The following is a 56,474-nucleotide window of genomic DNA, read 5'->3' on the forward strand; positions in this document are numbered from 1 at the left end:
CACACCCGCGTCCTGCCGGTCGCGGTGCTGCTCGGCGCCACCCTGGTCAGCCTCGCCGACACGCTCGGCCGCAGCGTCATCGCTCCCGCCCAGGTCCCCGCCGGTCTGGTCACCGCCATGATCGGCACCCCGTACTTCGTCTGGTTGCTGTGGCGTTCCCGCGCCGCGGCAGCCGCCCGTTAGCCCGTTCACCGACGCAGCCCCCACCGGCCGTGAGAGGAATGACGCATGACCAGCACCCTGGCCGTCGCGCCCTGGCGAGTCTTCACCGTCGAGGTCCGCGCGCTACGCCGGCTCGGCCCGTCCTTCCTGCGGGTGACGCTCACCGGCCCGGACCTGGACCGGTTCGCCGACAACGGGTACGACCAGCGGATCAAGCTGGCCCTGCCGCCGGTCGACGGCGCGCCGGGGGAGCTGCCCGACGGGCCGGACTGGTTCCCGCGGTGGCGTGAGCTGCCGGACGCGCTGCGCAGCCCGATCCGCACGTACACGGTCCGCGCCGTCCGGCCGGAGGCGTACGAGGTGGACGTGGACATGGCGCTGCACGGCGACGGCGGCCCGGCCACCCGGTGGGCCCGGCGGGCGCGTCTCGGCGACCGGATCGCCGTCGTCGGCCCGGACGCCGGGTGGGACGGCCCGCACGGCGGGGTCGAGTTCCAGCCGCCGGCCGGCGCGACGCTGCTGCTGGCCGGCGACGAGACCGCCGCGCCGGCGATCTGCGCGATCCTGGAGCGGTTGCCCGCCGAGGCGCGCGGGCACGCGCTGGTGGAGGTGCCGGAGACCGGCGACGAGCTGCCCTGCCGGGCGCCGGCCGGCGTCACCGTGACCTGGCTGCCCCGCGACGGCGCCCCGCACGGCAGCCGGCTCACCCCGGCCGTGACAGGTCTGGCCGGGCGGCTGGTGCCGGTACCGGTCGCGGTGGCCGCCGCGCCGCTGACCGAGGTGGACGTGGACCGGGACATCCTCTGGGAGGTGCCGGAGCGGCCCGACGGCGCGGCGCTCTACGCCTGGCTGGCCGGGGAGGCGGCGGTGATCCGCGGCCTGCGCCGGCACCTGGTCACCGAGCGGGGCATGGACCGGCGCGCGGTGGCGTTCATGGGCTACTGGCGGGCCGGTCGCGCGGAGAACTGATCGTCCCCACCACCGACGGAAGCGGGCCGGCGCGATGCGCCGGCCCGCTTCCGTCATGCCATCAGTCGCGCGGTGCGTACGGGGCGAGCGGGTTGACCAGCGTGCCGGCGAACTGCAACGCGGCGGACGGGTCGGACAGGTCCACCATCTGCTGGTTGTTGCGCAGCTGGAGCCGGTTGAGGCAGGACAGCGTGAACTCCGGCGCGAACAGGTCGTGCCGGCGCATCCGGTCGGCCAGGTGCGGCACCGTGGCGGCGTAGTCGGCGGCGCATGCGGCGACGGTGCGCCAGAACTCGTCCTGGTCGAGGACGCCCCGGGTGTGCAGGGCGGCGCTCAGGTGCCGCAGGAAGCAGTCGAACACGTCGGTGAAGATGGACAGGATCTTCTCGTCCTCGGGGATCGCGGCCCGGATCCGCCGCACCCGCTCCGGCAGGTCCGCCTCCGGGTTCATCACCACGATCTCCTCGGCGATGTCCTTGAAGACGACCCGCTCGACCACGCCGTCGTGCAGCACCAGGATGACGTTCTCGCCGTGCGGCATGAACGCCAGGTCGTGGGCGTACAGGCTGTGCAGCAGCGGCACCAGGTAGGCGTCCAGGTAGCGGCGCAGCCAGTCGGCCGGCGCCAGCCCCGACTCGTCGATCAGCGCGGCCGCGAGCGACCGCCCGTCCCGGTCCAGGTGCAGCAGAGAGGCCATGGTGGCCAGCCGCCGCCCGGGTTCCAGCCCTGGTACCGGGCTCTCCCGCCAGAGCGCCGCCAGCATCTTCCGGTACGGGGAGTACCTGTCGGTCGCCGCCTCGTACTGCCGGTGCCGGTAACCGATGGCGGCCCGCTCCCGGATGATCGACAGTCCGGTGCGCTTGAGCACCGGGTCGCCCTCGATCAGCCCGGCCAGCCAGTCGTTGATCGCGGGCGTCGCCTCCATGTACGCGGCGGACAACCCGCGCATGAAGCCCATGTTCAGCACCGACAGCGCGGTCTTCACGTAGTGCTTGGCGGGGTCGGTGACGTTGAAGAAGGTACGGATGGACTGCTGCGCCAGGTACTCGTCCGGCCCCTCGCCGAGGCAGACCAGCCGGCGCGCGGCCACCTCACCGGCGAACGTGACGGCGAGCTTGTTCCACCACTGCCACGGGTGCACCGGGACGAACAGGTAGTCGGCCGGGTCCAGGCCCAGCCCGGTGAGCGTGGCGGTGAACCCGGCAATCGTCTGCTCGCCCAGCTCGGCCCGGACCAGCGTGTCGTAGTCCAGGTCGTCGGCGCAGGTGAACGTGGTGTGGTCGCGGTGCGCGGCGAGCCAGAGCAGCCGTACCGGCGCGGCGGCCTCCGGGGCGTACGCGTGGTATTCGTGCACTCCGAAGCCGATGCGGCCGTTGTTGGCCACGAAGCAGGGATGCCCCTCGGTCATGCCGGTCTCGATCGCCTGGAACCCGGCGGCGGCCAGCTCGGCGGCGCTCAGTGTGGGCTTCGCGAGCTTGTACGCGGTCCCGGCCAGCGTGGAGGTGATCTCCTCCAGGTAGACCGGCAGGATCGCGTCGGTGAGGCCGAGCGCGCTGCGCAGCTCCACGCACAGGTCCACGGCGTCGGGCGGCAGCTCCGCGCCGTCGCGGCGGCGCACGATGCTGCCCGCGTCGACCTCCCAGTGGTCCAGCGCCAGCCGCTGCGCGGCGAACCGGTACTCGACGCTGCCGTCGTCGCTGCGGACCAGCCACCGTCCCGGGCCGTCGGGCTCGGGGGTGATCAGGCGCTCGTGGGCGAACTCGGCGAGCGCCTTGCGCACCAGCAGCCGGTTGGCCGTCGCCCACGCCTCGGGGGTCAGGTGGTCCACGGATGCGCTGGCGTTCACGCCGGTGCCCCTTCCTCGCCTGTGGGCACGCCGGTGGCGACCCGGAACTGGTCCCGGGTGCAGACGCTGAGCAGCGCCTCCTTCTCGGGCTTGCGGATCGGGCCGACGACTGTGAAGCCGACTGCCGCGTTGAGCGCGTGCACGGCGGTGTTGCGCACGTCCGGCTCCACCACCACCCGGCGCGTCGCCGGGTCGGCGAACAGCCAGGCCATCACCGTGGTGATGACGGCACGGGTGAAGCCGTGCACCGGCGTGTCGGCGGGTGCGCAGAGGAAGTGCATGCCCACGTCGCCGGGCTCCGGGTCGTACAGGCCGACCAGCTCCACCCGGGCCGGGTCGTACCGCTCGGCCAGGAACGCCGGAGCGCCGCGCCACGAACCCAGGTACGCGTCGTGGTGCGGATGGTCGGCGATGCGCCGGTACTCGGCGGCGACCGCGTCCACGTCGGCGTCCTGCATGAGCCAGAACGCGGACTTGGGATGGGTGACCCAGCGGTGCAGCAGCGCGGCGTCGGCGTCCGGGTCCAGCGGGCGCAGCGTGAACTCGCCCAGCGCGTCGTCGACGCGGGTGAACGCGGTCATGCGGGCGCTCATGCCGGCACTCCGGCCGGCGCGCCGAACTCCTGGAAGGCGATGGTCTTCTCCACCGGGTAGTGCTCCCGGCCGGTCATCTCCCGGATCAGCCACGAGTTGCGGTACGGACCCATGCCCAGGTCGGGCGAGGTGATGCTGTGCGTGTGGGTGCCGCCGTTCTGGAGGAACACGCCCCGGCCGGTGTGGTCGATGCTGTAGTTGCGGGCCACGTCGAAGCGGCCGTGCGCGTCGAAGCGGAGCCGGTCGCGTACCGGCGCGAGGAACTCCGGCACCCGGTAGTGGTAGCCGGTGGCCAGCACCAGTCCTTCCGTGTCGAGGGTGAACGCGCGGTCCTGCTCGGTGTGGCGCAGCCCGAGCCGGTAGCGGCCGTCGGTGTACGCCGCCTCGACCAGCTCGGTGTTGGTCAGCAGGCGCGTCGGCGCCGGTCCGTGCAGGCTCTTGGCGTACAGCAGGTCGTAGATGTCGTTGATCAGGTCGGCGTTGATGCCCTTGAACAGCGGCTTCTGCGCGGCCTCCAGCGCGTAGCGGGTCGGCTCGGGCAGCGCGTGGAAGTAGTCCACGTAGTCCGGCGAGGTCATCTCCAACGTGAGCTTGGTGTACTCCAGCGGGAAGAACCGGGGCGAGCGGGTCACCCAGGTGAGCTGGTAGCCGTACGTGTCGATGTCGCAGAGCAGGTCGTGGTAGATCTCCGCGGCGCTCTGGCCGCTGCCGACGACCGTGATGCTGTCCTTGGCCCGCAGCGCCTCCCGGTGCTCCAGGTAGCGCGAGTTGTGGATCATGTCGCCGCCCAGGCCGGCGCAGGCGGGCGGCAGGTACGGCGGCGTGCCGGTGCCGAGCACGAGGTGCCGGGCCCGGTGGGTGACCGGCCCGTCCGGCGTGTCCGCGTGCACCACGTACCGGTCGTCGCTCTCGTCGTACTCGACAGCGGTGACGCTGTGCCGGAAGCGCAGGTTCGGCAGCTTCCCGGCGGCCCAGCGGCAGTAGTCGTTGTACTCGGCGCGCAGTGGGAAGAAGCTCTCCCGGATGTAGAACGGGTAGAGCCGTCCGGTCTCCTTGAGGTAGCTCAGGAACGAGTACGGCGAGGTCGGGTCCGCGAGCGTGACCAGGTCGGCGATGAACGGCGTCTGGAGCCGGGTGGATTCGAGCAGCATGCCGGGATGCCAGTCGAAGCTGTCGCGGGCCTCCAGGAACAGGCCGTCGAGGTCGTCGATCGGCGCGGTGAGGCAGGCCAGGCCGAGGTTGTAGGGGCCCAGCCCGACGGCGATGAAGTCGTGGGTCGACATGGGGATTCTCGTTCTCCTCGACGGGGGGTCAGACCGGGCAGGACAGCTCGGCGGCGGCCGCGGTCCGGGCGTACCAGGCGGCGTGGTCGGCGATGAGGTCCAGCACGTGGGCGACGTCGTCCACTGTGGTCTCGGGGTTGAGCAGGGTGAGCTTCAAGTGGTGGGCGCCGTCGACCTTGGTGCCGGCGACCAGGGCCGCGCCGGAGGCGGCGAGCGCGTCGCGGGCGTGCAGGTTTGCCTCGTCGACCAGATCGGGGGCGAGACCGGACGGCCGGTACCGGAAGACCACTGTGCTCAGCTGCGACGGCGCGGCCACCTCGAAGCGCGGGTCGGCGTCCAGCCGCCGCCACGCCTGCGCCGCGAGGTCGACGACCTGGTCGAACAGCGTGCCGATCGCGTCCGGTCCCATGATCCGCAGGGTCAGCCAGAGCTTGCACGCGTCGAACCGGCGGGTGGTCTGGATGCTCTTGTCGACCTGGTTCGGGAGCCCCTGCTCGACCGCGCGGACCGGGTTGAGGTAGTCGGCGTGCCAGGTGGCGTGACGCAGCACCCGGCCGTCGCGGACCAGCAGCGCGCTGGAGCTGACCGGCTGGAAGAACGACTTGTGGTAGTCCACTGTCACCGACGCGGCCCGTTCGATGCCGTCGAGCAGGTGCCGGCGGGTGGGTGAGACCAGCAGGCCGCAGCCGTACGCGGCGTCGACATGCAGCCAGACCCCCGCGGCGGCGCAGATGTCGGCGATCTCCGGCAGCGGGTCGACGGTGCCGAAGTCGGTGGTGCCGGCGGTGGCGACGACGGCCATCACCACCTGACCGTCGCGGTGGCAGCTGTCGATCGTGCGGGCCAGCTCGTCGGTGCGCATCCGGCGGGTGGCGTCGGTGGGCACGGTGAGCACCGCGTCGGCGGCCAGGCCGAGCAGCTTGGCGGCCTTTTGCACGCTGAAGTGCCCGGCCGCGGAGGTGAGGATGCGTAGCCTGGACAGCACCTCCGGCCGGTCCGGCCGGCCGGTCGCGCCGCCGCCCACCACAGTGCGGTACGCCTCCTCGCGCGCCAGCAGCATCGCCTGGAGGTTCGACTGGGTGCCGCCGCTGGTGAAGACCCCGTCGGCGGTGGCGCCGAGCCCGATGCGCCCGGCGGTCCACTCGATCAGGCGCCGCTCCATCAGCGTCGCACCGGCGCTCTGGTCCCAGGTGTCCAGTGAGGAGTTGACGGCGCTGAGCACCGCCTCGCCGAGCAGCGCCGGGATGACCACCGGGCAGTTCAGGTGGGCCAGGTAGCGCGGGTGGTGGAAGTAGACCGCGTCACGCAGCCACACGTCGTGCAGCTCGTCCAGGGCGGCGTCGGTGTCGCCGAGCGGCCGGTCCAGGTCGATGGCACCGATGAGCGGCGCCAGCTCGTCGGGCGTGACGCCGGTGAACGGCCGGTCCGCCTCGCCCACCCGGCGGGCGACCCGGTCGACGCCGCGCGCCAGCACGTCCCGGTACCGACCGAGCGAGCCGGCGTTGAACAGGTGGCCGCGTGCCGTGGCGGCGGCGCTGCCGGTGTCGGCGGGCGCGGCGCCGGTCGGGCTCCCGATCGAACTCATGCGACTTCCCAGCGGTCGTACGGACAGGACGCGCGGCGATCAGCCGCGGCGATCAGGTTAGGTTAGGCTGGCCTAACTGGCAAGCACGACTCGGGGTGCTTTGTCCCGCATGTACCGCCGGTTGGCGCCCCGCCCGCGTCGCGGTAAGGTCGCCCTCGGTTAGGGGAGGTTATCCTAAGTTGACTGTCGAACGGAACCGTCGCCCGGCGCGCCGAGGCGGCGCGAGACGATGACACACGTCGATCGCGATCAGTGGGGCGTGCCCCAGTTGTGGGCCGGCGACGTCGACGCGCTGGCGCGTCTGCAGGGGCGTGTCGCCGCTGTCGATCGGGCCTGGCAGATCAGTGCCGAACGTTGGCGCGCCGAGGGTCGCCTGGCCGCCCACGTCGGCCCGGCCGAGCTGGCGTGGGACCGGTTCGCCCGCCGCGTACGGCTGGACGACACCGCCCGGCGCTGCTACGAGCGGCTGGACCCTGACACCCGGCGGTGGGTCGAGGCGTACGTCGACGGGGTCAACTCCGGACTCGCCGAGGGCGCCGCCGCCGCGCCGGAGTTCGCCGCCACCGGCACCGCGCCCGAACCGTGGCACCCCTGGTCGCCGCTCGGCGTGTTCCTCGTCCAGCACGTGCTGTTCTCCACGTTCCCGAACAAGCTCTGGCACGCGCACGTGGCCCGGACGCTCGGCCCCGAGGCGGCCGGACTGTTCGCGGTCGAGGGACCGGCCTCGTCCGGCAGCAACGCCTGGGCGGTGCCCGCCGACCCGGCCACCGGGCGCGGCCCGCTGATCGCCGGTGACCCGCACCGGCTGCTCGAACTCCCCGGCGTCTACCAGCAGGTCCGGCTGGCCTGCCCGGAGTTCGACGTGGTCGGTCTGGCCTTCCCCGGCGTGCCGGGCGTGCCGCACTTCGGCCACACCGGCCACGTGGCCTGGGCCGTCACCAACGCGATGGCCGACTACCAGGACCTCTACCGCGAACGGCTGCGCCGCGACGGTGACCGCGTGCTGGTGCGCGACGCCGACGGCTGGACGCCCGCCGCGCGCCACGTCGAGGAGATCGAGGTTCGCGGCGGCGCTCCGGAGACGGTCGAGGTGATCGAGACGCCCCGCGGGCCGGTGATCGACCACGACCGGGTCACCGGCGAGGCGATCGCCCTGCGCACCCCGAGCCGGGTCGAGGCCCGGCTCGGCTTCGAGGCGTTGCTGCCGCTGCTGCGTGCCCGGCGTACGGGCGACGTCGCCGAAGCGCTGCGCCACTGGGTCGAGCCGGTCAACAGCGTGCTCGCCGCCGACACCGGGGGAGGCGTCCGCCGCCTGGTCGCGGGCCTGGTCCCGGTACGCGACGAACGCTGCCGCCGGGAACCCGTGCCGGCCTGGGAGCCGGCCTACCGGTGGCGGGGCGACTACCTGCCGCTGGTCGACGAGCCGGTGGACGGCGTGGCGGTGTGCGCCAACGACCGGCGCGACGACGTCGCAGCGCACGGTGCCGACTTCGCCCCGCCGCACCGGGCCCGCCGGATCCGGGCGCTGCTCGCCGACGGCGCCGAGCCGTCCACAGTGCACACCGACGACCGGCTCCCGGCCGGACCGCTGTACCGGCTGCTCGACCGGCTCGACCCGGACCGGCTCGACGAACCCGCCCGCGCGCTGCTGCTGCGGCTGCGCGGATGGGACCGGGCGATGGCGGCCGGCTCGGCCGGGGCCGGCGCGTACGCGGCCTGGCGGGCGGCGCTGGCCCGGCGGTTGCGCGTACACCCGAGGTTGCGTGGCCTCGACGAGCCGTGCGGGTTCGACGAGCTGTTCGCCCCCTGGACCGACCCGGCCGCCCGGATCGGCCTCGCGCTGGACCACCTGGCCGCCGCGTTCGACCTCGCGGAACCGGCCGCCGAGGCGCTGGCCGAGGTGGCCGCCGGCCCGGCGCCCGGTGAGTGGGGCAGCCGGCACCTGCTGCACCCGGTGCACCTCGGCGTCGCCCCGGCGATCACCGACGCGGTGACAGCGATGCGGCGGCGGGTGGCACTCGGCGGCGACACCGACTGCGTGCTGGCCACCTCCAGCGTGCCGGGGATCTCCGACGCCTGCTGGCGCGGCCCGGTGGCCCGCTACGTGTGGGACCTGACCGACCGGGCGGCCAGCCGCTGGATCGTCCCCTTCGGTGCGTCCGGGCGCCCGGACGATCCGCACTTCGCCGACCAACTGACCCACTGGGCCGCCGGGACGCTGATCCCGGTGCCCGACGGCCCACTGACGGGAGACGAGACGACGTGATCCACCTGGAACGGATCCCCGGCCTCGGCGAGCTGGCGCTGGAGCCGGTACGCCCCGACCGGCACGCGGACCTGCTGCACGGCTGGGTGATCCGGCCCCGCAACCGGTTCTGGGGCATGGGCTCGCACACCGTCGACGAGGTACGCGAGATCTACGCGTTCGTCGACGGGCTCGACACCCACCACGCGTACCTGATCCGGCTCGACGGCGAGCCGATCGGGCTGTTCCAGACCTACCAGCCGGAGGCGGACCCGGTCGGCGAGCGCTACCCCGTGCAGCCCGGCGACGTGGGGACGCACCTGCTGCTCGACGCGCCCCGGCCGTACCCGGGTTCGCTGACCGGCGCGGTCTTCCCGGCCCTGATCCGGTTCCTGCTGCGCGACCCGGCCGCGCGCCGCGTGGTGGTCGAGCCGGACGTGCGCAACGACGCGATGCTGCGCCGCCTGCGCATCGAGGGCTTCACGCTCGGCGACGAGATCGACATGCCGGACAAGCGGGCGAGGCTGGCGTTCCTCACCCGGGACCGGTTCGAGGCGGACCACCCTCCGGCGTGACACCCGTCCGCGTCACGGTCCGGTGGCGCGCAGCCGCCCGGCCAGGTCCCGCACCGTCTCGGCGTACGCCGGGTCGTCCTCGGACGGGAGGTGACCCTGGATCGGCGGCGGGACGCTGTCCCAGGCCGGCGCCACCAGGCTCTCCGGATCCCGGAGACGGCGATCCACCGCCGCCTCCGGGCCGCTGACGCGGGCCGGCTCGTCCGCGCGGTGCGGGGAGAAGATCCATCCGCCCAGCGCGTCGGTGTCCCGCCACAGGTTGCGCCACCGCCACCCCACCCGGCCGCCGATCCCGCGCAGCATCTCGTCGCCCACGTAGGCGGGGAACAACCGGGCGTAGAGCCGGCGCAGCGGCGAGCTGTAGGTGAGCAGGGCGACCCGTGCGCTGATCTCCGCCGGCAGTTGCAGGACTGTCGCGGCGACGAGCACCGATCCGTGGCTGTAGCCGGAGAGCAGCACCCCGCTGCCGCTGTGCACCAGGTACGTGATCCGCCGGGCCAGCTCCGGCACGGCCCGCTCGGCGTAGCAGGGCGGGGCGAACGGGTGCGCTGCCCGGGGCCAGAACGTGGCCAGGTCGAAGAGCACGCCGACGTGGTGCCGGAACCCGGGGCTGCGGTAGGCGAAGACCCCGGCGACGACCAGGGCCAGCACCGCCGCCGAGATCGCCACCCCGCCCACCTCGATGCCGAACATGACCAGCTCGGCCGGGACGTGCGTGCGGCGTTCCAGCGTCTCGCCCGGCTCGGGACGGACCAGCGCCATCGCGGTGGTCGCCGCGCCCGCCCCGGCCATGACGGCGAACAGCACCGCCAACGGCACCATCAGGTCGGTGAACCGAGCCCGGACGATCATCGTCCGGACCTGCCGCAGCCGGGGCGCCGCCTCGGTCGGCGGCGCCGGGAAGTCCCGCTCGACGATCGCCTGGGCGGCCCGCGTCCGGCCGCGCCGGGACACCAGCGCCACCACTGCGGCGGCCGCCAGCGTGACCAGCAACGCCCGGAAGAAGCCGTAGATCGCCCAGGTGTACGCGCGGGCCGGACCCGGTATGTCGTCCGCCGGGGACACGCCCCGGTCCAGCAGGTCGGCGGTGCGCTGGACCAGCTCGGCGGAGTACGCGACCGCGAGCCCGCCCGCCGCCGCCGCGACCACGAGCGCGCCGAGCCCGTTCGGCGGCCGGTGGCCGCGTACCCGCAGGCGGTGCCAGAGCAGCACGGCCCCCAGGGCGCCCAGCAGGACCGCGTGCGTCATCAGCAGCCAGGTCAGGATCGAGCCGTAGCCGGGCAGGCCCCCGCCGGTACGCCAGCGGGCCGGGGCGAACAGCAGGTACCCGGCCACCACGACGGTGAGCCCGACCGCTGTGGCGCGCAGCGCACGGGCGACCCGGTCACGTCGCGGGTCGGTGGGCGCCCGGTCGACGAGCGGCGGAACGCAGACCAGTACCACGCAGGCGAGCAGCACCGCGCCGGTGACCGCCAGCAACGCCGCCACAGTGGGCGGGACACCCTGCGCGGCCCGGGCGGCCAGCAGACAGCCGTCGAGGGTGGCGAAGGCCGCCGCGATGTGGATCGAACGCAGCCGGCCCATCAGCGGCTCGGTGTCCCACTGGCCGATCGTGCTCAGCGGCGGCCCGGCGGACGCCCGCTCCGGCGCCCGGAACGCGGTGAACGAGCGACCCGGCCGCCGGGCGCCCCACCAGACCAGGCTCACCGCGGCGGCCGGGACCAGCGCCAGCACCACGAGCCGCAGCCCCACCGGCCGCCCGCCCATCCAGGACAGCCACTCCCGGTCGGCGATGCAGGCCGGGACGGACAGGCACTGCCAGGCCACCAGGTCCAGCGCCACCCCGGCGCCGGCGAGCACGTACAGCGCGGTCAGGCTCAACCCCAGCACCCGGCACAGCGCCCGCACGACCGCGCCGCCGACGGCGTCCCCCGGCCGCATCCACACGGCCACGTTGAGCAGCATGAAGGGCATCAGGAACAGCAGCGAGAGGGTACGCAGCGCGGTGCCGGACGGCAGGTCGTTCCACTGGTACGCCTCCAGCGTCACCCCGCCCGCCCCGTGCTCGTCGGCGTGTCCGTGACGGGGACGGTAGAAGCCGGCGCTGCGGTCACCCGCGACCTGCCGGACCAGCGGCCGGTCCAGCACCTCGGCGGCCCCGCCCGCGGAGACCCCGTGCACCCGCAGCTCCACCACCTCGCCCGACGGCGCCTGTGCCCGCCCTGGTCCAGCCGTCATCGACCCTCCGCGACGTCCCGGCCGCCCACGCCGCCTGCACGGCCCGCCCTCGGGTGGCGCAGCGTCCTACCCGGCCGGGCCGGGGGCAAACGCCCGCGGGCCGGGCGGGCGGCCCGTTCGAAGCCGCGCCCTCCGGGTAACCGCCGCCGGACGTACTCGGAAGGGAGCCCGCATGACCGGCACACCATCACCGCGCGGCGCGGCCGGATGACGGGGGCCGCGGTGGCGACCCGGCTGCCGCCGATCGATGTCCACCGGTGGGTGAACTCCGCGCCGCTGACGCCGCAGGAGCTGCGCGGACGCGTGGTCCTGGTGGACGTCTGGGAGTACACCTGCGTGAACTGGATCCGCACCGCCCCGTACGTGCGGGCCTGGCACCGCGACTACCGCGACCTGGGGCTCACGGTGATCGGCGCGCACGCGCCGGAGTTCGCGTTCGGCCGGCTTCCGGAGAACATCGACCGGGCGATCCGCGACCACGGGCTCACCTACCCGATCGCGATCGACGACGACTACACGTTCTGGCGGGCCCTGCGCAACGACGCCTGGCCGGCCAGGTACCTCTTCGACGCCGACGGGCGGCTGGCCGACCGCTGGATCGGCGAGGGCGGCTACGACCGGACCGAGGCGCTGATCCGGCGGCTGGTCGAGGCCGCCACGCCCACGCCCGCGCTGCCGCCGGTCACCGCGGAGGTGACCGCGTTCGTGACCAGCCCGCAGCCCACGTACGCCGGGATCACCCCGGAGACCTACCTCGGCGCCGACCGGGGTGTGCCCGGCACGTACGCGCTGACCGGCGACTGGCGGGCCGAGGGCGAGTACGTCGAGACGGGCGGCGCCGGGGCGGAACTGGTCCTGCCGTTCACCGCCGGTGAGGTGAACCTGGTGGCCGACCCGGGACCGGAGGGACCGGCAGCGGTTCGGGTGCTGCTGGACGGGAAACCGGCCGGTGACGCGCGTGGCGCCGACGTGGACCCGGACGGCACGGCCGTCGTCGACCGGGCCGCGATGATCCGGCTGGTGGACGGCGCGACGCCGGGGGAGCACCGGCTCACCCTGCGCGCCGAGCGGCCCGGTCTCCGCGCGTACGTCTTCACGTTCGGTCCCTGACCCGACCCGAGGAGGACAACCCGTGGCCGTCAAGACCATGACGCCGACGCGTACCGCCGCCGGCATCCGCGAGATCCTGCTCGCGCCGCGCAGCTGGGCCGAGCGGGCGTATCCGAACCTGATCCACTACAACACGCTCGACCGGGGCGGGCACTTCGCCGCCTGGGAGCAGCCGGAGCTGTTCGCCCAGGAGATGCGGGCCGCCTTCCGGTCGCTGCGCTGACCGACGGCGGACGCGGCCGGGTGGGGCGCCCACCCGGCCGCGTCGGTACGCCCGGGTCAGACCTCGGTCAGCCGGACCGCGTCGGCGATGACCAGGCCGGCGGCGGAGCTCCATCGGCTGACCGCGACGCGGTTGGCGTCCCCGGCCGGCAGCGTGAACGTGCCGAGTGAGCGCCACTGCCCGCCGGTCGCCCGCTGGTCGACCACTACCGTCCGGTTGCCGGTGGTGGTGGCGACGATGTACGGCGTGGCCGCGTTGTAGCCCGCGTTCGCCGGCCACCACGCCTCGACCCGGTAGTTGCCGGTGCGGGGGACGTTGAACTTGTACCAGGCCGCGTCGCTCGCGGCGACCGGGTCCGCGTAGCGGTAGTCGGCGCCGTAGCGCTGCCCGGAGTACGTCGAGGTGCCCCAGCTCGCGCTCGCGGTGAACCGGCCCGCCGTGGCGTTGTCCACGATCGACGTCCAGCCGGTGCCACCGCCGGCCATCTTGGCGGCCACGTCGGCGCGCATCGTGTTCAGGTCGATGAAGGACGGGTCGATCTTGCCGGTGGTGCTGGTCTCCCGGTGGCCGCGGGCGTAGCTGGAGTCCCGGCCGAGCCGCTTGAGCACGGCGGCGGTGGCCGCGATGCTCGCGTTGTACTGGGCGGTGGTCATCCGCTGGTCGACACCGTTGTAGTCGATCTCCCACCCGATCATCAGGGTGTTGCCGTCCCCGGCCGGGATCGGGCCGCTGCCGCCGCTGGTGCCGGCGTGGTTGCACCGGCCGGCGGAGATCACGTGGAACACGCCGTGGTAGTCCACGAGCGCCTGGCAGAGCGGGCCGGGCAGGTCGGACCGGCCGTTGATGCAGATGTTCAGCGCCGGGTGCGGGTTGGTGGCGCTGGACGTGGCGGCGGTGTGGTGCCAGAGCACGCCGAGCGGGTCGAACGAGCCGGAGCGCATCCGGTTGAGCCAGTCGCCCTCGACCACGACCTGTACGCCGGCGCCGCGCAGCACGTCCACCAGCCAGGGAATGGTGGCCATCACTGCTCCCCGAGCAGGTCGGCGAGGCACTCGGCCTTCGGCGCGGCGTGCGCCGTACCGGGACGGACGGCCACCGCGAGGGCGGCGGCCACCAGGGCGGGTACGCCGAGCAGACCTCGGCGTCGCAGACGGGGGGATCGTGACGTGGGCATGGCGCTCCTCGGGTGACGGCGCTTCACCGATCGACGGATGTGAGTGCGGGCACGCTATACCGGCATCTGCCGTTCTGTCGATACCCTTCAATGGTCGTTTCCGTCGTGAAAACTTTCGCCATCACCACCTGTCGTCATCCGTCGATGCGTGGTAGAAATCCTGCCCAAGTCTCGCCGTCGAGCGAGGAATCCTTCACAGGAGGGGCGCCGATGAGAGCGATCGCCACGGCCCTGACACTTCTCGCCGTGCTCGCGGCCGCGGCCGTACCGGCGCAGGCTTCGGCCGTCCCGGCCCGCGCCGGGACACCGGCTGTCGCCGAGCCGCAGCCCGCCGCCGAGACAGCGGCCACCGTCGCCGCGGTCGGCCCGCAGCCCGGCACCTTCACCGGCAAGGGCTTCGACACCTGCACCGCGCCGTCGCAGGCCGCGATGGACGCCTGGCTGACCGCGTCGCCGTACCGCGCGGTCGGCGTCTACATCAGCGGCGGCAGCCGGACGTGCGCCCAACCCAACCTGACCGCGACCTGGGTCGCCGACCAGACCCGCAAGGGCTGGCGGCTGATCCCCATCGAGCTGGGCTACCAGGCGCCGTGCGGCACCCGTACGCCGAAGATGTCCGCCGACCCGGCCACCGCCCGCGGGCAGGGGAGGACCGCGGCGGACAGCGCGGCCGCCGCGGCGGTGGCGCTCGGCATCGGCGCCGGCAGCACGCTCTACAACGACATCGAGCAGTACCCGTCGAACGCGAGCTGCCGGGCCGCGGTGCTCTCCTTCCTCTCCGGCTGGGTCGAGCGCCTGCACACGCGCGGCTACCTCGCCGGCATGTACTCCAGCGGCTCGTCCGGCATCACCGACGTCTGCGCCGCCTACCACGACACCCGGTACCTGCGCCTGGACCAGATCTGGATCGCCTGGTGGAACGGCGTCGCGGACACCGACGGGGGCACGTACTGCGCCGACGACCGCTACGCCGACCAGCAGCGCCTGCACCAGTACGCAGGGGACGTCACCGAGACGTGGGGCGGCGTGACCATGAAGATCGACCGCAACTACCTGGACGTACGGGCCGGCACCCCGCCCGCGACGTGGAGCGTCACAGTCGACAACGCCACGTCGGGCGGGTTCAGCGCGGGCGCCGCCTGGGGCACCTCCGCGTACTCCGGGCAGCGCTACGGCGCCGACTACCGCTTCGCCGCGCCGGTGGCGTCCAGCGACGTGGCCTGGTTCCGGGCGAGCCTGCCCGCGACCGGCTCCTACGAGGTGTCGGTGTGGTACCCGGCCGACCCCGGCTACAACGACCGCACCCCGTACCTGGTGGCCACCACGACCGGCAACCGGTCGGTGGCGGTCGACCAGCGCACCGGCGGCGGGCGCTGGGTCTCGCTCGGCGTGTTCACGCTCGCCGCCGGGACCGGCGACAAGGTCGGGGTGAGTCGCTGGAGCGCCGGCACCGGGTACGTGGTCGCCGACGCGGTCCGCATCACCCGGGTGTGAGGCCGCACGCCGGTGAGCCGGTCCCGCCCGAGCGGGACCGGCTCACCCGGGCCGGGTCAGCTCAGGTGCGCCAGCAGGGCGGTGGCCATGCCCTGCTCTCCCCGGGCGTTGGGGTGGAACGGCGCGGCGGCGTTCTGCGGCACCAGCCCCTCCACCCAGCGGGTGCCGCTGCTCTTGCACGAGTCCCGGCCGATCGACGGGGTGTAGACGTCGGCGTAGCTCGCGCCGCCTGCCGCCGCCGTGTCGGCCAGCATCGTGTTGAGCGCCTTCTGGACGCCGCGCAGGTACGGCACGTCCTGGTAGGCGATCGGCACCACCGGCCAGCAGCCGTAGCCGCTGTCGGGCAGGATCGCCGGGTATCCGAGCACCACCACGCGCGCGTTCGGCGCGGCCTGGCGGACCGCCCGCAGCACGGCTGCCACCTTCGGCGCGGCGGCGGCGATCCGGGCCCGCAACTGGTCGGTGCCGCCCGCGGTGAACCGGTTCTTGCAGGGCGAGCCGAGCGGGCTGCTCACGCTCGCCTCGGCGCAGTCGCTGATGATGCCGGAGAAGCCGATGTCGTTGCCGCCGATCTGGACGGTCACCAGCGCGGTGGCCGGCGTGACGGCGTTGACCTGCGGCGGCAGCGCGATGCCCAGCGCCCCGTCGCCGCCGTACAGGATGTCCTCGGTGGTGGCTCCGGAGCAGCTCACGTCGGCGAACGACGAGGAGCCGGCGGACGCCGCCACCAGGGACGGGTAGTTGCGGTTGGAGCGCAGGCAGTTCAGGTCGACCTGGGTGGGCACGAGCGGTGCGGAGGTGTAGGAGTCGCCGAGCGCGACGTAGCGACCGGCGGGCGCGGCGGCGACGGCGGGTGCGGCGGCGGTGAGCAGCATGCCGGCGGCGGCCGCGACGAGCGCGGTCATCCGGCCGGCGGTCCGCAGGAGCGGCAGGCGGGGACGGTTCATGGGGCCCTCCCGGAGGGGTCCTGGTGGTGGTGCTGGGATTCTGTCCGCGCCTGTGACGTGCGTCAATATCGATAAACCTCACTAAATGACGGTCCAGGATGTGGTCCGCCGCCGTCCGGCCGAGCGGCCGGAGGTGTCGCGTACATCACACTTTTCGGCGTCGCCGATGTCGGGTACAGGTCGGTCGCCGATCGGTCAATCCGTTGCGTCCCAACGGTCCCCGGCCCGTCACGCCTGATGGGCGGCCGGATGCCGGATCCGAGCACGTACGCACCGGAGTGACCTCGGCACGGCTGGTGAAGAACGTATCGAATGTCGGCGATCGTGAATTTGCAGGCGTCATTACGCTGCGGGGTGGTTGATCGCCGGAACCACGGACGACAGGTGGAAGAACCTCAGATGAGTGACAATCACCCTCCCTACGGAGGCTATCCGGACCCGAACGCCGGAGCGTGGGGCAACCAGCCCGACCCGAACGCCCCGTACGGCGCGCAGCCGGCCTCGGGCGCGCCCTACGGTTCGCAGCCGGCGTCGGGTGCGCCCTACGGTTCGCAGCCGGCGTCGGGCACCCCCTACGGCGCCCAGCCCGCGTCGGGTGCGCCGTACGGCGCCCAGCCCGGGTCGGGTGCGCCGTACGGCGCGCAGCCCGCGGCGCCGTTCCCCGGGCAGCCGGGCTACCCCGGGCCGGCGCCGTACGCGCCCACCCCGCCGCCCCCGAGCGGAGGCAAGAGCAAGGGGCTCATCGTCGGCCTCGCCGCGGGCGCGGTCACGCTGACGCTGCTGTGCTGCGGCGGCGGGCTCGCCTACGTCGCCTTCAACGGCGACGAGGAGGACCCGAAGCCGGTGGCGTCGGGCAGCGCCACCCCCGGGCCGGACACCAGCCCGTCCGCGACCCCCAGCGCGGACGGCCCGGAGTCGACCGGGCCGGACGGGCCCTCCAACAACAACTCGATCACCGCGCGGTACGCCAGCGAGATGTCGGCGGTCTGCGACGGGGGAGCGATCCTCAACGCCGCCCCGTACACCGCGCCGGCGGGCTCGAAGGCGTACGTCTTCTCCAACTCCCCGGACCGGCCGTCGTTCTGGTCGCAGAAGACGGTCAGCTCGGCCAAGCCGTACTACGCGAAGTCGGCCGACTTCGCCACGGTGTCCGTCATCGGCTGCCTCAAGATGGTCGAGGGCAGCGAGGGCACGCCGAAGAAGTGCCAGTACAAGAACAGCGAGGACAAGGTCGTCACCGTCGACTACATCTCCTCGCGGTACACCCTGACCTTCCACGCCGCCAAGACCGGCGAGAAGGTCGGCGACGGCGGCACGGTGACCGCGCCCGCCGCCCGGTGCCCGAGCTTCATCTCCTACAACAAGGTGACGATGAAGTCGTACGCGTCCCCGGACAGCGGCACCATCGAGGCCGCGCTGGACCGCTTCCTCAAGTAACGACACCCGGATCGCGGTGTGCGGGTCTCACCGACCCGCACACCGCGATCGGTGTTCAGGCCGGAAGCGGCCGGCCGTGCGTCTCCACGCACTCGCGGGCGAAGAGCCGCAGCAACTCCGGCAGATGGAAGCGCTCGGCCGGGGCGCAGGAGTCGACCGGCACCAGCAGGTTGTGCTGGATCAGGTGCTCCACCATCCGGTTGGCCTGCTGCCGGGGCAGGCGCAGGATCTCCACCGCGCTGGCCGGGGTGATGAACGAGTCGGCGCGGGCCAGCGCGTGCAGCGCCAAGCGGGCGTCGACGTCCAGCGCCTGGTAGCTGACCGACAGGCTGCCGCGCACCGAGATGTCCCCGACCGCCAGCTCCGACAGCCGGTTCTCCTCGTCCTCCAGGTGCGCGGCGAAGCCGGGCAGGGCCACGTCGGGCTGGGTGACGAGCCGGCTGCCGACGATCCGCAGCGCCAGTGGCAACTGGTCGCAGGCCGCGGCGATCCGGCCGAACACCTCCGGCTGCTCACGTACCCGGCGCTCGCCCGCGATCGTGGCCAGCAGCTCCACCGCGTCGGCCCGGTCGAGCGCGCCGAGCGTCAACCGCCAGCCCACGTCCAGGTCCAGCAGGCGCTGCCGGCTGTTGATCAGGACCAGGCTGCGGCCCGCCCCGGGCAACAGCGGGCGCACCTGCTGCGCGCAGTCGACGTCGTCGATGATGAGCAGCAGCCGCCGGCCGGCGAGCGCGCACCGCAGCACGGCGGAGCGCTCCCGGATGTCCTCGGACACGTCGGTCAGCGGTACGCCCAGCTCGACCAGCAGCTCCCGGATCAGCTCCCCGCTGCCGCGCGGCGGCTCGTCGCCGCTGTCGAAGCTGACGAAGAGCTGACCGTCGGGAAAGAGGTCGGCCAGGTCGTACCCGCTGCTCACCGAGAACGACGACTTGCCGACGCCCGGCGCGCCGGAGACGAGCACGACACCGGCGTGCTCGTCGGCGCCGGCCGGGTCGGCGATCCCCTCGGCGATGGCGCGCAGCTGGCCCGCAGTGGTGTCCCGGCCGACCAGGGACGGCGGCTTCATCGGCAGGGCCTGCGGGCTGGTCGGCGGGCCGGGCGGCGACACGGGCCCGCCGCCGAGGGCCGTGGGCCGGCCGGACGGTGGGCGGACCTCGGCGGAGTCCGCGTCCAGCGCGGTCTGGAGGGCGCCCTGGAGCGTGGGGCCGGGGTCGACGCCCAGCTCGTCGATGATGCCGCGCCGGGCCTGCTGGTACGCGGCCAGCGCCTCGGCCACCCGCCCCTCCCGCGTCAGCGCGGTCACCAGCTGCGCCTGCCGGCGTTCGTCGAGCGGCTCCTCGGCCACCATCCGGCGCAGCGACGGGATGACCCGCGCCGGCTGCCCCAGCCGCAGGCGCAGGTCGATCAGCTCCGTCGTCATCTCCCGGTGCTGCTCCCGCAGTGCCGTGACGGTCGCGCCCAGGTCGGTGCCCAGATCCGTCAGGTCCTCCAGCGGGTGCCCGCCCCACAGGTCGACCGCCCGGTCGAACAGGTCGGCGGCGGCCTGCGGCCGGTCGCTCCGGGCGGCCCGGCGGGCCTCGTCGGCGAGCCGACGGAACCGCAGCAGGTCCAGCTCGTCCTCGTCGACCCGCAGGTGGTAGCCGGTGCCGTCGTGGACCAGCCGGCCGGCCGAGTCACCGCCGCGGTCCAGCGTCTGCCGCAACCGGTGCACGTACGTGCGCAGGTTGCGTACCGCCGACGCGGGCGGCGACTCCGGCCAGAGGCCGTCGACCAGCCGGGAGGTGGCGACCGTGCGCCCCGGACTCAGCAGCAGCACGGCGAGCAGGAGGCGGGGCTTGGTGCCGGTCAGCATGACGGGGCGGTCGCCCGCGTACAGGCTCAACGGACCGAGAACACTGAACCGCATGGATGTCGTCCCCCGCTCCGGCGCACCGTCCACAGTGTGGTGTGTAAGGCTGGGTTTCCCACCTTCGGCCGGGGAATGCATCGCTCCCAGATGGTGCAAGTAATCACTGATCGGTGTGTACTTCGTGACCCGGAGTCAGTTGCGCCGTCGCCCGCCGCGCCGCGTCGAGCACCGCCACCGCGTCCGTCACCCCGGCGCCCGCCGACCGGCCCTCCCGGACCAGCACGGCGAAGTCCTCCGCCTGGCGGGCCAGGGCCGCGTACATGGTGGCATCCCCGTCGGCCGGGTCGAGGAAGGCCAGCCGCTCGTGGTCGCGGGTGCCGAAGACCTCCACCGTCGCCATGTCGCCGCCGCGGTGGTGCCGGCCGAGCGAGACCAGCGCGGTGCCGCCGCCGGACAGGCCGAGCAACGCCTGCGCGCTGTCCACGTCCCGGCCGCGTACCGCCGGGTCGGTTACCGGACCGGCCGGCTGCACCGCGACCCGGTCGATCTCCTGCCCGGTCAGCCACCGGATCTGGTCGAACTCGTGCACGCCCATGTCCACGAAGATCCCGCCGCTGCCGGTGCGGAACGCCGCCGCGGGCGGCTCGCCGTCCCACTGCGCCGCGGCCACGAACAGCACCTCGCCGAGTTCGCCGCCGGCGATCCGCTCCCGCAGCCGGCACAGCTGCGGGACGAACCGGCGCCAGTAGGCGACCTGGAACGGGATCCCGGCGGCGGCGGCGACCCGCCCCGCCTCGGCCGCCCCGGCCGGGTCGAGCCCGGCCGGCTTCTCGCACAGCACCGGCAGCCCGGCCTTGGCGGCGGCCGCGACCAGCGCGCCGTGCCGCCCGGTGGGCGCGGTCACCAGGAGACCGTCCGGCACGGCGTCCGCGAGCAGGTCCTCCACGCTCGGGTACGCGGGCAGCCCGGCCGCGGTGACCGCCTCCCGTGCCGCCGGAACCGGATCGACCACGTACCGGATCCGGACGCTCCGGTGGTCGGCCAGGGCGCGCAGGTGGTGGTGGCCCATCCGGCCCGCCCCCACCAGCGCCAGCCGGAACTCATCGCTGCCGGTCATCGTCGGTTCCCCTCTCCTCGTCGGTGTCGGTGCCGTCCGTGCCGTCGCGGCCGTCCGTACCGTCGTCGCCCAGCCAGCCGGCCAGCGCGGCCACCACAGCCGGCGCTCCGGTGCCGAAGACCTCGAACCCGTCGTGGCGCCACCGCCGGCTCACCCCGCCGGCGGCCTCGACCAGCGCGGCGCCGGCCGCGATGTCCCACGGCGCGGGGTCGAAGCTGACGAACGCGTCCAGTTCGCCGCGGGCCACGGCCGCCAGGTCGCAGACGGTGGAGCCGGTGTTGCGCAGGTCGGCGACCCGGGGCGCGACGCCGACGAGCGCCTGGTACGCCCGCCGTCGCGGCCCGGGCGCGTTCGGCACCGCGAACGCCACCAGGGCGTGCCCCGGCCGGGCCTCCCGGTTGACCGCGACCGGGGCGTCGCCGTCGAGCGCGCCGCCGTCGTCGAGCACCAGGCAGGCGCCGGTGGCCGGTTGCAGGACGGTGGCCGCGACCACCTGGCCGTCGCCCACGTCGCAGCCGGTCGCCACCGCGATGCTCACCGCGTACCGGCTCGCACCGTGGCTGAAGTTCAGCGTGCCGTCGAGCGGGTCGACGATCCAGCGCAGCCCGGAGCAGCCGGCGCTGGCACCGGACTCCTCGGCCAGGACGGCGTCCTGCGGCCGGTCCCGGGCGAGCAGGCCGAGGATGGCCCGCTCGCTGGCGTGGTCGGCGGTGGTCACCGGGTCCTGGGCCGCGCCGCCCTTGTGTTCGGTCCGGAAGCCCCGGCCCCGCGCCTCGCGGATCGCGTCCGCCCCGGCCCGCGCCGCGCGCAGGCTCAGGTGGCGCAGGTCGCCGGGAGCGGCGCCGATGCTCATCGCGCCACCTGCGCTTCCCGCGGCGCGGCGACCCGTGCGTAGCCGCCGTCCACGAACAGCAGTGGCGGGGTCGGCCGGAGCAGGCCCGCCGAGCGGACCGCGCCCATCAGTACCGCGTGGTCCCCGGCCGGGTCGGCGGAGACCGCCTCGCAGCCGAAGTACGCCACCCCGTCGGTCAGCCGCGGGCAGCCGGTCGCCCGCTCGTCGTCGTAGGCCACACCCGCGAAGCCGTCGGCGCCCGCCGGGCGGCCCCGGCTGGCGAACCAGGCCGCCTCCTCGCGCTGGTCGTCGCCGAGCACAGTCACCGCGAACCGGCCGGTACGACGCACCGCGCCGAGCAGCCGGCAGTCCCGCCGCAGGCAGACCAGCAGCATCCGGGGCGACAGCGACACGGTGGTGAACGAGTTGACGGTCATCCCCACCGGGCCGTCGGGCCCGACGGCGGTCGCCACCGCCACCCCGGTGGCGAAGCGCCCGGCCACCGACCGGAACGCCCGCTCCTGGTCCTGTCCGTTCCCTGTGCCGGTCATCACCGTGCTCCTCTCGTCGCGCTGCCGACCAGGTCGGCGGCCCGCCGCCGGTCGGTCTTGCCGTTGGCGTTCGTGGGCAGCGTGGCCACGTGGTGGATCCGCGCCGGCACCATGTAGGCGGGCAGGCGCTCGGCGCACCTGTTGGTCAGCTCGTCGGTGATCCCGGCGGCGCCGGTGTAGACCGCCCGCAGGGAGACGTCGTCACCCGTGCCGAACGCCAGCACCACCGCGTCCTGCACCCCCGGGTGGCCGCGCAGGACCATCTCGATCTCGCCCAGCTCGATCCGGTAGCCGCGCAGCTTCACCTGGTCGTCCAGGCGCCCGTGGTGCACGAACGTGCCGTGCTCGCGCCGGACCCGGTCACCGGTGCGGTAGTACCGGCGGTCCGCGTACGTGACGAAACGGTCCTCGTCGTCGGCCGGGTCGAGGTAGCCGTCGAACCGCTGCGGCCCGTGCACGCACAGCTCACCGTCGTCCACGCCGACGGTGCCGTCCTCGGCGCGCAGGATCGCGTCCAGCCCGGGGTGCGCGTCGCCGATCGGGACGGTGCCGTTGGAGGTGGCCGGCCAGGCCGCCGGATCCGCCGGCAGCCGGTGACCGGTGCACGTCACGGTCAGCTCGGTGGGACCGTAGAGGTTCTCCACCACGCTGCCCGGCGCCGCGTCGGCCCACGCCCGCGCCTGCTCCAGCGTCAGCGGCTCGCCGGCGAAGAGGCTGTGCCGCAGGCCGGGCATGGCACCGGGGGAGAGCATCCGCATCCGGCGAGCCAGCGAGACCACCGAGGGCACCGAGAACCAGTGCGTGATCCGTCGTTCGTTGACGAACCGCACCGGCGTCAGTACCTCGTCCGGCTGCGGCACCACGAGCGTGGCGCCGCCGCCCCAGGCGACGAACATGTCGAACACGGACGGGTCGAAGGTCAGGTCGAAGGTCTGAGACAGCCGGTCACCCGGGCCGACCGGGTAGCGGTCCCGGCAGTACGCGAGGAACGCGTCCACGTTGCGGTGCCGGACCGGCACGCCCTTGGGCCGCCCGGTCGAGCCGGACGTGAACAGCAGGTACGCCACGTCGTCCGGTGCCACCGGCGCGGCCGGCGGCGGGGCGGCGGGCGCGCCGTCGAGGCGTACCGTCACCGCGTCGCCCGCGACCTGCGCCGCGGTCGCCGCGCCCGCGTCGTCGACCACGAGCGCGTCCACGCCCGCGTCCCGGCACAGCCGGGCGGTGCGGGCCGGTGGGAAGGCCGGGTTGAGCGGCACCACCACCGCTCCGGCGCGCAGCGCGGCCAGATAACCGGCGTACGCGGGCAGGCTGCGGGCGGCCAGCAGGCCGACCGCACGCGGACGGTGGCCCACCTCGGCGTGGATCCGCCCGGCGAGGCCGTCGGCGAGGTCGCGCAGCCGGCGGTAGCTCACCGGCTCCCCGCCGACCTCCAGCGCGACCGCTTCGGGCACGCGTGCCACGGTCCGCTCGAACCAGGAGTAGAGACTCACGGCGTTGCTCCCTTCACTGTGCTGTCGTCGATCGGTCTTCCGGCGCCACCGCGCGCGGGACGCCGCGCTCAGGTCACCGCGCCCACCAGCTCGTCGGCGTGGTCGGCGATGCCGGCGAGCATCGCGCCGATGGCGCCACCGGCGATGCCGAACATGGCCGCCTCGGTGCGCAGCTGCGCCTCCCCGCCGTCGCGGAACGCGTCCGCGCCGCGCAGGCGCACCGCCTCGGCGGCGACCCGGTCCACGGTCTCGGCGGCGCTGACCTTGAGCAGCATCCCGGTGACCGCGGACGGGACGGCCGCCGGCGCGTCCAGCAGCGGCGCGCACAGCGCGTCGAGCTGGTGCGTGGCGACCAGGCACCGGGCGTACCGCTCGCGGACCGCCGGGCGGTCCCACAGCGTGCCCGTCCCGGCCGGCCGCCGCCGCAGCCAGTCGTGCAGGCCGGCCAGCATCCGGTGGCACATCGCCCGGGCCCACAGCGCTCCGGCGACCCGTTCGACGCCGACCTGCCGGGCGAACCCGGCCAGCGCCCGGCCGGGGCGGCCCAGCACGGCGTCCGGGTCGAGCGCGACGCCGGCGAAGCGCAGGTGGCCCGCGCCGGACCCGGCGAACGCCCGGCCGGCGGACTCGGCAGTCACGCCGGGCGCGGCGGCGGGCACCAGCACCCAGCAGAAGCTGGTGAAGTGCCGCGCCTCGCGGTGCCGGGCCAGCACCAGCGCCGCATCGCAGCTCGTCGCGTTGGTGATCCAGTCCTTGCCGCCGTCCAGGACGGCGCCGTCGTCGCCGGGCTTCACCCCGGTCGTGGCGTCGAGCAGGTCCGAGCCCGACCCGGCGGCGTCGGTGACGGCCAGCGCCACCACCGTCTCGCCGCGCAGCATCCCGCGTCGCGCGGTCTCCGCCGGGCCGGTCGCGCCGGCCAGCAGCGGCAGCACTGTGGCGACCTGGACGCAGACCGACAGCGTCACGCCGAGCGGGCACCGGGCGTCCAGCTCGGTGAGCAGCGCCGACAGCCGCCGGGGGTCCGGCTGGACGCCGTCCGGGTAGAGCGCCTCGATGATCCCGGCGACGCCCAGCGCGCGCCACACGGCGCCGGAGTCGGTGGGGTCCACCCCGGACAGGGCCGCCCGCACCGCGGCGTCGTCCCCGGCGGGCGTCGGCTCAGGCAAGACGCACCCCCGGGTCGCGCAGCGACAGCGCCCCGTTGGCCAGGCGCAGCCGGTCGTTGGCGTAGTTCAGCGAGGCCGAGCGCAGATCCCGGAAGGTGCGCTCCAGCGTCAGCGGCGAGTCGGTCAGGTAGCCGTGGCGCAGGCCGGTCAGCTCGACCAGCTCGTCGGCGGCGGCGAAGGACTCCTCGGCCGCCCGGATCTTCAACGTGTTGAGCAGCAGTTGCACCGGCGCCGCCGACATGTCCGGCGCGTCGGTGACCACCGAGACGGTGTGCCGCAGCAGCGCGTGCGCCGCGTCCAGCCGGGCGCGGATGCCGGCCAGCCGGAGCAGCACCAGCTCGGAGGAGGGGGCGAACTGCCGCCGTCCCGCCTCGCTGCGGGCGTGCCGCAGCACCCGGCCGTACGCCCCGGCCGCCGCCCCGATCCAGGCCGCCGACCAGCCCACGTGCGCCAGCGGCGCGAAGACCCGGGTGGCGATCTCCCGGAACCCGCCGTGCTCGCCGATGACCTGCCACTGCGGCACCGCGCCGCGCAGCCGCATCGGGACGCTGTGCGTGGCCCGCATGCCCAGCGGGCGCCACCCGCCGGTCACCTCGATCTCCACCTGCTCCCGGTCGGCGTAGACCAGGTCCACCTGGGCGGCGGAGCCGGCGCCCGGCGCGCGGGTGGTGATGAGGAAGGCGTCCGCGTACGGGCCGCCTGTCACGATCGGGGCCTGACGGTCGATCCGCAGCATCTCGCCGTCGTGCTCCAGCGCCGACTCGGAGGTCAGCAGGTGGCCGCCCTTGCCGGCCTCGGTGGTGACCGAGCCGAGATACCGCTCGCCCCGGGCCACCGCCGGCAGCACCTCGGCACGCAGCTTCTCCCCGCCGTACGCGGTGATCGCGGCGACCTGCTGGCAGTGCATGGCGAAGACCATCGCCACCGACATGTCCACCCGGCCCAGCGTCAGCGTGACGTCGACCAGGTCCGGCAGTGTGCCGCCGGCGCCGCCCTCGGCGGCCGGGACCAGCAGTCCCAGCAGCCCGGTACGGCGCATGGCGGCCAGCGCCTCGGTGGGGAAGGCGGCGTTCTCGTCGGCCTGGCGGGCGTGCTCCGTCGCGATGTCGGCGACGGTCTCGACGGCCGGGGCGTACCCGGCGGCCGCGGTCATCGGGAACCACCGCCGACCGGGGTGCGCAGCTCCTCGACCACGCTCCACAGTCCACCGGCGGTGGCGAAGGTGGAGTCGACCAGCTTGTCGTCGGGCACGGCGACCCCGAACGTGTCCTCGATGGCGAACAGCAGCTCGATCTCGCGCATGGAGTCCAGGCCGAGGTCGCGCAGGCGGGCGTCCTCGGTGATCTCGTCCGGCCCGGCGAACTTGAGGAACGGGCGGAGCAGTTCGGTGAATTCGGCGTTCATGACGTCACCTTTCTTCTCGGGGTTCGGCAGTGGCGCCCGGCGCGTCGACCGGGTGCCGCGTCAGGGTCAGCCGGGACGTCTCGACGACGCGGTCGCCGTCGCAGACGACCTCGACCGGCGCGGGGTGGCCGAGGAAGGCCAGCAGGCTCGCCGAGAGCCCGTACGCCCCGACGTTCGGCACGGCGAGCACGTCGCCCGGCCGTACGTCGGGCAGGTTCGCGGCGCGGGCCCAGGTGTCCAGCGGCGTGCACAGCGGCCCGGCGACGATCGCGGCCTCCAGCGGCGCGCCGTCGCGGCCGTCGGCGGCGTGCAGGGCGGGTACGAGCGGCGGCAGCCGGCGCAGGCCGGACATCCCGCCGAGGTGGTTGATGCCTGACTCCAGCACCACCACCGGCGTGCCCTGCGACCGCTTGACGTCCAGCACGCGGGTCAGCAGCGTGCCGGCGGTGGCGGTGAGGAACCGCCCCGACTCGAAGGCCACCTCGGGGGTGCCGTCGCGCCAGGCGGGGAAGAGGTCGTCCAGCGCCGTGGCGACCCGGTCGGCGAGGCCGGTCAGGTCCGCGTTGTGGCCGGGCCGGGCGAACGGCGCGCCGAAGCCGCCGCCGAGGTCGAGCAGGGTGAGGTCGATGCCGAGCAGGTCCCGCAGCCGCCGGGCGGTACGCGCCGCCGCGGTGAACTGGGCCACCAGCGCGTCCACCGAGTCGACGTTGCTGCCGGTGTAGAGGTGGAATCCGCGTACCGGGGCCGACGGGCGGGAGCGGAACCGCTGCGGTTCCTGCTCGATCCAGTCGACGTCGGCGCCGAACTGCGACGCGACGCCGGTCATGGTCAGCCCCTGGCCCGGGTTGGGCACCCGGTCGTTCACGCGCAGCAGGCAGTGCACTTCGACGCCGTGCGCGGCGGCGATCCGGTCGGCCTGGTCGAGGCCGGCCGGCGAGTCGACGGAGAACCAGCGGACCCCGGCGCGTACCGCCCCGGCCACCTCGGCGTCGCGCTTGCCGGGTCCGGTGTAGAGCATCCGGTCGCCCGGAACGCCGGCCCGCAGCGCCGCTGCGAGTTCGCCCGGGGAGCAGATCTCGGCGTCGCAGCCGGCGGTGTGCAGCGCCGCGACCAGCGCCGGGTGCGGGTTGGCCTTGAGCGAGTAGAACAGCCGGCTGGGTGCGGGCAGCGCGGCGACCAGGGTGGCGTGGCTGGCGCGTACCCGGGCCAGGTCGTAGCGGTACGCGGGGGTGTCGAAGGGCAGGTCAGCCACGGTGCTCACCCGCCAGCCGGGCCAGCGCCCGCCGGTCCACCTTGCCGTTGCCGGTCAGCGGCAGGTCGGGCAGCACGACGCAGCGCGCCGGCACCTTCATCTCCTCCAGCTGTTCCCGCAGCCGGCGCAGCACGTCGGCGGGGGTCAGCTCGGCCACCACGAACAGCGTCGCGCCGTCGCGGCCGTCGGCCGGCGGCAGCACCCCGGCCGCGTCCACGCCGTCGACCCGGTACGCGGCGGCCTCCACCTCGGTGGCGCTGACCCGGGTGCCCTTCTCCTTGTAGACGTCGTCGCGCCGGCCGGCGAAGTGGACGTACCCGTCGGCGTCCACGTGACCGTGGTCGCCGGTGTGCAGCTGCGGGAACAGCCCGTGGGCGCGGCGGAAGCGCTGCGCTGTCAGTTCGGGCCGCCGCCAGTAGCCGGCCATCACGTGCGGGCCGCGTACCACCAGCTCGCCGCGGACGCCCGGTGGCTGACGCCGCCCTGCGGCGTCGACTGTGAAGATCTCGGTGCCTGGTAGCGCCCGCCCGCAGGCGCCGGGCCGGCGCAGGTCGGCGTCCGGCGGCATGATCGCCGCGCGTTTGCACTCGGTGAGGCCGAACATCAGCTGGACGCTCAGGCCGGGCAGCAGCCGGCGCAGGCCGGCCAGCACCTCCGGCGGCATGGCCGCGCCGGTGTTGGTGAGCAGGCGCAGCGGCGGGCGCGGCGCGCCGGCCCGGCCGAGCAGCCGCAGCAGGTTGATCGCGAGCGACGGTACGCAGGGCAGCACCGTGGCGCCGGACTCGACGAGGGTCGCCAGCAGGCGGCCACCGGTGTCCCCGGGATCACCGAGGCGCAGCCGGGCGCCGGCCACGGTGCTGAGGAAGATCTGGTAGAGGCCGTAGTCGAACGACGGCGGCAGCAGGACGTGCACCACGTCGTCGGGCCGGTAGCGCAGCTCCGACTGGATCGCCCGGACCGCGAACGTGACCTGGGCGTGCGTGGACACCACGGCCTTCGGCATGCCGGTGCTGCCGGAGGTGTAGATCAGGCAGACCGGGTCGACAGCGAGCGGGGCCGGACCGGCGGGCGCGCCGCCGATGGCCACGCCGGACGCGGCGCGGCGCGCCTCGGCCGCGCCGCGCACCGGGACGCCGCGGGCGCGGGACAGGCCGGTCAGGACCGGGTCGTCGGTGAGGACCAGGCCCGGCTCGGCGTCGTCGAGCACGTGGGCGAGGGCGACCTCGGGGGCCGGCGTCCGGAGGACGACGAAGACCGCGCCGGCCCGGGCGACCGCGTACAGCAGCGCCGGCAGGGCCGCGTCGGCGGGCAGCGCCACCAGCACCCGGTCGCCGCGCCGGACGCCCTGCCCGCGCAGCCAGCCGGCCAGGCGCAGGCTGTCGGCCCGCACCTGACGGTACGTGAACTCGACGGTCCCGTCCCCGACGGCGGGCGCGTCGGGGCGCGCGCCGGCGGTGCGGTCCAGCAGGTCGTGCAGCAGTTCGGTACTCATCGGGCACCTCCGGTGGCGGCGCCGAACATGGCGCACAGGGAGCCGACGTCGCGCAGGTCGGCCGCTGACAGCGCGGTGGCCGGCACCTCGACGCCGAGCCGGCGTTCGACCCGGTCGATGACGTCGACCAGCCGGAACGAGTCGAAGCCGGGCAGTTCCCGGAGCACGTCGGTGGTGCGCAGGGCCGAGCCGTCCAGGTCCAGGGTGTCGCCGAGCGCGCCGAGCACCGCCGCGCGTACCCCGTCGTCACCGGCCCTCTCCGGCGCGGGCGGCGCGGCGGCGTCGCCGGTCGTGCCGGGCGGCCCGGCGATCGACTCCAGCGCGGCCAGGTGGTCGGCGATCAGCTCGCCGAGCGCGTCCGCCAGTTCCGGCGCGGCCGGCCGGCCCGCCTGGGCCCGCCGCAGCGCCACGTAGCTGCGCGTGGCGAGTTGCTGCCAGCGCGCGGCCTGCCCGGCCAGCGCGGCGGCGGCCTCCGGCGCGACCGCGGCGAGCCAGCGTTCGTGCAGGTCGCGGGCGCGGGCCAGCAGCCAGACGTCGAGGACGAAGCGGTGCAGCCCGGCCACGGTGTCCAGGGCGGCGCCGGTGCGGGTCAGGTAGTTGTCGATCTCCGGGCGGGCCCGGCCGGCCCGGGCGGCGTTGCCGGCGAGCATGGCGGGCACGTCGATCTCCGGGGCCGGGTGCGCCGTCACTGCCAGGGTGTGCGCGCCGCCGGCCAGCGCCGTGTCGAACGCGGCGGCGGGCAGCCGCCACACGCCGGGACGCGCGGGGCCCCAGGCGGTGTCGTTGTGGTACGCGTCGACCACTGTGACCTCGTCCGGCGCGGCGGCCGTGACGAGGAAGCTGTGCCGCATGTGTTCGTGTTCGTGGTAGGGGCACCAGGGCAGGTTGTACGCGTCGGCGGTGACGTAGAGCGGCTGGCCGGGCGCGCACAGCCGCCGCACCTGCGGGCCGTCGAGCTGCATCCACCGGCCCTCGACCCGCAGGCCCAGCAGGTCGACCGCCTCGGCGGCCCGGTCGTCCGAGGTCGCCTCGACTGTGACCAGGCCGTCCTGGTCCCGGGTGCGGAACCCGTACCGGGCGCCGAGGGCGAGGTGGCTGCCGGACCCGTTCGCATGGTCGGCCAGCAGGGCGAAGCTCGTCTGGAGACAGTCCAGCGCGGTCGCGTGCAGGCCGGTCAGGATCGGCGTCCACACCGGATCCGTGGTCGGCCGGTCCGGCGCGTTCGGGACGTGGTGGGACATGGGGGACTCCTCGATGCGGGTACGTGGGGCGGGGCCGCCGGCGCGGAGGGTGCCGCGCCGGCGGCCGGTACGAAGGTCAGCTGCCGGCGCGGCCGTCCAGACCGTTGGCCCAGGAGGCGAGCGCCTGCGCCTGCTCGGCCAGCGCGTGCTCGTCGGTGCCGATCGGGTCCTTGAAGAAGAACCCCAGCTCCTCGATCGGGCCGACGTGGCCGGCCCGGTGCGCCGCGGCGGTCAGCCGGGCCAGGTCGAGCACGAGCGGGGCGGCCAGCGTGGAGTCCACCCCGCTCCAGGTCAGCTGCATGGACATCCGGACGCCCAGGAACCCCTCGAACGAGACGTGGTCCCAGGCGGTCTTGTGGTCGCCCAGGTCCGGCACGTTGTCGATGTGCAGCGGGGCCGTGACGTCCTCACCCAGCAGCGCGGGCAGCACGCCCGACTTCGAGCTGAGCTTGCTGCGGGCGTTGCGCGGATCCTCCAGCGTCGCGCCGTCGCCGCCGCCGAGCAGGTTCACCCCGGCCCAGGAGAGCACGTGCAGGGCGCGGGAGGTGAACATCGGCGCCAGGGCGGTACGCAGCAGCGTCTCCCCGGTCTTGCCGTCGGAGCCGGCGAACGGCACGCGCTCCCGCTGCGCCATCATCTCCAGCGCGGGCAGCCGGGCGCCGGTGGACGGGGTGAAGTCGACGAAGCCGCAACCGGCCTGGAACGCCGCGTACGCGACCACCGAGCTGGCCGGCAGCGCCTTGTCGTCCGGGTCGGCCATGGCGCGGGTCAGCGCGTCCAGGTCGTCGTACTCGGGCCGGTGGTCGGCCGGCGGCTCGGTCGAGGACACGTTGATGACGACGACCCGGGACAGCCCGTAACGGCTGCGGAACTCCTCGATGTCGCCGGCCAGCCGGTCGACCACCTCGGCCAGCGGTGCGGTCTCGGTACGCGCGTCGTACCCGGTGCGCAGGTTCTGCTCAACCTCGGGCAGGCTGCCGCGCACGGCCGCCAGCACCGGCGCCGGGATGACCCCGGAGTCGACGAGCGACTCGGCCTTCTTCTCCAGCGGCGTGTCGACGATGTCGTGCCCGCCGACCACCAGGTCGTTCCAGCTCGCCAGCGGCGCGTCGCGCAGCATGCCGGTGTCGGTGACGCAGCCGGTCGAGTCGGCCATGCCGGCGCGCAGCGCCAGCAGACCGGTGATCGCGGTGGTGGCGACCGAACCGCGGGCGCCGTTGAGCCACACGCCGACGGGCGCGTCCGTGTCGGGGGACGGGGTCGGGGCGTGCGAGGTCTCGCGTTGGGTGACGGTCACGGGAAGACTCCTTCTCTGGGTGCGCCGGGACGGCGCGGTTCAGCGGGTGAGCACCTTGGTGACGGCGGCGGCGATGTCCTCCATGTCCTGTTCGGCGCCGAGGAAGGTGCTGTGGTGTGTCTGGACGGTGTGGGCGGCGAGCCACTCGGTGTTCGGGTACGTGCGCTCCCGGTGGATCGCCGCGAAGCGTTCGGCCAGCGGCGCGAGCAGCGGCTTCGTCCACGGCTGGAGCAGCCGGCTGCGGTGCAGCGGCTCGTCGGTGCAGTAGAACCGCCGGCTCAGCTCGGCGGTGAGCGCGGCGGCCACGGCGGCGTTGTCCATGCCGGCCGGGAACTGGTCGAAGACGATCGTGCCCTCGTAGATCGAGATGCGCGTCTGCCCCGCCGCGGGTCGCAGCAGCCGTACGCCGTCCAGGCCGTCCAGCAGCTCGCCGAGCAGCCGGTAGTTGTGGTTGCGTACCTCGTGCTGCTCGTCGAGGGTGGTCAGTTGCGCGCAGGCCACTGCGGCGGAGAACTCGTCCAGGCAGAAGTTGGCCCCCTGCACACCGGCGCTCTCCTCCAGGTCCAGTTCCCCCGGGGGCGTCCGGTCGCCGCGGTAGCGGCGCGAGTCGGCCCGCAGCTCCTGGAGCACCGGCGCGAGCGTGTCGTCGTCGGTGACCACGGCCCCGCCCTCACCGCAGGTGAGTACCTTGCCGTGCTGGAAGCTGAAGCAGCCGAGCCGGCCGAGCGAGCCGGCTTGACGGCCCTGCCAGGTGGCGCCGTGGGCCTGCGCGCAGTCCTCCACGACGGAGATGCCGCGCGGCCTCGTGACCGCGTCGAGCGCCGGCACGTCGGCCATGTTGGAGGCCCAGTGCACGGCGACCACGGCACGCGGGTCCACCGACAGGTCGAGGTCGTCCGGCCCGACGCAGCCGGTGTCACGGTCGACGTCGACGAGCACCGGGACCAGGCCGGCGCGCAGCGCGGCGGTCGCGGAGGCGGTCCAGGTCAGCGCCGGTACGAGCACCGTCTCGCCGTAGCCGAGGCCGAGTGACTCCAGGGCCACCACCAGGGCGCTCGACCCGTGGTCGACGGGTACGCAGTGGCGGGTGCCGACGTAGCGGGCGAAGTCGGCCGCGAAGCGGCGCTCGAACAGGACGGCGTCGCCGACCGACGGGCTGCTGATCGCCCACCGGCCGCCGGTCAGCACCGCGGAGAGGTTGCCGGCGGCGTCCGGCGCGGGGATCGGCCAGCGTGGCCATGGACGGTCGGGCGGGCGGACCGGCCGGCCACCGTCCACGGCGAGCCGCCGGTCGAGAGGGATGGAGGTCGTCATGCCTTCGACCTTGATGCTCATCGATACATCAGCGGTACACACGCGATAGCCGGGACGGCCGGAGCCGTGTATCGGTGTTGTATCCCGGTGGTCGAACCTCGGGGTATGAGCCGATCCGCATCGCCCGTGGGCGAACCGACCGAACCTCGCGCCGTCGCGCGTGGCGTCTCCGTCGTCATCCCGGTCAAGGACCGGGTGGCGGAGATGCGCCGCCAGCTCCGCAGCCTGCGCGACGCCGCCCCGAACTGCCCGGAGCCGGTGGAGGTGGTGGTCGTCGACGACTCGGCGCCGGCCGCGGCCGCCGCGCACCGCGCCGCCTGCGCCGAGTACGGCGCCCGCTACGTGCGCGGCCCCCGGCACGTCGGGGCCAAACGGAACCTGGGCGTCCGGCACGCCCGCTACGACCTGCTGCTGTTCACCGACTCCGACTGCCGGGTGCCGGCCGATCTGATCACCCGGTACGCGGCCCGGCTGCGCGCCTCCGGCGAGGAGGTCGCCGGCGTCACCGGCCCGGTGGTCGTCGAGCCCGGCGACAGCGCGTTCTTCCGCGTGATGCGCCGCTCGCACCTGCTGCTCGGCGACCTGACCCGGCCGCTGCACTACGAGCGCGTGTCCTGGGGCGCCGGGGCGAACATGGCCCTGAAGCGCTCCGTCTTCGAGGCGGTCGGCGGATTCCCGGAGGACTCCCCGATGCCGCTGGGCGGGGAGGACCTGCACCTCGGGCTGCTGCTCACCGACGCCGGCTACGCGCTGCTCACCGACCCGGGCGGGGTGATCACCCACGACACCGGCGTCGCCGACACGTTCCGCGCGGTCGCCTACCGGTTCACCACGTACGGGCGCTCCGAGCAGTGGCTCTGCCTCGCCCACCCGCACCGGCGCCGGTTCGTGCTCAACACCGCCAGCACGCTCGCGGTGACCGCCCTGGCCGGGCTGCTCACCGCCCGGCGCAGCGGAGGGCGCAGTCTGCTCGCGGTACCGGCCGTCGCGGCCGCCGTGATCGCCGCGAAGACACCCGGCCGGCTCGGCGGTGACCGGGGACCGCGCGCGGTGGCCGAGTCGATGGCCTGCGCGGCGATCGAGACGCTGTTCGACGGGGCCGCGTTCGTCACCTCGCTCCGGCTCGGCCGCCCCGACCTGCTCTTCACCGGCTTCCGCGCGCCGGACGAGGCGGACTACCAGCCGGACGAGGCGGATTACCAGCCGGACGGGACGGACTGCCAGCCGGACGGGACGGACTACCGGCCGGACGGGGCGGACCGCCGGCCGGACGAGGTGGACCGGCGACCGGTCCCGCCGGTGGCCGCGCCGCCGGTGGCGGCCTGACGGGGGGAGTCGCAGTGCCGACGACGTTTCCGCTGGCCCCCGGCCAGCAGATGATGTGGGAGTTCATGACCGCGCTCGACCCGGCCCGTCCCGGTGCCGCCCGGCTCGTGGTGGTGGAGTTCCGCCGGCTGCGGGGCACCCTGCGGGTCGACGTGCTGCGGCAGGCGATGCAGGACGTGGTGGACCGGCACGACGCGCTGCGGATGCGGTTCGACCGCATCGGAGTGGAGCCCGAGGTGCGGATCCTGCCGCACGTGGAGTCGCCGCTGGAGTACGTCGACCTGTCCGGCCTGCCGCCGGCTGAGCAGCAGGCCCGCGTCGAGCGGATCGCGTACGCGCACCGCAACGACGAGTTCGACCCCGGCCGGGCGCCGCTGTGGCGGGCCGCCCTGGTCCGGCTCTCCGAGACCGAGCACGTGCTCGCGCTCTGCTTCTTCCACATGGTCTCCGACGGCTGGTCGTGCCGCGTCGTGGTGGAGGACCTGTGCCACGCGTACGCGGCCCGGCTCGGCGCGGCCGATCCGCAGCCGCCGCTGGGCGTGGACCACACCGCACTCGCCGCGCTCCAGGAGGCGGAGCAGGCCGGGAACGGCGTCGACGCCGCCGCCCGGGCCGCGTACTGGCGGGACCGGCTGCGGCCGGTGGAGCCGTACCAGTTGTTCCCGGCGTCGCCACCGGCGCCGGACGTCGCGCTCAGCGCGGAGGTGGCCACCCGCTTCGCGTTCCCGCCCGAGGTCACCGCGCGGCTGCGCCCGGCCGCCCGGCGGGCCCGCACCAGCCCGTACGTGCTGCTGCTCGCCGCCTACCTGGTGCTGCTGTCGCGGCGGGCCGGCCGGCCCCGGGTGGTGCTGGGCACCACCACGCTGGGCCGGGAGAGCCCGCTGTCGCGGCAACTCGTCGGCCAGTTCACCAACAACGTCTACCTGCCCGTCGCGGTCGCGGCGGACGCGCCGATGAGCGCGGTGGTAGACGCCGCGCACGCCTCGCTGGCCGAGGCCGTCGCGCACGCCACCGCGTTCCACCGGCTGGCCCGGGCGGTCCGCCCCGACTTCGCGGCGATCCGCCCCTGGCCGGACAACCACCTGTTCGACGCCTGGTTCCAGTCCGCCGCGTCGGCGTCGCCGGTGCTGCACTGCCCGGGGCTGCGGGTGGAGCCGGTCGACATCACCGCCCGGCCCGCGCCCGGCACACCGCCGCCGGTGGTCGCCGCCGACGTGCCGCCCGAATGCCTGCCCGTCTGGGTCAAGCGGGGCTCACCGATCGTCGTGGTGGACGACGACCGGGCCGGCGGCGTGGTGATCCGCAACCGGGGTGTCTTCGGCGACGACCTCGTCCGCGGGCTCATCGACGACTACGTCGCGGTGGTCTCGGCGCTCGTCACCGACCCCGGGACCACCCCGGCGGAGGTACACCTTCCTGACGGTGCGTGCTTCCTCGACCACGCGATCGGGTAGGAGTTCCGACGGACCGATCGGAGAGAGGTACGACGACCATGACGGACACCTCGACGAACCAGCACACGACGGAGCAGCCCGCGCCGCCGGTGCCACGCTCGGCCGTACGGGCCCGCTGGTCGGTGGCGCTGCTCTTCGTCATCATGGGCCTGGCCATCGGCGGGTGGTCGGCCCGCGTGCCGGAGGTGCGGGACGCGGTAGGCGTCGGCAACACCGGCTGGGGCCTGGCCAACATCGCCACGAACGCCGGGGAGCTGGTCTCCCTGGTCGTGGTGGCGGTGCTGATCAGCCGGATCAACACCCGCCGGCTGGCGCTGGCCGGGGCGGCGCTGATCCTGGTCAACGCGCCGCTGCTGGCCGCGTCCACCACAGTGGTGGCGCTTGTCGGCGGGCTGGCGGTCTGGGGCTTCGCGGCGAACCTGCTGGCCACGCCGATGAACGCCCAGTCGGTCGAGGTGCAGAAGCGCTACGGGCGGCCCATCCTGTCCACCTTCCACGCCGGCTTCAGCATCGGCATGCTGGCCGGTGGCCTGTGCGGCACCGGCGCCGCGGCGATCGGGATGTCCCCGTCGGCGCAGATGGCTGTCACCAGCGTCCTGCTGGGAGCGCTGCTGGTCGGTACGCACCGCTGGCTGCCTGACACGCCCCGGCAGGAGACGAAGGACGGCGAGGACCGGCGGCGGCTGCGCGACCGGTTCACCCCGCAGTTGCTGCTGCTCGCGGTGATCGCGTTCCTCGCCTCGTTCATCGAGATGGCCGGCGCACAGTGGAGCGCGCTGTACGCGACCGAGGTCGCGGGCGCTGCCGCGGTGCTCGCCGCGGCCACGTACACCTGCCTGTCGCTGGCCGCCACCGTCGCCCGGCTGTTCGGCGACCGGCTGGCCGGCCGGTTCGGACGGATCCGCTTCGTCCGGCTGTCCGCGCTCGTCGCCACCGCCGGCGTGGCGCTGCCGGTGGCGTACCCCCATCCGGCCGCGGTGATGGCCGGCTTCGGACTGCTCGGCTTCGGCCTGGCGTGCGTGACCCCGACGGTGCTCGGCTTCGCCGGCGAGCAGCCCGGCCTCACCTCGGGTGAGGGCGTCTCGGTGGTGGCGATGGGCCAGTGGCCGGGCGCGTTGCTCGCGGCGCCGGTGATCGGCCTGCTCGCCGGCGCCCTGGACCTGCGCAGCGCGTTCGTGGTGGTGGCCGTGATGGCGGTCGCCGTGGTGGCGCTGATCGGGCGGGTCCGGGCGACGGCGCTGCCCGGCGAGAGCCCGGTCCCGCCCCGGCCGTGACGGCCGGGGCGGGGGCGGCGCTCAGAAGTCGTCGTCGAATGTGACCGAGCCGGTCACCCCGACCTGGTACGCCGACACCCGGCGCTCGAAGAAGTTGGACAGCTCCTGCACGTCCTGCAACTCCATGAACGCGAACGGGTTGCCGCTGCCGTACATGGGGGCGATGCCGAGCACTGCGAGGCGCCGGTCGGCCACATGCTGGAGGTATTCGCGCATGTCGGCCAGTGACATCCCGGGCACGCCCTGCCCCAGCAGGTCCTCGGCGAAGCTCACCTCGCACTCCACCGCCTCGGCCAGCATCTCCTTCACCTGCCGCTCCATCTCGTCGTCGAACAGGTCCGGCTCCTCGGCGCGTACGGTCTCCACCACGTCGAAGGCGAACGCCATGTGCATCGACTCGTCCCGGAACACCCAGTTGGTGCCGGAGGCCAGCCCGTTGAGCAGTCCCCGGGAGCGCAGGAAGTAGACGTAGGCGAACGCGCCGTAGAAGAACAGGCCCTCGATGCACGCGGCGAAGCAGATCAGGTTGAGCAGGAACGCCCGCCGGTCCGCGCGGGTCCGCAGCTCGCGCAGCTCGAAGATCGAGTCGATCCACCGGAAGCAGAACTCGGCCTTGCGGGCGATCGACGGGATGTTCTCCACCGCGTCGAACGCGGCGAACCGTTCCTTCTCGTCCGGCACGTACGTGTCGAGCAGGTTCAGGTAGAACTGGACGTGCACCGCCTCCTCGAACAGCTGCCGGGACAGGTAGAGCCGGCCCTCCGGGGAGTTGACGTGCTGGTAGAGGTTGAGCACCAGGTTGTTGGCGACGATGGTGTCGCCGGTGGCGAAGAACGCCACCAGCCGCGACACCAGGTGCCGCTCGGCCGGGGACAGCTTCGCCAGGTCGGCGAGGTCCGAGTGCAGGTCCACCTCCTCGACCGTCCAGGTGTTCTTGATCGCGTCCTTGAACCGGTCGAAGAAGCGCGGGTAGCGCATCGGCCGCAGGGTCAGGTCCATGCCGGGGTCGAGCAGCATGTGCCGGGTCGGTGCGGTGGTGGTCACTGGCATGCCTCGCAGCTCTCGGGGTTCTCCAGGGAACAGGCCAGCGCCTCGTCGTCGCTCACGGCGGAGACCACGCCGGAGACCGGGGCGAGCACCGGCGCGACGGTGGCCTGCTGGATGCGGGTGGCGGGACGGGAACGCAGGTAGTAGGTGGTCTTCAGCCCGGCCTTCCAGGCGTACAGGTACATCGAGGACAGCTTGCCGATGGTCGGCGCGCTCAGGAACAGGTTCAGCGACTGGGACTGGTCGATGAAGGGCGCCCGCGCGGCGGCCAGGTCGATCAGCGCCCGCTGCGGCAGCTCCCAGGCGGTGCGGAACAGCTCCCGCACCGGCGCGGGCAGCTCGGTGATGTCCTGCACCGAGCCCTCGGCCCGCTTGATCCGGTCGCGGACCTGCGGTGTCCACAGGCCGCGCGCCTTCAGCTCCCGCACCAGGTACGTGTTGACCTGGAGGAACTCCCCGGACATGGTCTCGCGCTTGAACAGGTTGGACACCTGCGGCTCCACGCACTCGTAGCAGCCGGCGATGGAGGCGATGGTGGCGGTCGGCGCGATCGCCACCAGCAGTGAGTTGCGCAGCCCGTGGACGGCGATCCGCTCGCGCAGCGCCGCCCACCGTCCGGCCTGCGCCGGCTCCGCGCCCCACAGGTCCGGGTGCAGGTCACCCTTCGCGGCCCGGGTCTGCGGGTACGCCGGATGCGGCCCGAACCGCTCGGCCAGCCCGGCGGAGGTCTCCAGCGCGGTCAGCAGGATCTCCTCCTGCACGCGGGTGGACAGCTCCTTGGCCTGCGCCGAGTCGAACGGCAGGCGCAGCGTGAAGAACGCGTCCTGCAACCCCATCAGCCCGAGCCCGACCGGCCGCCAGCGCGGGTTCGACGCCGCCGCCTGCTCGGCCGGGTAGTAGTTGATGTCGATCACCCGGTCGAGGAACACCACGGCGGTGCGGACCGTGGCGCGCAGCCGCTCCCAGTCCACGCCGTCGGCGGTGACGTGGGCGCCGAGGTTCACCGAGCCGAGGTTGCACACCGCCGTCTCGGCGTCGTCGTTGACCTCCAGGATCTCGGTGCACAGGTTGGACAGGTGGATCACGTTGCCCGGCTCGCCGGTCTGGTTGGACAGCCGGTTCGCGGCGTCCTTGAACGTCATCCAGCCGTTGCCGGTCTGCGCGAGCGTGCGCATCATCCGCCCGTACAGGTCCCGCGCCCGGACCGTGCGGACCGCGTTCTTCTCCGCCGCCCGGTACGCGGCGTCGAACGCCTCGCCGTACAGGTCGGGCAGTTCCGGGGCGTCCGACGGGTCGACCAGCGACCACTCGCCGTCGGCCTCGACCCGGCGCATGAACTCGTCCGGGATCCAGTTGGCCAGGTTGAGGTTGTGCGTACGCCGCGACTCCTCGCCGGTGTTGTCCCGCAGCTCCAGGAACTCCTCCACGTCCGGGTGCCACGGCTCCAGGTAGACGCAGGCCGCGCCCTTGCGCCGGCCGCCCTGGTTGACCGCGGCCACCCCGGCGTCGAGCGTCTTGAGGAACGGCACGATGCCGTTGGAGCGCCCGTTGGTGCCCCGGATCAGCGCGCCCCGGCCGCGTACCCGCGACCAGGAGATGCCGATGCCGCCGGAGAACTTCGACAGCTTCGCCACCTGGTGGTACCGCTCGTAGATCGAGTCCAGCTCGTCGCGCGGCGAGTCGACCAGGAAGCACGACGACATCTGGGTGTGCCGGGTGCCGGAGTTGAACAGCGTGGGGGAGCTGGGCAGGTACGCCAGGCTGGACATCAGCCGGTAGAAGCCGACCGCCTCGCCCGGGGTGCGGGACAGCCCGCAGGCCACCCGCAGCAGCCAGTACTGCGGCGTCTCCACCACCAGCCGCGACTGCGGGTGCCGCAGCAGGTAGCGGTCGGCCACCGTGCGCAGTCCGAAGTACTCGAACCGCAGGTCGCCGTCCGGGTCCACGGCGTCGTCGAGCTTGCGGGCGTGCCGGGCCACGAACCCGGCCGTCTCGTCGCCGATCAGTCCCAGCCCGTGCGCGTAGGCGATCGACTGGCTGAAGCTCGCCACGCCCTGTCCGCGGACCTCCTTGTCCACGTACGCGGCGAGCAACCGCGCCGCCAGCTTCGAGTACTGCGGCTCCTCGCCGATCAGCTCCGCCGCGGTCTGGATCGACAACCGGTCCAGCTCGGCGGTGGTCGCCCCGTCGTAGAGCCCGCTTATCGTCTTCGTGGCCACCCGCAGCGGGTCCACCTCGTCCAGGTCGGCGACCCAGCGCTCGACCGCCCGGACGATCTTGCCGACGTCCACCGGCTCGGTGTCGCCGTCCCGCTTGCGTACCCGCATCGCCGGCCGGCGGGTCTCGGACCCGCCGGTTCCGGACGGGGGACTCTCCTGCACGACAGTCATGACCTCTCCTCGCTGTCACCGTCTGGAGACGGCGGGAGACGCCAACGGGCGCGGCGCACGGCCGGCCCGGCTGCTGGCGTCGGTCGTCCCGCGCGACCTCCGGCCGCCGTACGCGGAGGCGTACGGCGCGCTGGCAGGTCTTCGGACTCGCGGGCCCGACCGGGGTCGCCGGTCGCCTACCGGCCGTCGCTTCCCAGGCCGGTGGCCCAGTGCTGTTGACGGCTGTCGTTCCCACTCACCGCTGCGGGGCAGTCCCGGATTCCCACCGGGTTCCCTCTTGCCTCGGCCCGCCCCGAAGGGCTCGGCCGAACCAGCTGCGGCACCACCATATATGGCGGTGAGGGCTTGCGTGCAACACCAGATGTCGTGTCGGCGTGTCGGAATGATCTCACTGTCCACAGTGCCTACCCCCGATTCCGGCGCGAGCCGGCGGGCGCGATACTCGGCGGTATGGGGAATACCGGACGCCGCTGGGCGTGGGTGGCGGTCCTGCTCGTCGGCGTCGGGCTTCACCTGCTGGTGCTGGAGACACTCGCCGGCACCGGGACCGTCACGTTCGTCCCGGCGCTGATCGTGCTCGGCGCGTGCGTCGCGCCCGCCACGTTCCTGGCCTTCGCCCAGGGACGGCCGGCCCGCCGCCCGGTCCCCGGCTCCGTCGTCGGCGTCGCCGCGCTCCTCGGCGGCGTGGTCGGCGTGGTCGCCGCCGGCTGGCTGGAGTACGGCGCCCTGCACCGCCTCGGCGTCCTGCCGATGGCGCTCGTCGGCCTGGCCGAGGAGACCGCCAAACTGATCGTGCCGGCCGGCATCCTGCTGCTGTGGCGGCGGCACCCGTCCCCGGCGCAGGGCCTGGTGATCGGCGTGGCCTCCGGCGCCGGGTTCGCCGCGCTGGAGACCATGGGCTACGCGTTCGCCGCGTTCGTCGGGTCGGAGGGCAACCTCGGCGCGGTCGAGCGGACGCTGCTGGTACGCGGTCTCACCGCGCCCGCCGCGCACCTGGCCTGGACCGGGCTGACCGCCGCCGCGCTGTTCACGTTCGCCGCCGCGCCCGGCGGCCGGAAGCTGGCGGCGTTCCTGCTCACCTTCGCCGCCGCCGTCACGCTGCACACCTGCTGGGACACGTTCGGCACCCAGCCCGCGTACGTGTTCATCGGCGCCGTGTCGCTGGGCTGGGTGCTGCTGCGCCTGCACCTGGACCGCGAGCGGCCGCCCGCGTCCGGGACGCCGGCGGAGCCGAACCGGGACCGGCCTCATGATCATCGCCAGTTCGCCGAGGTGGCGGGGTCGGAGCACTTCTGATGCCGCCACCTCGGCGTGATGGAGTCGATCAACCGGCCCGGGCATTGCCGACCGCCGACCAGCCGACGCCCGCACCGCGCCCCGGTGCGTCTCAGCCGGCGGCCAGCCGGACGCCGAGCGCGACGAAGGCGACAGCGCAGAGCCGGTCGACGCGCCGTGACCAGCGGCTGTCGCCCCACCGCCTGGCGAACCGCCCGGCGCCCACCCCGAGCGCCAGGTCCACGGCGAGCTGCACCGCGACGAACAGCACGCCGAGCAGCACCAGCTGCGCCGCCACCGGGCCCGCCTCGGGCCGGACGAACTGCGGCAGGAACGCCACACTGAACAGGATCATCTTCGGGTTGAGCAGGTTCGTCAGCAGCCCGCGCCGGAACGCCCGCCCGGCACCCCCGTCCGGCCGGTCCGCCGGTGCGCCGGGCCGGCCCGTGCCGCGCAGCGCCCGCAGGCCCAGCACGATGAGGTACGCCGCACCGGCCCACCGGATCGCGGTGAACAGCACCGGGGACGCGGCGATCAGCGTGGCGAGCCCGGCCACCACGGCGGCGACGTGCACCGCCTCCCCGGCGGCGACCCCGAGCGCGGCCACCGCGCCCGCCCGTGGGCCGTACCGGGTGGCGTTCGCGAGCACGAACATCATGTCCGGCCCCGGGGTGAGCATGAGCACCACGATGGCGGCCAGGTAACCCGCGAGCGTGGCCGCCGACAGTCCGAGCACCGCTCAGCCCTCCCCGGCGCCGTCGAGCAGCGCCCGGCGCAGCGCCAGCCGGTGTTCGCGCCGGATCTGCGCCTCCCGGTAGCGCCGCCGGTCGCCGTCGGTCTCGGCGTGCAGCGGCGGCACCGGCCGGGGCTGCCCCTCGTCGTCCACCGCCACCATCACCAGGTGCGCGGTCGCCACGTCCACCGGCGGCACCGCGCGGTCCCACCGGTCCGCGCTGACCTTCACCGCCACCTCCATCGAGCTGCGGCCGGCCCAGGTGATCCGGGCGTCCACGTGTACCACGTCCCCCACGCGTACCGCCCGCAGGAACGCGGTCTCGTCGATGGCGGCGGTGACGGCCGGGCCGTCGGAGTGGCGGGCGGCGACCACACCGGCGACCGAGTCGATCAGGTTGAGGATGCGCCCGCCGTGGACCGTGCCCATCAGGTTGGTGTGGTGCTGGTCCATGATCTGCGACAGGGTCAGGTGCGAGGCCGACGGTGGTCGGCCGGTGAGCGTGATGGTGTCGGGCACTGTGCGGTTCCGTCCTCGCAGAAGCGGACCGCCGACCGGCCGGGGTGTGCACGTCGAGGACACGCCGACGGCCCTGCGCACGACGTGTCACCCGCCCGACCCACCCGCGAGGTCGACGGCGGCGCGCACCGGTGGTACGCGCGACGCGGGCAGGTCTTCGGACTCGCGGGCGTGACACGAGGTCGCCTACTGGCCGTCGCTTCCCAGGCCGGTGGCCCAGTGCTGTTGACGGCTGTCGTTCCCACTCACCGCTGCGGGGCAGTCCCGGATTCCCACCGGGTTCCCTCTTACGACACCCGGCCGTCGCCGACCGGGTGAACCAGCGCTTCCCGCAGCGTAGACCAGCGTCCGAGGCCGGCGGCACAGGCGTCAGGCCGGCGCCGAGCCCGTCCCGGCCGCGGCCAGCGGCGCCGCGCCGAACGACACCGCGAACCGCTTGCACCAGATCGACGCGCTGCGCAGACCGTCCAGGTCCACCGACGCCGGGATGTCGTACGCCTGGTCGCCGATGTTGCCCTTGAGCCGGCCCAGCTCGACCCAGCGGCCGTCGTCGAACACCTGCCAGCCGGCCCGGCCGGGCAGCACCTTCCGGTCGGTGAGCCACACCCGCAGGTCCGGCCCGTCGGAGGTGTCCAGTCCGCGCAGGAGCAGCTGACGGCGGCCGTCGGCGAGACGGACGAGCTGCGCCCGGCCGGACGTGTCGTGCTCGTGGGTGACGAAGTCACCGGCGGCGAGCACCACGTCGGCGGGCGCCGCGCCGGTCGGCGACGAGCCGGTCGTGCCGGCCGGCGCCGGTGAGGGCTCCGCCACAGTGGGCAGCGTCTCGCGTACCTCGCGGTCGGTCACCAGCCGCCACGGCTGGAACAGGTACAGGCTCACCCCGAGGCCGGTGACGGCCACGACGGCCAGCACCGACAACACCACACGTCTTCTGCCCATGCTCCGACGGTAGGCGCGTAGCCGGCGGAAAGATCTTTCCGTCCGCTTACAGGTCGACCGCGGGCCGCCGCACCGGGACGCCGATGGGTAGCGTCTGGCCCATGGGGCGCTACGTGCTCGTCGTCGACGACGACCGGACGGTGAGCGACGTCGTCCGGCGCTACCTCGAACAGGACGGCTGCCGGGTCCGGTTGTCCTTCGACGGGCCGGACGCGCTCGCCACGGCCGAGGAGGAGCCGCCCGACCTGGTGGTCCTCGACCTGATGATGCCGGGTCTCGACGGCATCGAGGTGTGCCGGCGGCTGCGTCGCAGGCTGCCCGGCCTGCCCGTCGTCATGCTCACCGCGCTCGGGGACGAGGCCGACCGGGTCGCCGGGCTGGAGGTCGGCGCGGACGACTACGTGACCAAGCCGTTCTCGCCCCGTGAACTCGTGCTGCGCATCCGGTCGGTGCTGCGGCGCGCGGCCCCGCAGGACCGGGGACCGACAGGGGTGCTGCGCGACGGCGACCTCACCGCGGACACCGACCGGCGCGTCGCCGAGCGCGGCGGGCAGCCGCTGTCGCTGACCGTACGGGAGTTCGACCTGCTCGCGTTCCTGCTGGCGAACCCGGGACGCGCCTGGTCGCGGGCCGAGCTGCTGGACCGCGTGTGGGGCTGGCGGTTCGGCGACCAGTCCACAGTCACCGTCCACGTCCGGCGGCTGCGGGAGAAGATCGAGGACCACCCGGCGCAGCCGCGCCGCATCGTCACCGTGTGGGGCGTCGGTTACCGGTACGAGCCGTCGGAGGCGTCCCGGTGAACGAACTGATGGTCATCGGGCTCTACGCCCTGCTCGCAGGCGCTGCGGTCGGCGCGCTCGGCGTCGGCGCGCTGCGGCTGGTGCGCCACCGGTCGATCCTCGCGCACATCGCGGTGCTGCTCGCGGTCACCATCGCCTCGGTGACGGCCGGCGTCACCGCCGTCGCCCAGGCCATGTTCCTGTCCGCGCACGACCTCCAGGTCGTCCTCGTCACGGTCGCCGCGTCCGCGGCGCTCAGCCTGGCCGTCGGGGTGGCGTTCGCCCGCCGCCTCGCCCAGGCGGCGGTCTGGGCCGACCAGGCCCGGCAGCGGGAACGGCAGCTGGAGGCGGGCCGCCGCGAGCTGGTCGCGTGGGTCTCCCACGACCTGCGTACGCCGCTGGCCGGGCTGCGGGCGATGGCGGAGGCGCTGGAGGACCGGGTGGTCGACGAGCCGGCGGCGGTGGCCGAGTACCACCGCCGGATCCGGGTCGAGACGGACCGGATGACGCGCCTTGTCGACGACCTGTTCGAGCTGTCGCGGATCACCGCCGGAGCGCTGCGGCCCGCGCTGTCCCCGGTGCCGCTCGGCGACGTGGTCTCCGACGCGATCGCCGCCACCGCGCCGCTGGCCGCCGACCGGCGGGTCCGGGTGCTCGCCCCGGAGACCGGCTGGCCGACCGTCCGGGCCGCCGAGGCCGAACTCGCCCGCGTCGTGACGAACCTGCTGGTCAACTCGGTGCGGTACACGCCACCGGACGGCACTGTCCGCATCGACGCCGGACGGGACGACGCCGACGCGTGGCTCGCCGTCTCCGACACCTGCGGCGGCATTCCGGAGGCGGACCTGCCCCGGGTGTTCGACGTGGCGTTCCGGGGCACCCGGGCCCGTACCCCCGCACCGGCCGGCGCCGACGAGGCGGCACCGGCCGGCGGCGGGCTGGGTCTGGCGATCGTGCGCGGACTGGTCGAGGCGCACGGCGGGCGGGTGCACGCGCACAACGTGACCGGCGGGTGCCGGTTCGTGGTCCGCCTGCCGGCGGTCTGACCGGGCCGGTCAGCCGGCGTCCGGGGGACCGGTCTCCACCAGGCGTCCGTCCGCCAGGCGCAGCCAGCGGCCCACGTCGATCGCGGCGAGGAACCGCTCGTCGTGGCTGACCACCAGCAGCGCGCCCCGGTAGGCGTGCAGCGCGCTCTCCAACTGCCCGACGCTGACCAGGTCGAGGTTGTTCGTCGGCTCGTCGAGCAGCAGGAGCTGCGGGGCCGGTTCGGCGCCCAGCACGCACGCGAGCGTGGCGCGCAGCCGCTCCCCGCCGGAGAGCACCCCGACCGGAAGATGCGCGCGCGGGCCGCGGAACAGGAAGCGGGCGAGCAGGTTCATCCGCTGCGCGTCAGGGGCCTGCGGCGCGAACGCGGCCAGGTTCTCCGCCACGGTACGGTCCAGGTCCAGCAGGTCCAGCCGCTGCGACAGGTACGCGATCCGGCCGTCCGCGCGGGTGATCCGGCCGCTCTCCGGCTCCAGATCGCCGTCGATCAGGCGCAGCAGCGTCGACTTGCCCGCGCCGTTGTCGCCGAGCAGGGCGATCCGCTCCGGACCGCGGATCGTCAGGTCGACACCGTCGGCGGCGAACAGCGACCGCTCACCGTGCCGGACCCGGACCCGTTCGGCGGTCAGCAGCGTGCGTCCGGCCGGGACGGTGGTGGCGGGCAGCTCCACCGTGATCGTCTTCTCGTTGCGCAGCGCCCGCTCGGCCTCGTCCAGCCGTGCCCGGGCGTCGTCGACCCGCCCGGAGTGCATCTCGTTCGCCTTGCCCGCCGCCACCTGCGCGTCCCGCTTCAAGCCGCCGGCGACGATCCTCGCCAGACCCGCGTTCTTCAGGTTCCGGGCGGCGTTGCCGGCTCGCCGGGCCGCCCGTTCGCGGGCCTCCTGCAACTCCCGCTTCTCCCGCTTGAGGTCCTGTTCGGCGCTGCGGACGTTCTTCTCCGCCACCTCCTGCGCGGCCCGCACGGCCGCCTCGTACGAGGTGAAGTCGCCGCCGTGGAAGCGCATCTCACCGCGGTCGAGTTCGGCGATGCGGTCCATCCGGTCCAGCAGAGCCCGGTCGTGACTGACCAGCAGCAGACAGCCGTGCCACTGTTCCAGCACGTCGTAGAGCCGGTGCCGGGCGCCCAGGTCGAGGTTGTTCGTCGGCTCGTCCAGCAGCAGCACGTCGGGCTGCTTGAGCAGTTGCGCCGCCAGGCCGAGGGAGACCACCTGCCCACCGCTGAGCGTGCCCAGGCGCCTGTCGAAGGCGAGGCCGCCGAGGCCGAGCCGGTCGAGTTGCGCGCGCGTGCGCTCCTCGATGTCCCAGTCGGCGCCGATGGTGGTGAAGTGCCTCTCGTCGGCGTCGCCGGCCTCGATGGCGTGCAGCGCCGCGATCAGCGGTGCGATCTCCAGGACCTCGGCCACAGTGAGGTCGGCGGCCAGTGGCAGGCTCTGCGGGAGGTAGCCCAGCACGCCGTCGACGGTCACCGACCCGGCGGCCGGGCGGTACTCGCCGGCGATCAGCTTGAGCAGCGTGCTCTTGCCGGCGCCGTTCGGCGCGACCAGTCCGGTCCGGCCGCCGCCGAGGGTGAAGGAGAGGTTCTGGAAGACCGGGGTGTCGTCCGGCCAGGAGAAGGTCAGGTTCGAGCAGACGACGAAGGAATCGGACATCAGGAAGACGACCTCGAAGATGAGGGCGGGCGGACCTCAGCCGCCCGGCGGGGGACACGGTCTCGGGGTACGACGGAACGACCACGGCGCTCGCCTGCGGTCGGTCACATGTCCGGTCTCACCCGGAGATGTCGTCGTCACCCGCCATGTCTGGTCTCCCTGCCTGCCTGATCGCCACTGGATCACTCCGGTCCACCGTAGCACCGGCGGTGGTCGCCAGGCGGTCCTGCAGACGGGCGTGCCGGAACTGGTAGACCGGCCCCACCGTGCGCAGCACCGACCGGCGGTGCGCGTCGTCGAGGAACCGGAGCAGCCGCAGCGGCGCCACCCCGGTACGGCGCAGCTCGACCATGACGAGCAGGGCGCGCCAGGTCTGCGAGGACGTCACGCCGAGCAGGAAGCCGCCGACGATGCCACAGGCGATGCCACCTTCCGCCGACCCGGCGAGCCGCCCCACCAGGCCACCCAGGACACCGAGCACGGACCCGAGCCAGAGGCCGCCGCCCACCGCGGACCACAGGTCCCGCCGCCAGGACAGCCGCGACGACACCGGGTCGTCCTCGTCCGCCGAGCCGGCCATCGCCAGGTACAGGCCCAGGGAGAGGCAACCGAGAAAACCGGTCGCGGTGAAGGCGAGGAAGACCGGGAAGGCCCGCCCGGACCCGATGCCTGTGACATCGGCGCACGCGGCGACGAGGAGCCCGAAGAAGCCCAGGAACAACGCACCGGTGAGCCCGGCGCCGAGCACGCTCTCCATCCGCTGACGGCTGACGACCCGGCTCCATCTGATCCGGCGGAGCCGCAGCGGACGCCGGCCGATCAGCACGTCCCGGGACAGCTTGGCGGTGAACGTGAGCACCAGCCCGAACGCCAGCCCGGCCAGGACCCCGAACGCCGGCCCGGCGAGCAACCCCGCGCTCAGTCCGGCGCCGAGACCGGTGACGAGCACCGTCGTGACCGCGTACAGGTCCCAGGAGGTGAACGACGCCAGGTGCCACCACACCAGATCGCGGCTGCCCGCCCGGTTCATCAGGTGGGCGAGGTGACCGAGCCAGCGCGCCGCCTGCGCAGCCGTGTAGCGCGGCTCCGGCACGCCGGGCTGGACGGCGTACGCCGCGGGAAGCACCCGGTCGAGCAGGGCGTCCTCCACCGCCTCCCGGCTGTGGTAGCTGTCGAGCAGCTCCGCGGCATCGTCGTCGGTGGTCACCGTGTCCCGGAACAGGCTCAGCATCAGCGGGCTGCGCAGCGCCTGCGCGACGGGACTCTCAGGCCGGTCGCGCACCTCGTCCACCAGCCGCTGCCACCCCGGCGGCAACGGCTGGGTCCGGCTCCGGGTGACGTACGCGGCGATGTCCGCGCCGGTCAGCGGCTCCAGCTCCAGGGCGGCGGCGCCGGAGAGGTGCCGGGCGGCGGCCACCGCCTCCACCAGCTCGCGGCTGCGGGTCGTCACCACCAGCCGGAACGTGGTCTGGACGTCGAGCGCGCGCAGGGCGACCGGTCGCAGGTCCGGCGGCAGTTCGTCCAGCCCGTCCAGGAAGAGCGCCACGTGCCCGCCCGTGACGAGCCGGCGGGCCGGTTCGAGCCCGCCGAGGACATCGTGATCGGCGGCCAGCCGGGCGGCCAGCCAGTCGGCGACCGGTTGCCGGCGCGGATCCCAGCCGGACACGGTCAGCAGCACCGGCACGGGTACCCGTGCGCGTTCCTGCTCCGGCAGGCGCTGCCGGTGCTCCAGCGCGTCGATCAGCAGCAGGACGACCGCTGCCGACTTGCCCGCCCCGGGCCGGCCGAGCAGCAGCAGGCGGCCGGAGCCCAGGCCCGCGTACACCCGGAACAGGTCGTGCAGGTCGCCGTGGGCGAGGTCGGCCGCCCGCACCGGCGGGACGGCCGGCAGGGGCGGGAACCGGACCAGGTCGCCCTCGGTCGCGGCGGCGTCCACCGGCCCGGTGACCGGCCGGTCCGACCACCGCCAGTGGACCCGGATCGGAACCGGCGCCCACAGCCCGCGCTCGGTCGCCGCGCGGCTCCACTGCGCGAGGACGGCGGCGGCCAGCTCGTCGGCCGCCCGCTGCGCCTCGGGGCCGGGGCGGCGTGCGCCCCGGTGGTTGCACCGCCACAGCCAGCCCAGGATCGGGCCGCCGGCCGCCAGGACGGCGAGGACCGACTGCAGCAGGGTGAGCTGCCGGTCGGTGGCGTTCGGCAGCCAGGCGACCGATGCGCCGAGCCCGGCCGCGACGAGCATCGCCAGCACCGACCAGACCCCCCGCCGCATCCCGGTAGTGTGCCAGGCGGCCGGCTGTCCACACAGGCCCGTCCGCCGAGCCGGGAGTGGTCCGGCCCTATGCTCCTGGCCATGCCCCAGGTGAGTGCGAGCCGCTGGTTCGGGCCGGCCGGTTCCCCGGCCGGCGACGCCCAGGTGTTCGTCTTCCCGTACGCCGGCGGCGTCGCCGCCTCCTTCGCGCAGTGGCAGGAACTGGCCGCGCCGGAGCTGTCGGTGCAGGTCGCGCTGATGCCGGGCCGGGGCGCCCGGCTGCACGAGCCACCCGTGGACGACCTCGCGGAGCTGGTGGACGCGCTGGCGACAGCCGTCGCCGAGCGGGCGTCCGGGCCGTTCCTGCTGTTCGGCCACAGCCTGGGGGCGCTCGTGGCGTTCGAGGTGACGCGGGAGCTGCGCCGCCGGGGCGCGCCCGCGCCGCTGGCGTTGCTGGTCGGCGGCGCGGAGGCGCCGCAGACCCGGCTGGTGCGGCGGCGCGTGCACGACCTCGACGACGCCGGTCTGATCGAGGCGTTGCGCGACTTCGGGGCCACGCCGGCCGCGCTGCTGGCCGACCGCGACCTGATGGAGCTGATCCTGCCCGGGGTACGCGCCGACTTCGCGCTGTCCGAGCGGTACGCCTACCGTCCGGAGCCGCCGCTGGAGGTGCCGGTGCACGTGCTGCTCGGCGACGGGGACGAGCACGTGGACCGGGACCGGGCCGCGGGGTGGGCCCGGGAATGTGTCACCGAACCGCGATGCCACGTGTTTCCCGGCGGGCATTTCTTCCTTACCGACCATCTGCCGGAAATCATCGACCTAATGCGACACATCGTCGCCAGTCACACCCCTGTGGCGGAATAGGCGACAAAGAACGGGTAAGGACTCGTACCCGTACCGGACCTTCCACAATGTCCGGTATTCGACCTGGTGAACGGCCGAGAAGCGGTGTTAAAGTTCGCCATCCGTTCGCCGAAGGGACGTCGCTGACGAGGCGGCATACTGTCGCGTGCGCCGAGGTGTTCATGAGCCGGCCGTACCTTCCGTCCCTGGTCCTGCGCGATTACCTGCACACCGTGGCGACCCTCCACCCGCAACTGCGCGAGCTGCTCGACTTTGGCCGCCCCGGCGCGGACGAGGCCCTCGCGGAACTGGCCGGCACGGTCAGCGAGTTCGACACCGACTCCACCGGCCGGGGCGATTCCTATCGCCGGGCGCAGCGGGACACGCTCGTCCGCTGGACCGGCATGCGGCGGCTGCTGGACCTCGCCACCCCGGACGCCGCCGCCCCGGTCACGCTCATCCTCGACGTGCTCGGCGGCGACGGCACAGTGGCCCGCGCCGCGAGCAGCCAGTCCGCCTGCTTCGAGTCCAAACTGGCGTTCATCACCGGCGACCTGTCCGGCCACATGGTCGACAAGGCGCTGGCCCACGGCCTGCCCGCCGTCCGCCAGGCCGCGCACTTCCTGTTCCTGCGCGACGCCGGCGTGGACGCGGTGCTGCTGGCGTACGGCACGCACCACATCCCGGCGGCCCGGCGGCCGCAGGCGGTCGCGGAGGCGGCCCGGGTGGTCCGCCCCGGCGGCCGGATCGTGCTGCACGACTTCGACGAGTCCAGCCCGATGGCCGGGTTCTTCGGCGAGGTGGTGCACCCGCACGCCGCCGGCGGCCACGACTACCGGCACTTCAGCCGCGCCGAGCTGACCGGCCTGTTCACCGGGGCCGGGCTGCCGGTACGCGTCGTCGACCTGTACGACCCGCTGATCGTGCGCGCCGACAGCGCCGAGTCCGCCTCCGCGGGCATGCGCGACTACGTCGGCGACATGTACGGCGTGCGCGACTACTTCGCGACGCTCACCGACGACGAGGTGTGGGGGCTGCTGACCCGCCACTTCGACCACACCGGCTACCTGGCCGGAATCGGCCGCGACGACGTGCCGGCCCGTCCGCTGGTCTACCGGGCCGACGGGCAGTTCGTGGCCGAGGTGCCCCGGATGGCGATCGTCGCGGTCGCGACGAGGACGCAGGTAGCGCCGTGACCGGCCCGCGCTACCTGACCGACCTGGTGCACCGGCCCGCCGGCGCCGGCGGCGACCGGCCCGCGATCGTCGGCCCGGACGGCGAGCTGAGCTACACCGCGTTGTGGGAGCGGGTCGGCGCGACGGCCGAGCTGCTGCGCCGCGCCCGCGTGCGGCCGGGTGACCTGGTGGGCCTGTACCTGCACCGGTCCGCCGACTACGTCACGTCGTTGCTGGCGACGCTCGCGGTGGGCGCGGTGGCGGTCCCGATCGACCCCGAGCTGCCCTCCGGCCGGGCCGAGCAGATGCTCGCGGCGGCCGCGCCCCGGCTCGTCCTGTACGCCGACCGTCCGCCCGCCGTCGCCGCGCCCGCGTCCACCGGGTGGCGGGACGTGCGTACCGCGCGGGCCGGGTCGCCGGCCGACCTGACCGATCGCACCGGCTGGCTGCCGCCGGGTGAGCACGCCGCGCTGGTGCTGTTCACCTCCGGCTCCACCGGCCGGCCGAAGGGTGTCGTGCTGCACCACGCCGGGCTGGTCAACCGGCTGGCCTGGGGCCACGACTGGTTCGGATTCACCGCCGACGACCGGGTGCTGCACAAGGCGTCGATCGGGTTCGACGCGTCGGTGCACGAGATCCTCTCGCCGCTGATCGCGGGCGGCGCCGTGGTCGTCGCCGGGCCGGGCCTGCAGTTCGACAGTCTCGGGCTGGTCCGGCTGATCCAGCGGGAGGCGGTCACCACCGCGCACTTCGTACCGACCATGTTGCGGCACGTGCTCGACGAGCCGGAGTTCGCCGGCTGCGTCACGCTGCGGCGGGTGCTGTGCGGCGGCGAGGCGCTGGACATGCGGCTGGTCCGGCGGCTGCGCGAGCTGCTGCCGTGCGGGCTGTTCAACGGGTACGGCCCGAGCGAGACCTCGATCAACGTGTCCTACTGGGACTGCGCCGAGCCGTACGCGGGCAGCATCGCCCCGATCGGCCGGATCATCGACGGCGTCACCGCCCACGTGCTCGACGACGACCTGCGCCCGGTGCCCGAGGGCGGGACCGGCGAGCTGTGGATCGGCGGGGTCGCGGTCGGGCTCGGCTACCTGCGCGACGACGAGCGGACGGCGGAGCGCTTCCGTCCCGATCCGGCGCGGCCGGGCGCGCGGCTCTACCGCACCGGTGACCTGGTGCGGGTCGCGCCGCAGGGCTTCCTGGAGTTCCGCGGCCGGGCCGACGACCAGGTCAAGATCCGGGGGGTCCGGGTGGAGCCGGGCGAGGTGGCAGCCGTACTGCGCGAGCATCCGGCCGTGCACGACGCGGTGGTGGTGACAGTCCCCGACGCCGAGGACGGCCCACGCCTGGTCGGCTACGTGGTGCCGCAGCCCCGGCAGGCCCCGGCGGCCGGCGGGTTGCCGCGGTTCCCGCTTCCGAACGGCATGGCGGTCACGGCGGCGTCGCCGGACGAGGCGGTCTTCCTCTACCGGCAGATCTTCGACCAGGCCGAGTACGCCCGTTTCGGCGTCCGCGTCGGCGACGGCGCCGTGGTCCTCGACGTCGGCGCCAACATCGGGCTGTTCTCGCTCTGGGCGTCCCGGCAGGCGCGCGACGTGCGGCTCGTAGCGGTCGAGCCGAACCCGGACACGCTGCCGTACCTGCGCGCCAACCTCGGCCTCTACGCCGGGTCCGCGTCGGTCGTCGAGGCCGCCGTGACCGACGCGGCGGGCACCGCCGAGCTGACCTCGTTCCCCGAGCTGAGCTACCTGTCCGGCCTCGGCGCCGACCGGGCCGGCGCCGCCTCCGACCTGGTCCGGTCGCACTACCGCCACGGCGGCGGCGACGCCGACGAGACCGAACAGGCAGCGCTCCTCGCGGACGCCCGCCGCCGCCTCGCCCCGGTGGCGCACGTGGTGCCGACTGTGACGCTGTCGGACCTGCTGGACCGCTTCGGGCTGGACCGCGTCGACTTGCTGAAGATCAACACCGAGGGCGCCGAGCTGAGCGTGCTGCGCGGGCTGCGCCCCGAGCACTGGCCCCGCATCCGCCAGGTCTGCCTGGAGGTCGAGCGCAGCAGCGTGACCACCCCGCGGGTGCGCGAGCTGCTGTGCGCTGCCGGGTTCGAGGTGCACGACATCGGCGACTGGAACGTCGGCGCGGACGCCGACGTCAGCTACGTCTACGCCGTACGGTCGCAGGACCCGCCGCCCGCGGCGACGCCCCGGGACGAGCCCGCCGACCACCTGCTGACCACCGGGCTGCTCCAGGGCTACCTGGCCTCGGCGCTGCCGCCCGCGATGCGCCCGGACCAGATCGTCCTGGTCGACCGGCTGCCCCGCCTGCCCAACGGCAAGGTCGCGCGGCTGGAGCTGCCACCGCCGCCGCCCCGGCCCACCGGGCCAGCGGCGGAACCCGGCGGCGGCGCCCTCACCGACCGGTTGCGCGAGGCGTGGCGGGCCACGCTCGGCGTCGACGCGGTGCACGACGACGACACGTTCGTCGCGCTCGGCGGGCACTCGCTGACCGCGCTGCGGATGGCGCTGCGGGTACGGGAGATGGCCGGGCTGGAGGTGTCCCCGGCGAGCTGCCTGCGCGCCGGGTCGTTCGCCGACTGGGTCGACCGGGTCACGGAGGCGGGACGCGATGTCAGCCCGGTCCGCTGACGCGCGGCACGTCGTCGTGGTGGGCGCCGGCCGGCTGGCCCGCTCGCTGTGCCACGCCCTGGCCGCGACGCCCACCCCGGCGCCGCTGCGCGTGACGGTCCTGGCCCGCGACCCGGACGCGGCCCACGCGCTCGCCCGCGCCGCGCGGGTGCGCGCCACAGTCGCCGGAACCCCCGTCGCCGTTACCGCCCGGCCGTTCACCGCCGAACCCGGCACCGACCCGGGGGAGGGGTACGCCGCCGACGCCGCCTCGATGGCCCGGCTCCGGCCCGACGTGCTGGTCTGCGCCGCGTCCGCGCAGTCGCCGTACGAGCGGGCGGCGGCGCCGTCGGCCTGGACGGACCTGATCGCCGCGGCCGGCTTCGGGGTGACGCTGGCGTTGCAGGCCGAACTGGTGTCCCGGCTGGCCGCCGCGCTGGCCGGCGGCGCGCCCGGCGCCACGCTCGTCAACGGCGCGTTCCCGGACGCGGTCAACCCGCTGCTCGCCGCGCTGGACCTGCCGGTGCGCTGCGGCATCGGCAACGTGGCGACGCTCGCCGCGTGCCTGGACGCCGCGCTCGGCCGTCCCGGCCAGCGCCGCCTGGCGGTGCTCGGCCACCACGCCCACCTCGCCGCGCCCGGCCCGGACGACGAGGACACCGCCGAGGTACGCGCCTGGCTGGACGGCCGGCCCGTCCCGGACGTCACCGGGCTGCTCGCCGGGTACCGCGCGCTTCCCCGGCCGGAGCTGAACGCGCTCGCCGGGCACGCCGGGGCCGCCCTGGTGGTTGCGCTCGCCGCCGGTGACGAGGTGACGGCGAGCCTGCCCGGCCCGCTGGGACTGCCGGGCGGCTATCCGGTCCGGCTCACCGGCGGCCGGACCGAGCTGCGGCTGCCGGCCGAGCTGCCGGTGGCGCAGGCGGTCGCCTGGAACACCGCCGCCGGGCGCCGCGACGGCGTCGAGGTCGGCGGCGGCCACGTCCGCTACCCGGAGCGCGCCCGGGCCGCGCTGGCGGCGTACCGGCCCGACCTGGCCGGCGGCTGGCACGCGAGCGAGCTGCCCGAGATCGCCTGCCGGTTCACCGCCCTGCGTGACCATCTGCGAACGGTGCCGCCGGCGCCGGCCCGGAGTGTGTTGGAGGAAGCCCGATGACCGTGACCACCCCGGCCACCCGCAACATGATCACCGACTACTACGACGTCATCGCGTCGGCGGTGCGCCGGTGCGGCGCGGTCCCCGGCGACGCGCCCGGCACGCCCGGCTTCGCGCCCGGCTTCGACCTGCCCGAGCTGACCCTCGCGGTACGCGAGTTCTACGCCGCCGCCACGGTCAGCTGGTCCCCGCTGGGCCACTACGGCGGGCACGACCTGACGATGCTCGACCTGACCGCCAACCCGGGCACCCGGACCACGAAGACGTTCGCCTCGATGGTGATCGTCGCCCGCGCGGTGGAGCACATCCGGCGTACCGGCGAGCGGCTGTGCATCGTCACCCCGACCTCCGGCAACAAGGGCGTCGCGCTGCGCGACTCGGTGGCGCGCGCGTACGCGGCCGGGCTGGTGACCCCGGAGCAGCTGTCCATCGTGGTGCTGGCGCCGGCGGCGACCCGGCACAAGTTCCGCCACGACGCGCTCGCCGCCGATCCCGCGACCCGTGCGGTCAACCCGCTGCTGCGGTACACCGGCGCGGATCCGGAGGGCGTGAAGGCGCTCGGCCGCGCGTTCGTCGACGAGTACGCGGCCACCGCGTACGACAAGCACGGCGTCACCCTCTGGTACACCCTCGACCTGCGCAACTACCTGGTCGCCGACGCCGCCCGGGCCGCCTTCGAGGCCGACGTGTCGCCGGCCACCGGTTCCCGCTGGCACGCGCACGCAGTGTCCAGCGCGTTCGGCCTGCTCGGCTACAACCTGGGCCGCGACGTGCTGGAGGCGACCGGCGACGCCGACCCGGCCGACCGGCCCGGTTTCCTGCTCGTGCAGCATCTCGGCACGCCGGACATGGTGCTCAACCTGCGCCACGGCTCGTTCGAGCGGGACCACTGCCCGGCGTACACACTCGACGAGAACCGGGGCGTCTGGACGCAGGACGCCGACCTGCGCTTCCCGGCCGTCACCGACGACCCGGCCGAGGTGCTCGACCCGACGTTCTACACCCACCGCCCGGTGACCTCCCCGGCCATGAACGCGCTCGTGCGGCGGCACGGCGGCGACGGCATCGTGGTGTCGCGGCGCGAGTGCGTCCGGCGCTACCCGGTCGCCCGGC

47 protein-coding genes and 2 riboswitches (2 of these 49 running past the window's edge) are annotated in these 56,474 nt (G+C 74.3%); of the genes, 19 read left to right on the forward strand and 28 right to left on the reverse strand.

Annotated features, from left to right (window positions below):
• Together MICAU_RS12935 and MICAU_RS12940 are read left to right on the forward strand one after the other, a co-directional pair.
• Positions 1-183 carry the 3' portion of an iron ABC transporter permease gene (locus tag MICAU_RS12935; protein ID WP_013285757.1) on the forward strand. 1,920 nt of this gene lie to the left of the window's left edge, so 183 of the gene's 2,103 nt are visible here — the last part of the coding sequence; its start codon lies off the left edge, out of view; the stop codon is at positions 181-183.
• 45 nt (positions 184-228) lie between these two features.
• On the forward strand, positions 229-1,131 hold the full coding sequence (locus tag MICAU_RS12940) for a siderophore-interacting protein (protein ID WP_013285758.1): 903 nt from the start codon (positions 229-231) through the stop codon (positions 1,129-1,131).
• A gap of 61 nt (positions 1,132-1,192) precedes the next feature.
• Here the strand turns inward: MICAU_RS12940 and MICAU_RS12945 are convergent, their stop codons facing one another.
• From MICAU_RS12945 to MICAU_RS12960, 4 genes are read right to left on the reverse strand one after another with little or no spacing between them, the layout of a single operon-like run.
• The gene (locus MICAU_RS12945) at positions 1,193-2,977 is read right to left on the reverse strand and encodes an IucA/IucC family protein (RefSeq protein WP_013285759.1); all 1,785 of its coding nucleotides are present in this window, start codon (positions 2,975-2,977) and stop codon (positions 1,193-1,195) included.
• Positions 2,974-3,558 (reverse strand): GNAT family N-acetyltransferase, encoded by a 585-nt coding sequence (locus MICAU_RS12950; RefSeq protein ID WP_041798998.1) that lies wholly within the window; start codon positions 3,556-3,558, stop codon positions 2,974-2,976. Before MICAU_RS12950 ends, MICAU_RS12945 begins: the two co-directional genes overlap by 4 nt.
• Before the next feature lie 8 nt (positions 3,559-3,566).
• Complete coding sequence (locus tag MICAU_RS12955; RefSeq protein ID WP_013285761.1) at positions 3,567-4,853, reverse strand: lysine N(6)-hydroxylase/L-ornithine N(5)-oxygenase family protein; 1,287 nt, start codon at positions 4,851-4,853, stop codon at positions 3,567-3,569.
• A 28-nt stretch (positions 4,854-4,881) separates the two neighbouring features.
• A complete protein-coding gene (locus MICAU_RS12960; protein WP_013285762.1) occupies positions 4,882-6,438 on the reverse strand; it encodes a pyridoxal phosphate-dependent decarboxylase family protein in 1,557 nt (518 codons plus the stop codon).
• 229 nt (positions 6,439-6,667) lie between these two features.
• Between MICAU_RS12960 and MICAU_RS12965 the strand changes: the two genes are divergently transcribed.
• Together MICAU_RS12965 and MICAU_RS12970 are read left to right on the forward strand one after the other, a co-directional pair.
• Complete coding sequence (locus MICAU_RS12965; protein ID WP_013285763.1) at positions 6,668-8,704, forward strand: penicillin acylase family protein; 2,037 nt, start codon at positions 6,668-6,670, stop codon at positions 8,702-8,704.
• Positions 8,701-9,258: a GNAT family N-acetyltransferase gene (locus tag MICAU_RS12970; RefSeq protein ID WP_013285764.1), complete on the forward strand. Its 558-nt coding sequence runs from the start codon at positions 8,701-8,703 to the stop codon at positions 9,256-9,258. Before MICAU_RS12965 ends, MICAU_RS12970 begins: the two co-directional genes overlap by 4 nt.
• A gap of 12 nt (positions 9,259-9,270) precedes the next feature.
• Here the strand turns inward: MICAU_RS12970 and MICAU_RS12975 are convergent, their stop codons facing one another.
• Positions 9,271-11,496 carry a hypothetical protein gene (locus MICAU_RS12975; RefSeq protein WP_013285765.1) on the reverse strand — a complete coding sequence of 742 codons (2,226 nt, stop codon included), beginning with the start codon at positions 11,494-11,496 and terminating at the stop codon, positions 9,271-9,273.
• A gap of 207 nt (positions 11,497-11,703) precedes the next feature.
• Between MICAU_RS12975 and MICAU_RS12980 the strand changes: the two genes are divergently transcribed.
• Both MICAU_RS12980 and MICAU_RS12985 read left to right on the forward strand, forming a co-directional pair.
• Complete coding sequence (locus tag MICAU_RS12980) at positions 11,704-12,606, forward strand: thioredoxin family protein (protein ID WP_013285766.1); 903 nt, start codon at positions 11,704-11,706, stop codon at positions 12,604-12,606.
• A gap of 22 nt (positions 12,607-12,628) precedes the next feature.
• Positions 12,629-12,829, forward strand: coding sequence for an alpha/beta fold hydrolase family protein (locus MICAU_RS12985; RefSeq protein ID WP_041799001.1), 201 nt, complete (start codon positions 12,629-12,631; stop codon positions 12,827-12,829).
• 56 nt (positions 12,830-12,885) lie between these two features.
• Here the strand turns inward: MICAU_RS12985 and MICAU_RS12990 are convergent, their stop codons facing one another.
• Together MICAU_RS12990 and MICAU_RS32685 are read right to left on the reverse strand one after the other, a co-directional pair.
• Complete coding sequence (locus MICAU_RS12990; RefSeq protein WP_013285767.1) at positions 12,886-13,851, reverse strand: golvesin C-terminal-like domain-containing protein; 966 nt, start codon at positions 13,849-13,851, stop codon at positions 12,886-12,888.
• A complete protein-coding gene (locus tag MICAU_RS32685; RefSeq protein WP_013285768.1) occupies positions 13,851-14,003 on the reverse strand; it encodes a hypothetical protein in 153 nt (50 codons plus the stop codon). Before MICAU_RS32685 ends, MICAU_RS12990 begins: the two co-directional genes overlap by 1 nt.
• 210 nt (positions 14,004-14,213) lie before the next feature.
• Here MICAU_RS32685 and MICAU_RS12995 point away from each other — a divergent pair, with 210 nt between their 5' ends.
• The gene (locus MICAU_RS12995; RefSeq protein ID WP_013285769.1) at positions 14,214-15,497 is read left to right on the forward strand and encodes a glycoside hydrolase domain-containing protein; all 1,284 of its coding nucleotides are present in this window, start codon (positions 14,214-14,216) and stop codon (positions 15,495-15,497) included.
• Between the two features lie 56 nt (positions 15,498-15,553).
• Here MICAU_RS12995 and MICAU_RS13000 read toward each other — a convergent pair whose 3' ends face one another.
• Complete coding sequence (locus MICAU_RS13000; RefSeq protein WP_013285770.1) at positions 15,554-16,444, reverse strand: SGNH/GDSL hydrolase family protein; 891 nt, start codon at positions 16,442-16,444, stop codon at positions 15,554-15,556.
• Positions 16,445-16,843: 399 nt separating this feature from the next.
• On the opposite strand from MICAU_RS13000, the gene MICAU_RS13005 reads away from it, so the two are divergent.
• Entirely contained in the window at positions 16,844-17,881 is a 1,038-nt protein-coding gene (locus tag MICAU_RS13005) for a hypothetical protein (protein WP_013285771.1), read from the forward strand.
• Between the two features lie 55 nt (positions 17,882-17,936).
• Here the strand turns inward: MICAU_RS13005 and MICAU_RS13010 are convergent, their stop codons facing one another.
• From MICAU_RS13010 to MICAU_RS13070, 13 genes are all read right to left on the reverse strand, one after another.
• Positions 17,937-19,787 carry an AfsR/SARP family transcriptional regulator gene (locus MICAU_RS13010; protein ID WP_013285772.1) on the reverse strand — a complete coding sequence of 617 codons (1,851 nt, stop codon included), beginning with the start codon at positions 19,785-19,787 and terminating at the stop codon, positions 17,937-17,939.
• A gap of 103 nt (positions 19,788-19,890) precedes the next feature.
• A complete protein-coding gene (locus MICAU_RS13015) occupies positions 19,891-20,847 on the reverse strand; it encodes a Gfo/Idh/MocA family oxidoreductase (RefSeq protein ID WP_013285773.1) in 957 nt (318 codons plus the stop codon).
• Positions 20,831-21,700: an inositol monophosphatase family protein gene (locus MICAU_RS13020; protein WP_013285774.1), complete on the reverse strand. Its 870-nt coding sequence runs from the start codon at positions 21,698-21,700 to the stop codon at positions 20,831-20,833. The genes MICAU_RS13015 and MICAU_RS13020 overlap by 17 nt, the downstream gene beginning before the upstream one ends.
• Positions 21,697-22,230, reverse strand: a complete 534-nt coding sequence (locus MICAU_RS13025; RefSeq protein ID WP_013285775.1) for a flavin reductase family protein — start codon at positions 22,228-22,230, stop codon at positions 21,697-21,699. Before MICAU_RS13025 ends, MICAU_RS13020 begins: the two co-directional genes overlap by 4 nt.
• Positions 22,230-23,720: an amino acid adenylation domain-containing protein gene (locus MICAU_RS13030; RefSeq protein ID WP_013285776.1), complete on the reverse strand. Its 1,491-nt coding sequence runs from the start codon at positions 23,718-23,720 to the stop codon at positions 22,230-22,232. Before MICAU_RS13030 ends, MICAU_RS13025 begins: the two co-directional genes overlap by 1 nt.
• 68 nt (positions 23,721-23,788) lie before the next feature.
• The gene (locus MICAU_RS13035; RefSeq protein ID WP_013285777.1) at positions 23,789-24,886 is read right to left on the reverse strand and encodes an acyl-CoA dehydrogenase family protein; all 1,098 of its coding nucleotides are present in this window, start codon (positions 24,884-24,886) and stop codon (positions 23,789-23,791) included.
• Positions 24,879-26,039, reverse strand: coding sequence for an acyl-CoA dehydrogenase family protein (locus MICAU_RS13040; RefSeq protein WP_013285778.1), 1,161 nt, complete (start codon positions 26,037-26,039; stop codon positions 24,879-24,881). The genes MICAU_RS13035 and MICAU_RS13040 overlap by 8 nt, the downstream gene beginning before the upstream one ends.
• Positions 26,036-26,290, reverse strand: coding sequence for a phosphopantetheine-binding protein (locus MICAU_RS13045; protein ID WP_013285779.1), 255 nt, complete (start codon positions 26,288-26,290; stop codon positions 26,036-26,038). The genes MICAU_RS13040 and MICAU_RS13045 overlap by 4 nt, the downstream gene beginning before the upstream one ends.
• Positions 26,291-26,294: 4 nt before the next feature.
• A complete protein-coding gene (locus tag MICAU_RS13050) occupies positions 26,295-27,542 on the reverse strand; it encodes a type III PLP-dependent enzyme domain-containing protein (protein ID WP_013285780.1) in 1,248 nt (415 codons plus the stop codon).
• Positions 27,535-29,034, reverse strand: a complete 1,500-nt coding sequence (locus tag MICAU_RS13055) for a class I adenylate-forming enzyme family protein (protein WP_013285781.1) — start codon at positions 29,032-29,034, stop codon at positions 27,535-27,537. The genes MICAU_RS13050 and MICAU_RS13055 overlap by 8 nt, the downstream gene beginning before the upstream one ends.
• Positions 29,031-30,275, reverse strand: coding sequence for an acyl carrier protein (locus tag MICAU_RS13060; protein WP_013285782.1), 1,245 nt, complete (start codon positions 30,273-30,275; stop codon positions 29,031-29,033). Before MICAU_RS13060 ends, MICAU_RS13055 begins: the two co-directional genes overlap by 4 nt.
• Positions 30,276-30,351: 76 nt before the next feature.
• A complete protein-coding gene (locus tag MICAU_RS13065; RefSeq protein WP_013285783.1) occupies positions 30,352-31,572 on the reverse strand; it encodes an inositol-3-phosphate synthase in 1,221 nt (406 codons plus the stop codon).
• A 39-nt stretch (positions 31,573-31,611) separates the two neighbouring features.
• The gene (locus MICAU_RS13070) at positions 31,612-32,886 is read right to left on the reverse strand and encodes a DegT/DnrJ/EryC1/StrS family aminotransferase (protein WP_244879757.1); all 1,275 of its coding nucleotides are present in this window, start codon (positions 32,884-32,886) and stop codon (positions 31,612-31,614) included.
• Between the two features lie 105 nt (positions 32,887-32,991).
• On the opposite strand from MICAU_RS13070, the gene MICAU_RS13075 reads away from it, so the two are divergent.
• The 3 genes from MICAU_RS13075 to MICAU_RS13085 are packed head-to-tail and all read left to right on the forward strand — an operon-like array spanning position 32,992 to position 36,940.
• Positions 32,992-34,212, forward strand: coding sequence for a glycosyltransferase (locus MICAU_RS13075; protein WP_013285785.1), 1,221 nt, complete (start codon positions 32,992-32,994; stop codon positions 34,210-34,212).
• A gap of 14 nt (positions 34,213-34,226) precedes the next feature.
• Positions 34,227-35,666, forward strand: coding sequence for a condensation domain-containing protein (locus tag MICAU_RS13080; protein ID WP_013285786.1), 1,440 nt, complete (start codon positions 34,227-34,229; stop codon positions 35,664-35,666).
• A 38-nt stretch (positions 35,667-35,704) separates the two neighbouring features.
• Entirely contained in the window at positions 35,705-36,940 is a 1,236-nt protein-coding gene (locus MICAU_RS13085) for an MFS transporter (RefSeq protein WP_013285787.1), read from the forward strand.
• 21 nt (positions 36,941-36,961) lie between these two features.
• Here the strand turns inward: MICAU_RS13085 and MICAU_RS13090 are convergent, their stop codons facing one another.
• Both MICAU_RS13090 and MICAU_RS13095 read right to left on the reverse strand, forming a co-directional pair.
• Complete coding sequence (locus MICAU_RS13090; protein WP_013285788.1) at positions 36,962-37,990, reverse strand: ribonucleotide-diphosphate reductase subunit beta; 1,029 nt, start codon at positions 37,988-37,990, stop codon at positions 36,962-36,964.
• On the reverse strand, positions 37,981-40,377 hold the full coding sequence (locus MICAU_RS13095; protein ID WP_013285789.1) for a ribonucleoside-diphosphate reductase subunit alpha: 2,397 nt from the start codon (positions 40,375-40,377) through the stop codon (positions 37,981-37,983). The genes MICAU_RS13090 and MICAU_RS13095 overlap by 10 nt, the downstream gene beginning before the upstream one ends.
• A gap of 116 nt (positions 40,378-40,493) precedes the next feature.
• Positions 40,494-40,707, reverse strand: a riboswitch (cobalamin riboswitch).
• Between the two features lie 120 nt (positions 40,708-40,827).
• Between MICAU_RS13095 and MICAU_RS13100 the strand changes: the two genes are divergently transcribed.
• Positions 40,828-41,673: a PrsW family glutamic-type intramembrane protease gene (locus MICAU_RS13100; protein WP_013285790.1), complete on the forward strand. Its 846-nt coding sequence runs from the start codon at positions 40,828-40,830 to the stop codon at positions 41,671-41,673.
• Between the two features lie 91 nt (positions 41,674-41,764).
• On the opposite strand, the gene MICAU_RS13105 is transcribed toward MICAU_RS13100, so the two are convergent.
• From MICAU_RS13105 to MICAU_RS13115, 3 genes are all read right to left on the reverse strand, one after another.
• Positions 41,765-42,388, reverse strand: a complete 624-nt coding sequence (locus MICAU_RS13105; RefSeq protein ID WP_013285791.1) for a LysE family translocator — start codon at positions 42,386-42,388, stop codon at positions 41,765-41,767.
• Positions 42,389-42,391: 3 nt separating this feature from the next.
• Entirely contained in the window at positions 42,392-42,904 is a 513-nt protein-coding gene (locus MICAU_RS13110; RefSeq protein ID WP_013285792.1) for an acyl-CoA thioesterase, read from the reverse strand.
• Between the two features lie 131 nt (positions 42,905-43,035).
• Positions 43,036-43,243, reverse strand: a riboswitch (cobalamin riboswitch).
• Positions 43,244-43,273: 30 nt separating this feature from the next.
• A complete protein-coding gene (locus MICAU_RS13115; protein ID WP_013285793.1) occupies positions 43,274-43,843 on the reverse strand; it encodes a DM13 domain-containing protein in 570 nt (189 codons plus the stop codon).
• A 101-nt stretch (positions 43,844-43,944) separates the two neighbouring features.
• Here MICAU_RS13115 and MICAU_RS13120 point away from each other — a divergent pair, with 101 nt between their 5' ends.
• Together MICAU_RS13120 and MICAU_RS13125 are read left to right on the forward strand one after the other, a co-directional pair.
• On the forward strand, positions 43,945-44,643 hold the full coding sequence (locus MICAU_RS13120) for a response regulator transcription factor (RefSeq protein ID WP_041799004.1): 699 nt from the start codon (positions 43,945-43,947) through the stop codon (positions 44,641-44,643).
• Between the two features lie 8 nt (positions 44,644-44,651).
• Entirely contained in the window at positions 44,652-45,668 is a 1,017-nt protein-coding gene (locus MICAU_RS13125) for a sensor histidine kinase (protein ID WP_162881604.1), read from the forward strand.
• Positions 45,669-45,677: 9 nt separating this feature from the next.
• On the opposite strand, the gene MICAU_RS13130 is transcribed toward MICAU_RS13125, so the two are convergent.
• A complete protein-coding gene (locus MICAU_RS13130; protein WP_013285796.1) occupies positions 45,678-47,315 on the reverse strand; it encodes an ABC-F family ATP-binding cassette domain-containing protein in 1,638 nt (545 codons plus the stop codon).
• 118 nt (positions 47,316-47,433) lie between these two features.
• Positions 47,434-49,584, reverse strand: a complete 2,151-nt coding sequence (locus MICAU_RS13135) for a hypothetical protein (RefSeq protein WP_013285797.1) — start codon at positions 49,582-49,584, stop codon at positions 47,434-47,436.
• Between the two features lie 81 nt (positions 49,585-49,665).
• Between MICAU_RS13135 and MICAU_RS13140 the strand changes: the two genes are divergently transcribed.
• From MICAU_RS13140 to MICAU_RS13160, 5 genes are all read left to right on the forward strand, one after another.
• The gene (locus MICAU_RS13140) at positions 49,666-50,430 is read left to right on the forward strand and encodes a thioesterase II family protein (RefSeq protein ID WP_244879758.1); all 765 of its coding nucleotides are present in this window, start codon (positions 49,666-49,668) and stop codon (positions 50,428-50,430) included.
• Between the two features lie 161 nt (positions 50,431-50,591).
• Complete coding sequence (locus MICAU_RS13145; protein ID WP_013285799.1) at positions 50,592-51,605, forward strand: class I SAM-dependent methyltransferase; 1,014 nt, start codon at positions 50,592-50,594, stop codon at positions 51,603-51,605.
• A complete protein-coding gene (locus tag MICAU_RS13150) occupies positions 51,602-54,229 on the forward strand; it encodes an amino acid adenylation domain-containing protein (protein ID WP_013285800.1) in 2,628 nt (875 codons plus the stop codon). The genes MICAU_RS13145 and MICAU_RS13150 overlap by 4 nt, the downstream gene beginning before the upstream one ends.
• Entirely contained in the window at positions 54,210-55,361 is a 1,152-nt protein-coding gene (locus MICAU_RS13155; protein WP_013285801.1) for a hypothetical protein, read from the forward strand. The genes MICAU_RS13150 and MICAU_RS13155 overlap by 20 nt, the downstream gene beginning before the upstream one ends.
• Positions 55,358-56,474 carry the 5' portion of a DUF6002 family protein gene (locus MICAU_RS13160; protein WP_013285802.1) on the forward strand. The gene runs 239 nt beyond the window's last position, so only the first 1,117 of its 1,356 coding nucleotides appear in the window; it begins with the start codon at positions 55,358-55,360; its stop codon lies off the right edge, out of view. The genes MICAU_RS13155 and MICAU_RS13160 overlap by 4 nt, the downstream gene beginning before the upstream one ends.

The sequence above is a fragment of the Micromonospora aurantiaca ATCC 27029 genome (genome assembly GCF_000145235.1).
GTDB lineage: Bacteria > Actinomycetota > Actinomycetes > Mycobacteriales > Micromonosporaceae > Micromonospora > Micromonospora aurantiaca.

What these genes read in the sequence shown, in the direction of transcription:
- MICAU_RS13125 (WP_162881604.1), top strand. Translation starts at nt 44,652, where the DNA reads ATGGTCATCGGGCTCTACGCCCTGCTCGCAGGCGCTGCGGTCGGCGCG.
- MICAU_RS13025 (WP_013285775.1), bottom strand. Translation starts at nt 22,230, where the DNA reads ATGACCGGCACAGGGAACGGACAGGACCAGGAGCGGGCGTTCCGGTCG.
- MICAU_RS12975 (WP_013285765.1), bottom strand. Translation starts at nt 11,496, where the DNA reads ATGACGGCTGGACCAGGGCGGGCACAGGCGCCGTCGGGCGAGGTGGTG.
- MICAU_RS13005 (WP_013285771.1), top strand. Translation starts at nt 16,844, where the DNA reads ATGAGTGACAATCACCCTCCCTACGGAGGCTATCCGGACCCGAACGCC.
- MICAU_RS13140 (WP_244879758.1), top strand. Translation starts at nt 49,666, where the DNA reads ATGCCCCAGGTGAGTGCGAGCCGCTGGTTCGGGCCGGCCGGTTCCCCG.
- MICAU_RS13010 (WP_013285772.1), bottom strand. Translation starts at nt 19,787, where the DNA reads ATGCGGTTCAGTGTTCTCGGTCCGTTGAGCCTGTACGCGGGCGACCGC.
- MICAU_RS13095 (WP_013285789.1), bottom strand. Translation starts at nt 40,377, where the DNA reads ATGACTGTCGTGCAGGAGAGTCCCCCGTCCGGAACCGGCGGGTCCGAG.
- MICAU_RS13090 (WP_013285788.1), bottom strand. Translation starts at nt 37,990, where the DNA reads ATGCCAGTGACCACCACCGCACCGACCCGGCACATGCTGCTCGACCCC.
- MICAU_RS13145 (WP_013285799.1), top strand. Translation starts at nt 50,592, where the DNA reads ATGAGCCGGCCGTACCTTCCGTCCCTGGTCCTGCGCGATTACCTGCAC.
- MICAU_RS13100 (WP_013285790.1), top strand. Translation starts at nt 40,828, where the DNA reads ATGGGGAATACCGGACGCCGCTGGGCGTGGGTGGCGGTCCTGCTCGTC.
- MICAU_RS13070 (WP_244879757.1), bottom strand. Translation starts at nt 32,886, where the DNA reads ATGACGACCTCCATCCCTCTCGACCGGCGGCTCGCCGTGGACGGTGGC.
- MICAU_RS12940 (WP_013285758.1), top strand. Translation starts at nt 229, where the DNA reads ATGACCAGCACCCTGGCCGTCGCGCCCTGGCGAGTCTTCACCGTCGAG.
- MICAU_RS13000 (WP_013285770.1), bottom strand. Translation starts at nt 16,444, where the DNA reads ATGAACCGTCCCCGCCTGCCGCTCCTGCGGACCGCCGGCCGGATGACC.
- MICAU_RS13015 (WP_013285773.1), bottom strand. Translation starts at nt 20,847, where the DNA reads ATGACCGGCAGCGATGAGTTCCGGCTGGCGCTGGTGGGGGCGGGCCGG.
- MICAU_RS12950 (WP_041798998.1), bottom strand. Translation starts at nt 3,558, where the DNA reads ATGACCGCGTTCACCCGCGTCGACGACGCGCTGGGCGAGTTCACGCTG.
- MICAU_RS13075 (WP_013285785.1), top strand. Translation starts at nt 32,992, where the DNA reads ATGAGCCGATCCGCATCGCCCGTGGGCGAACCGACCGAACCTCGCGCC.
- MICAU_RS13055 (WP_013285781.1), bottom strand. Translation starts at nt 29,034, where the DNA reads ATGAGTACCGAACTGCTGCACGACCTGCTGGACCGCACCGCCGGCGCG.
- MICAU_RS13120 (WP_041799004.1), top strand. Translation starts at nt 43,945, where the DNA reads ATGGGGCGCTACGTGCTCGTCGTCGACGACGACCGGACGGTGAGCGAC.
- MICAU_RS32685 (WP_013285768.1), bottom strand. Translation starts at nt 14,003, where the DNA reads ATGCCCACGTCACGATCCCCCCGTCTGCGACGCCGAGGTCTGCTCGGC.
- MICAU_RS13040 (WP_013285778.1), bottom strand. Translation starts at nt 26,039, where the DNA reads ATGACCGCGGCCGCCGGGTACGCCCCGGCCGTCGAGACCGTCGCCGAC.
- MICAU_RS12980 (WP_013285766.1), top strand. Translation starts at nt 11,704, where the DNA reads ATGACGGGGGCCGCGGTGGCGACCCGGCTGCCGCCGATCGATGTCCAC.
- MICAU_RS13060 (WP_013285782.1), bottom strand. Translation starts at nt 30,275, where the DNA reads ATGTCCCACCACGTCCCGAACGCGCCGGACCGGCCGACCACGGATCCG.
- MICAU_RS12965 (WP_013285763.1), top strand. Translation starts at nt 6,668, where the DNA reads ATGACACACGTCGATCGCGATCAGTGGGGCGTGCCCCAGTTGTGGGCC.
- MICAU_RS12990 (WP_013285767.1), bottom strand. Translation starts at nt 13,851, where the DNA reads ATGGCCACCATTCCCTGGCTGGTGGACGTGCTGCGCGGCGCCGGCGTA.
- MICAU_RS13020 (WP_013285774.1), bottom strand. Translation starts at nt 21,700, where the DNA reads ATGAGCATCGGCGCCGCTCCCGGCGACCTGCGCCACCTGAGCCTGCGC.
- MICAU_RS13045 (WP_013285779.1), bottom strand. Translation starts at nt 26,290, where the DNA reads ATGAACGCCGAATTCACCGAACTGCTCCGCCCGTTCCTCAAGTTCGCC.
- MICAU_RS12995 (WP_013285769.1), top strand. Translation starts at nt 14,214, where the DNA reads ATGAGAGCGATCGCCACGGCCCTGACACTTCTCGCCGTGCTCGCGGCC.
- MICAU_RS12955 (WP_013285761.1), bottom strand. Translation starts at nt 4,853, where the DNA reads ATGTCGACCCACGACTTCATCGCCGTCGGGCTGGGCCCCTACAACCTC.
- MICAU_RS12960 (WP_013285762.1), bottom strand. Translation starts at nt 6,438, where the DNA reads ATGAGTTCGATCGGGAGCCCGACCGGCGCCGCGCCCGCCGACACCGGC.
- MICAU_RS13115 (WP_013285793.1), bottom strand. Translation starts at nt 43,843, where the DNA reads ATGGGCAGAAGACGTGTGGTGTTGTCGGTGCTGGCCGTCGTGGCCGTC.
- MICAU_RS13135 (WP_013285797.1), bottom strand. Translation starts at nt 49,584, where the DNA reads ATGCGGCGGGGGGTCTGGTCGGTGCTGGCGATGCTCGTCGCGGCCGGG.
- MICAU_RS13155 (WP_013285801.1), top strand. Translation starts at nt 54,210, where the DNA reads ATGTCAGCCCGGTCCGCTGACGCGCGGCACGTCGTCGTGGTGGGCGCC.
- MICAU_RS13085 (WP_013285787.1), top strand. Translation starts at nt 35,705, where the DNA reads ATGACGGACACCTCGACGAACCAGCACACGACGGAGCAGCCCGCGCCG.
- MICAU_RS13130 (WP_013285796.1), bottom strand. Translation starts at nt 47,315, where the DNA reads ATGTCCGATTCCTTCGTCGTCTGCTCGAACCTGACCTTCTCCTGGCCG.